At 68.2% G+C, this 55,997-nt stretch carries 53 protein-coding genes (2 of these 53 running past the window's edge); 15 read left to right on the top strand and 38 right to left on the bottom strand.

The features are described 5' to 3' along the window. Together ACYVGI_RS01065 and ACYVGI_RS01070 are read left to right on the top strand one after the other, a co-directional pair. On the top strand, positions 1–53 hold the 3' end of the coding sequence (locus ACYVGI_RS01065; protein WP_460630833.1) for a hypothetical protein. It extends 1,633 nt beyond the left edge of the window; the window shows 53 of its 1,686 coding nt (coding positions 1,634–1,686); its start codon lies beyond the left edge, outside the window; the stop codon is at positions 51–53. Between the two features lie 72 nt (positions 54–125). Then, positions 126–926 carry an oxygenase MpaB family protein gene (locus tag ACYVGI_RS01070; protein WP_460630834.1) on the top strand — a complete coding sequence of 267 codons (801 nt, stop codon included), beginning with the start codon at positions 126–128 and terminating at the stop codon, positions 924–926. A gap of 32 nt (positions 927–958) precedes the next feature. Here the strand turns inward: ACYVGI_RS01070 and ACYVGI_RS01075 are convergent, their stop codons facing one another. The 3 genes from ACYVGI_RS01075 to ACYVGI_RS01085 all read right to left on the bottom strand — a co-directional run bounded on the left by ACYVGI_RS01075 (position 959) and on the right by ACYVGI_RS01085 (position 5,619). Further along, positions 959–1,996 (bottom strand): FUSC family protein, encoded by a 1,038-nt coding sequence (locus ACYVGI_RS01075; RefSeq protein WP_460630835.1) that lies wholly within the window; start codon positions 1,994–1,996, stop codon positions 959–961. Next, positions 1,993–4,488, bottom strand: a complete 2,496-nt coding sequence (locus tag ACYVGI_RS01080; RefSeq protein WP_460630836.1) for an ATP-dependent helicase — start codon at positions 4,486–4,488, stop codon at positions 1,993–1,995. The genes ACYVGI_RS01075 and ACYVGI_RS01080 overlap by 4 nt, the downstream gene beginning before the upstream one ends. 66 nt (positions 4,489–4,554) lie before the next feature. Further along, on the bottom strand, positions 4,555–5,619 hold the full coding sequence (locus ACYVGI_RS01085) for a glycerophosphodiester phosphodiesterase family protein (RefSeq protein WP_460630837.1): 1,065 nt from the start codon (positions 5,617–5,619) through the stop codon (positions 4,555–4,557). 63 nt (positions 5,620–5,682) lie between these two features. On the opposite strand from ACYVGI_RS01085, the gene ACYVGI_RS01090 reads away from it, so the two are divergent. Then, the gene (locus tag ACYVGI_RS01090; protein ID WP_460630838.1) at positions 5,683–6,216 is read left to right on the top strand and encodes a hypothetical protein; all 534 of its coding nucleotides are present in this window, start codon (positions 5,683–5,685) and stop codon (positions 6,214–6,216) included. Between the two features lie 61 nt (positions 6,217–6,277). Further along, positions 6,278–7,072 carry a Bax inhibitor-1/YccA family protein gene (locus ACYVGI_RS01095; protein WP_460630839.1) on the top strand — a complete coding sequence of 265 codons (795 nt, stop codon included), beginning with the start codon at positions 6,278–6,280 and terminating at the stop codon, positions 7,070–7,072. Positions 7,073–7,193: 121 nt separating this feature from the next. On the opposite strand, the gene ACYVGI_RS01100 is transcribed toward ACYVGI_RS01095, so the two are convergent. After that, a complete protein-coding gene (locus ACYVGI_RS01100) occupies positions 7,194–9,020 on the bottom strand; it encodes a DUF4012 domain-containing protein (protein WP_460630840.1) in 1,827 nt (608 codons plus the stop codon). A 239-nt stretch (positions 9,021–9,259) separates the two neighbouring features. Here ACYVGI_RS01100 and ACYVGI_RS01105 point away from each other — a divergent pair, with 239 nt between their 5' ends. The 3 genes from ACYVGI_RS01105 to ACYVGI_RS01115 are packed head-to-tail and all read left to right on the top strand — an operon-like array spanning position 9,260 to position 13,057. Next, entirely contained in the window at positions 9,260–10,528 is a 1,269-nt protein-coding gene (locus ACYVGI_RS01105) for a nucleotide sugar dehydrogenase (RefSeq protein WP_460630841.1), read from the top strand. Further along, positions 10,512–11,711, top strand: a complete 1,200-nt coding sequence (locus ACYVGI_RS01110) for an MATE family efflux transporter (RefSeq protein WP_460630842.1) — start codon at positions 10,512–10,514, stop codon at positions 11,709–11,711. The genes ACYVGI_RS01105 and ACYVGI_RS01110 overlap by 17 nt, the downstream gene beginning before the upstream one ends. Continuing rightward, complete coding sequence (locus ACYVGI_RS01115) at positions 11,708–13,057, top strand: hypothetical protein (RefSeq protein WP_460630843.1); 1,350 nt, start codon at positions 11,708–11,710, stop codon at positions 13,055–13,057. The genes ACYVGI_RS01110 and ACYVGI_RS01115 overlap by 4 nt, the downstream gene beginning before the upstream one ends. 7 nt (positions 13,058–13,064) lie before the next feature. On the opposite strand, the gene ACYVGI_RS01120 is transcribed toward ACYVGI_RS01115, so the two are convergent. The 15 genes from ACYVGI_RS01120 to ACYVGI_RS01190 all read right to left on the bottom strand — a co-directional run bounded on the left by ACYVGI_RS01120 (position 13,065) and on the right by ACYVGI_RS01190 (position 29,886). Beyond that, positions 13,065–14,102, bottom strand: a complete 1,038-nt coding sequence (locus ACYVGI_RS01120; protein ID WP_460630844.1) for a glycosyltransferase family protein — start codon at positions 14,100–14,102, stop codon at positions 13,065–13,067. Continuing rightward, positions 14,095–15,504: an O-antigen polymerase gene (locus ACYVGI_RS01125; RefSeq protein WP_460630845.1), complete on the bottom strand. Its 1,410-nt coding sequence runs from the start codon at positions 15,502–15,504 to the stop codon at positions 14,095–14,097. The genes ACYVGI_RS01120 and ACYVGI_RS01125 overlap by 8 nt, the downstream gene beginning before the upstream one ends. A gap of 20 nt (positions 15,505–15,524) precedes the next feature. After that, positions 15,525–16,685: a glycosyltransferase family 4 protein gene (locus tag ACYVGI_RS01130; protein ID WP_460630846.1), complete on the bottom strand. Its 1,161-nt coding sequence runs from the start codon at positions 16,683–16,685 to the stop codon at positions 15,525–15,527. Continuing rightward, the gene (locus ACYVGI_RS01135; protein ID WP_460630847.1) at positions 16,682–17,623 is read right to left on the bottom strand and encodes an NAD-dependent epimerase/dehydratase family protein; all 942 of its coding nucleotides are present in this window, start codon (positions 17,621–17,623) and stop codon (positions 16,682–16,684) included. Before ACYVGI_RS01135 ends, ACYVGI_RS01130 begins: the two co-directional genes overlap by 4 nt. Further along, a complete protein-coding gene (locus ACYVGI_RS01140) occupies positions 17,620–18,279 on the bottom strand; it encodes a NeuD/PglB/VioB family sugar acetyltransferase (protein WP_460630848.1) in 660 nt (219 codons plus the stop codon). Before ACYVGI_RS01140 ends, ACYVGI_RS01135 begins: the two co-directional genes overlap by 4 nt. Next, on the bottom strand, positions 18,276–18,905 hold the full coding sequence (locus tag ACYVGI_RS01145; RefSeq protein ID WP_460630849.1) for a sugar transferase: 630 nt from the start codon (positions 18,903–18,905) through the stop codon (positions 18,276–18,278). Before ACYVGI_RS01145 ends, ACYVGI_RS01140 begins: the two co-directional genes overlap by 4 nt. Next, positions 18,902–20,038, bottom strand: coding sequence for an aminotransferase class I/II-fold pyridoxal phosphate-dependent enzyme (locus ACYVGI_RS01150; RefSeq protein ID WP_460630850.1), 1,137 nt, complete (start codon positions 20,036–20,038; stop codon positions 18,902–18,904). The genes ACYVGI_RS01145 and ACYVGI_RS01150 overlap by 4 nt, the downstream gene beginning before the upstream one ends. Further along, complete coding sequence (locus tag ACYVGI_RS01155; protein ID WP_460630851.1) at positions 20,035–21,897, bottom strand: SDR family NAD(P)-dependent oxidoreductase; 1,863 nt, start codon at positions 21,895–21,897, stop codon at positions 20,035–20,037. The genes ACYVGI_RS01150 and ACYVGI_RS01155 overlap by 4 nt, the downstream gene beginning before the upstream one ends. 173 nt (positions 21,898–22,070) lie before the next feature. Next, on the bottom strand, positions 22,071–23,657 hold the full coding sequence (gene guaA / locus ACYVGI_RS01160) for a glutamine-hydrolyzing GMP synthase (protein ID WP_460631468.1): 1,587 nt from the start codon (positions 23,655–23,657) through the stop codon (positions 22,071–22,073). A gap of 22 nt (positions 23,658–23,679) precedes the next feature. Continuing rightward, on the bottom strand, positions 23,680–24,129 hold the full coding sequence (locus ACYVGI_RS01165) for a DUF3817 domain-containing protein (protein WP_055894888.1): 450 nt from the start codon (positions 24,127–24,129) through the stop codon (positions 23,680–23,682). Positions 24,130–24,133: 4 nt separating this feature from the next. After that, positions 24,134–24,925: an SURF1 family protein gene (locus ACYVGI_RS01170; protein ID WP_460630852.1), complete on the bottom strand. Its 792-nt coding sequence runs from the start codon at positions 24,923–24,925 to the stop codon at positions 24,134–24,136. 45 nt (positions 24,926–24,970) lie between these two features. After that, positions 24,971–26,323, bottom strand: coding sequence for a cation:proton antiporter (locus tag ACYVGI_RS01175; RefSeq protein ID WP_460630853.1), 1,353 nt, complete (start codon positions 26,321–26,323; stop codon positions 24,971–24,973). Positions 26,324–26,325: 2 nt separating this feature from the next. Next, the gene (locus ACYVGI_RS01180) at positions 26,326–26,856 is read right to left on the bottom strand and encodes a cation:proton antiporter regulatory subunit (RefSeq protein ID WP_055894880.1); all 531 of its coding nucleotides are present in this window, start codon (positions 26,854–26,856) and stop codon (positions 26,326–26,328) included. Positions 26,857–26,943: 87 nt separating this feature from the next. Next, positions 26,944–28,731 carry a glycerol-3-phosphate dehydrogenase/oxidase gene (locus tag ACYVGI_RS01185; protein WP_460630854.1) on the bottom strand — a complete coding sequence of 596 codons (1,788 nt, stop codon included), beginning with the start codon at positions 28,729–28,731 and terminating at the stop codon, positions 26,944–26,946. Positions 28,732–28,767: 36 nt separating this feature from the next. Further along, positions 28,768–29,886 carry a GuaB3 family IMP dehydrogenase-related protein gene (locus tag ACYVGI_RS01190; RefSeq protein ID WP_460631469.1) on the bottom strand — a complete coding sequence of 373 codons (1,119 nt, stop codon included), beginning with the start codon at positions 29,884–29,886 and terminating at the stop codon, positions 28,768–28,770. A gap of 44 nt (positions 29,887–29,930) precedes the next feature. On the opposite strand from ACYVGI_RS01190, the gene ACYVGI_RS01195 reads away from it, so the two are divergent. Beyond that, a complete protein-coding gene (locus ACYVGI_RS01195; protein WP_460630855.1) occupies positions 29,931–31,076 on the top strand; it encodes a MalY/PatB family protein in 1,146 nt (381 codons plus the stop codon). A 46-nt stretch (positions 31,077–31,122) separates the two neighbouring features. Here the strand turns inward: ACYVGI_RS01195 and ACYVGI_RS01200 are convergent, their stop codons facing one another. From ACYVGI_RS01200 to groES, 4 genes are all read right to left on the bottom strand, one after another. After that, positions 31,123–32,811, bottom strand: coding sequence for an ABC-F family ATP-binding cassette domain-containing protein (locus ACYVGI_RS01200; protein WP_460630856.1), 1,689 nt, complete (start codon positions 32,809–32,811; stop codon positions 31,123–31,125). 112 nt (positions 32,812–32,923) lie between these two features. Beyond that, entirely contained in the window at positions 32,924–34,426 is a 1,503-nt protein-coding gene (gene guaB / locus ACYVGI_RS01205) for an IMP dehydrogenase (RefSeq protein WP_460630857.1), read from the bottom strand. Positions 34,427–34,514: 88 nt separating this feature from the next. Then, entirely contained in the window at positions 34,515–35,483 is a 969-nt protein-coding gene (rarD, locus tag ACYVGI_RS01210) for an EamA family transporter RarD (protein ID WP_460630858.1), read from the bottom strand. 197 nt (positions 35,484–35,680) lie between these two features. Next, positions 35,681–35,977, bottom strand: a complete 297-nt coding sequence (gene groES, locus ACYVGI_RS01215; RefSeq protein WP_055894868.1) for a co-chaperone GroES — start codon at positions 35,975–35,977, stop codon at positions 35,681–35,683. A gap of 152 nt (positions 35,978–36,129) precedes the next feature. Between groES and ACYVGI_RS01220 the strand changes: the two genes are divergently transcribed. Then, complete coding sequence (locus ACYVGI_RS01220; RefSeq protein WP_460630859.1) at positions 36,130–37,320, top strand: THUMP-like domain-containing protein; 1,191 nt, start codon at positions 36,130–36,132, stop codon at positions 37,318–37,320. 63 nt (positions 37,321–37,383) lie between these two features. Here ACYVGI_RS01220 and ACYVGI_RS01225 read toward each other — a convergent pair whose 3' ends face one another. The 8 genes from ACYVGI_RS01225 to glmS all read right to left on the bottom strand — a co-directional run bounded on the left by ACYVGI_RS01225 (position 37,384) and on the right by glmS (position 44,454). Continuing rightward, a complete protein-coding gene (locus tag ACYVGI_RS01225) occupies positions 37,384–38,070 on the bottom strand; it encodes a DUF4190 domain-containing protein (protein WP_460630860.1) in 687 nt (228 codons plus the stop codon). A gap of 216 nt (positions 38,071–38,286) precedes the next feature. Continuing rightward, on the bottom strand, positions 38,287–39,357 hold the full coding sequence (gene tsaD, locus ACYVGI_RS01230) for a tRNA (adenosine(37)-N6)-threonylcarbamoyltransferase complex transferase subunit TsaD (protein ID WP_460630861.1): 1,071 nt from the start codon (positions 39,355–39,357) through the stop codon (positions 38,287–38,289). Further along, entirely contained in the window at positions 39,354–39,902 is a 549-nt protein-coding gene (rimI, locus tag ACYVGI_RS01235; RefSeq protein ID WP_460630862.1) for a ribosomal protein S18-alanine N-acetyltransferase, read from the bottom strand. The genes tsaD and rimI overlap by 4 nt, the downstream gene beginning before the upstream one ends. Next, a complete protein-coding gene (tsaB, locus tag ACYVGI_RS01240; RefSeq protein WP_460630863.1) occupies positions 39,899–40,519 on the bottom strand; it encodes a tRNA (adenosine(37)-N6)-threonylcarbamoyltransferase complex dimerization subunit type 1 TsaB in 621 nt (206 codons plus the stop codon). The genes rimI and tsaB overlap by 4 nt, the downstream gene beginning before the upstream one ends. Before the next feature lie 9 nt (positions 40,520–40,528). Next, positions 40,529–41,080: a tRNA (adenosine(37)-N6)-threonylcarbamoyltransferase complex ATPase subunit type 1 TsaE gene (tsaE, locus tag ACYVGI_RS01245; RefSeq protein WP_460630864.1), complete on the bottom strand. Its 552-nt coding sequence runs from the start codon at positions 41,078–41,080 to the stop codon at positions 40,529–40,531. Then, the gene (gene alr, locus ACYVGI_RS01250; protein ID WP_460630865.1) at positions 41,077–42,240 is read right to left on the bottom strand and encodes an alanine racemase; all 1,164 of its coding nucleotides are present in this window, start codon (positions 42,238–42,240) and stop codon (positions 41,077–41,079) included. Before alr ends, tsaE begins: the two co-directional genes overlap by 4 nt. After that, the gene (locus ACYVGI_RS01255) at positions 42,237–42,593 is read right to left on the bottom strand and encodes a holo-ACP synthase (RefSeq protein ID WP_460630866.1); all 357 of its coding nucleotides are present in this window, start codon (positions 42,591–42,593) and stop codon (positions 42,237–42,239) included. Before ACYVGI_RS01255 ends, alr begins: the two co-directional genes overlap by 4 nt. 10 nt (positions 42,594–42,603) lie before the next feature. Then, positions 42,604–44,454, bottom strand: coding sequence for a glutamine--fructose-6-phosphate transaminase (isomerizing) (gene glmS / locus ACYVGI_RS01260; protein WP_460630867.1), 1,851 nt, complete (start codon positions 44,452–44,454; stop codon positions 42,604–42,606). A 43-nt stretch (positions 44,455–44,497) separates the two neighbouring features. Here glmS and coaA point away from each other — a divergent pair, with 43 nt between their 5' ends. From coaA to ACYVGI_RS01275, 3 genes are all read left to right on the top strand, one after another. Then, entirely contained in the window at positions 44,498–45,463 is a 966-nt protein-coding gene (gene coaA, locus ACYVGI_RS01265) for a type I pantothenate kinase (protein ID WP_055894851.1), read from the top strand. 81 nt (positions 45,464–45,544) lie between these two features. Then, on the top strand, positions 45,545–45,853 hold the full coding sequence (locus ACYVGI_RS01270; protein WP_460630868.1) for a helix-turn-helix domain-containing protein: 309 nt from the start codon (positions 45,545–45,547) through the stop codon (positions 45,851–45,853). Between the two features lie 17 nt (positions 45,854–45,870). Next, positions 45,871–46,176 carry a helix-turn-helix domain-containing protein gene (locus ACYVGI_RS01275; protein ID WP_460630869.1) on the top strand — a complete coding sequence of 102 codons (306 nt, stop codon included), beginning with the start codon at positions 45,871–45,873 and terminating at the stop codon, positions 46,174–46,176. A 17-nt stretch (positions 46,177–46,193) separates the two neighbouring features. Here the strand turns inward: ACYVGI_RS01275 and glmM are convergent, their stop codons facing one another. Genes glmM through rplM form a run of 3 tightly spaced genes read right to left on the bottom strand, consistent with a single transcriptional unit; the run spans position 46,194 to position 48,574 of the window. Next, positions 46,194–47,555 carry a phosphoglucosamine mutase gene (glmM, locus tag ACYVGI_RS01280; RefSeq protein WP_460630870.1) on the bottom strand — a complete coding sequence of 454 codons (1,362 nt, stop codon included), beginning with the start codon at positions 47,553–47,555 and terminating at the stop codon, positions 46,194–46,196. A gap of 27 nt (positions 47,556–47,582) precedes the next feature. Continuing rightward, a complete protein-coding gene (gene rpsI, locus ACYVGI_RS01285) occupies positions 47,583–48,080 on the bottom strand; it encodes a 30S ribosomal protein S9 (protein WP_055894843.1) in 498 nt (165 codons plus the stop codon). Positions 48,081–48,127: 47 nt separating this feature from the next. Further along, positions 48,128–48,574: a 50S ribosomal protein L13 gene (rplM, locus tag ACYVGI_RS01290; RefSeq protein WP_460630871.1), complete on the bottom strand. Its 447-nt coding sequence runs from the start codon at positions 48,572–48,574 to the stop codon at positions 48,128–48,130. 259 nt (positions 48,575–48,833) lie between these two features. Here rplM and ACYVGI_RS01295 point away from each other — a divergent pair, with 259 nt between their 5' ends. After that, on the top strand, positions 48,834–50,081 hold the full coding sequence (locus ACYVGI_RS01295; RefSeq protein ID WP_460630872.1) for a sensor histidine kinase: 1,248 nt from the start codon (positions 48,834–48,836) through the stop codon (positions 50,079–50,081). Further along, on the top strand, positions 50,078–50,740 hold the full coding sequence (locus ACYVGI_RS01300; protein WP_460630873.1) for a response regulator: 663 nt from the start codon (positions 50,078–50,080) through the stop codon (positions 50,738–50,740). The genes ACYVGI_RS01295 and ACYVGI_RS01300 overlap by 4 nt, the downstream gene beginning before the upstream one ends. A gap of 22 nt (positions 50,741–50,762) precedes the next feature. On the opposite strand, the gene truA is transcribed toward ACYVGI_RS01300, so the two are convergent. Beyond that, the gene (truA, locus tag ACYVGI_RS01305; RefSeq protein WP_460630874.1) at positions 50,763–51,632 is read right to left on the bottom strand and encodes a tRNA pseudouridine(38-40) synthase TruA; all 870 of its coding nucleotides are present in this window, start codon (positions 51,630–51,632) and stop codon (positions 50,763–50,765) included. 77 nt (positions 51,633–51,709) lie between these two features. Here truA and ACYVGI_RS01310 point away from each other — a divergent pair, with 77 nt between their 5' ends. Further along, the gene (locus ACYVGI_RS01310; protein ID WP_460630875.1) at positions 51,710–53,752 is read left to right on the top strand and encodes an acyltransferase family protein; all 2,043 of its coding nucleotides are present in this window, start codon (positions 51,710–51,712) and stop codon (positions 53,750–53,752) included. Between the two features lie 19 nt (positions 53,753–53,771). On the opposite strand, the gene ACYVGI_RS01315 is transcribed toward ACYVGI_RS01310, so the two are convergent. From ACYVGI_RS01315 to ACYVGI_RS01325, 3 genes are all read right to left on the bottom strand, one after another. Then, positions 53,772–54,803 (bottom strand): GNAT family N-acetyltransferase, encoded by a 1,032-nt coding sequence (locus ACYVGI_RS01315; protein ID WP_460630876.1) that lies wholly within the window; start codon positions 54,801–54,803, stop codon positions 53,772–53,774. 80 nt (positions 54,804–54,883) lie between these two features. Next, positions 54,884–55,438 (bottom strand): 50S ribosomal protein L17, encoded by a 555-nt coding sequence (gene rplQ / locus ACYVGI_RS01320; protein WP_460630877.1) that lies wholly within the window; start codon positions 55,436–55,438, stop codon positions 54,884–54,886. Positions 55,439–55,491: 53 nt separating this feature from the next. Continuing rightward, positions 55,492–55,997, bottom strand: the 3' portion of a protein-coding gene (locus ACYVGI_RS01325) for a DNA-directed RNA polymerase subunit alpha (protein WP_055894825.1). 490 nt of this gene lie beyond the right edge of the window; 506 of the gene's 996 nt are visible here — the last part of the coding sequence; its start codon lies off the right edge, out of view — the gene reads right to left on this strand; the stop codon is at positions 55,492–55,494.

A 55,997-nucleotide genomic window follows, 5' to 3' on the forward strand; every position in this document is an offset into this window, starting at 1 on the left:
GCGGACTCGCGATGCGCGGTCGTGAACGCCGTGCGGCTCTGGTGGCGCGATGAGAGGCGGACCGCTCCTGCTCGACGGGGCAGCGCATCCCGGACCTTCGCAGACTGTCGCGGCAGGATGGTGGGATGCGACCCCGTCAGGCTCCCAGCGGCCTCACCGCGAAAGACATCGCGGCCGAGGCGATCTACCTGGCCGGGGGCGGCAGGGCGCTGCTGCTCCAGATCGCCCATCCAGCGGTGGGGCGCGGTGTCGTGGAGCACAGCGACTTCGCCAACCGGATGATGGACAGGCTGCACGCAACCATGACCTTCGTCTACGCGTCCGTCTATGCGACGCCGGAGGAGTTCGCCGTCGTGCGCAGGTCCGTGAACCGCGCGCACTCCCCCGTCCGAGCTCAGGCGGTCGGCGACGCCCCCGCGTACAACGCGTTCGACCCGCAGCTCCAGCTCTGGGTGGCAGCGACGCTCTACGCGACCATGATCGACCTCTACGAACGCTTCTTCGGCAGCCTTGCAGCCACGGACGCCGAGCGGATCTACCGCGAGTTCACGGTGCTCGGTTCCGCCCTTCAGGTGCCGCCGGAGGCGTGGCCGCAGAGCCGGGCAGCATTCCAGGTGTACTGGCGAGACATGATCGCCACGCTGCGTCCGACCACGGACACGAAGCGGGTGGCGCGGCAGATCCTCTATCCGTCCGCCATCCCGAGGTGGATGCGCGTGCTGTTCCCGCAGGCGCGACTCGTCACCGTCGGGCTGCTCCCTCCCGAGGTGCGCAGAAGCTTCGGCCTCGCCTGGAACGACCGCCTGCAGCGACGATTCGACCGGTGGATGCGCTGGGCCACGCTCATCTACCCTCGGCTTCCCGGCCGGCTGCGGCACAGCCCGCGCGATGCGTACCTGAAGCGGCTGCGCGCGTCCATCGGCTGACCGTCCGAGCCGGACGGTCCGGTTCCGGCCGGTCAGGTGGCGGCCAGGCCGCGCGACCTCTCGATCCAGCGAGCGGCGAGAACCAGCAGGACACCGACTGCGGCGCCCAGCACCGTCTCCAGCACCCGGTCGACCGCCAGCGTCGAGAGCACGACGGGAGCGGCCAGGTACGAGACAGAGAGCGCCATCGGGGTGATGAACACCAGGGCCGTGCCGTAGTGGGCGCCGACGAGCACCTCCGCGAAGACCTGGCACACCACGATTACGCCGATGACGAAGAGCGGTGGAGGCGACCAAAACAGGAGCAGCACCGTCACGCCCACACCGACGACCGTACCCACGACGCGATGCACGGAACGGGAGAGCGAGTGGGCGGCGCGGGCAGGCGGGATGACGGCCACCAGGCTCACCACCGCCCAGTACGCGTGGCCGAACCCGAATGCCAGCGCGATCCCGCCTGCCACGATCACTCCGGTGACGTTCTGGGCGACGGACAACCAGACCCGCGCATCCCGGATGGCCGTTCGATCGACGGCCGGGGTGCGCCGCAGGTCCTTGAGGAAGACCGGGTTGGAGGCTGTCCCTGCGAGTCGTCTGATCGCCCAGCCCGACATGGTCAGCAACCAGGAGAACGCTGCGGAGACCGCGGCGATGCCGACCCGGAGCCAGAATTCGTCGGCCGGGGTCGGCACGGCGGCGCAGACCAGGAGGGCGAACACGAAGAAGAGGGGCTGAGCCGGCAGCAACTGGAACGTCGTCGCCAGCAGGGTGCCGCCCGCGACCACCACGACGAGCAGCGGTACGAGGAGCGCGAGCGGCTCGCCCAGCACGGCGACCGTCGTGCCCAGAGCGATCGCGAACACGAGTGCCACCGCCGCCACCGTGATGCTTCGGATGCGCAGTCGGTACGGCTCGTTCCTGCCGTACAGCGCGGTGAACGCTCCGAAGGTCGCATACGCGGCGAGGTCGAGTCGCCCCACCGCCCACAGGATCAGCAGTGGAACGGCCACCGCGGTCGCCGCCCGCACACCCACCTCGACGCTCAGCGAGGTGAGCTTCGGAGGCCTCACAGCTTTTCGATGGGGGCGATCTTGATGAGCAGCTTCTTCGCCCCCACCTTCTCGAACTGCACGTGCGCCACACGCTTGGCGCCTTCGCCGGTCACCTGCGTCACCCGGCCGTCGCCGAAGTCGGTGTGCCGGATGCGGTCACCGGATGCGAGCTCCAGGTCTCCGTTGTCGCGAACCTGCCCCGTGACGCGGTTCGGCCACTCCGTCTTCGGTCGGTCGGAGGGTCGACCGCCAGCGGAGAATCCGCCCGAGGTGAGGCTCTCGTTCCAGCGCGAACCGCTGCCGGAACTAGACCCGGAACCCAGCCCTGGACGTCTGGCGTTGAGGGCGCGCGACTGGCTGCCGCCTCGGCCGTTCGCCGTTCCTGGCGACTGCTTCCAGTCGATGAGGTCTGCGGGGATCTCTTGCAGATAGCGGCTCGGCATCGCCACGGCGGTCTCGCCGAACTGCGCCCTGGTCATCGCCAGAGACAGGAACAGCCGCTTCTTCGCGCGCGTGATGCCCACGTAGAAGAGACGGCGCTCCTCAGCGGGTCCTCCCGGTTCGTTCGCCGACATGCGGTGAGGAAGCAGGTCCTCCTCGATGCCGGTCAGGAACACGGCGTCGTACTCGAGGCCCTTGGCGGTGTGAAGCGTCATCAGCGAGACGGTTCCGCTCGAATCGTCGATCTCGTCCGCTGCCGCCACCAGGGAGACCTCCGTGAGGAAGTCGATCAGACCGCCGTCCGGATTGTTGCGCGCGAACTCCCTGGTGACCGCGACGAGCTCGTCGACGTTCTCCGCTCGCGCCTCGTCCTGCGGGTCCCTGCTGTTGCGGAGCACGTCCAGGTAGCCGCTGCCGTCGAGCAGGAAGGTCAGCACATCGGAGACCGAGGAGACCCCTGCAGGGTTCGCCGGGTCGATCTTCGCCGCCGCCTCGTCGAGCAGCGTGGCGAGCTGAAGGATGGCCGCGGTGACCTTCGGCCCGAGTCCGAGGGACCCGGCGTCGCGCATCGCCTGGCGGAAATTGATCCCGTTATCGTCGGCGTAGCTCGCGAGCTGCGTCTCTGTCGCCGGGCCGATCCCGCGCTTCGGGGTGTTGAGGATACGGCGAAGCGCCAGGGTGTCGTCCGGGTTCGCGACGGCGATCAGGTAGGCCATCGAGTCCTTGATCTCGGCCCGCTCGTAGAACTTGGTGCCGCCCATGATGCGGTACGGCAGAGCGGACCGGATGAAGATCTCCTCCAGCGCACGCGTCTGAGCGTTCGTGCGGTAGAACACGGCGATGTCTTTGTAGTCCATGCCGGCGCTGTGCAGCTTCTCGATCTCGTCCGCCACGAACTGCGCCTCGTCGTGTCCGGAGTACCCGGTGAAGCCGATGATCTTGTCGCCGTCGCCGACCGCCGTCCACAGCTTCTTGTCCTTGCGGTCGAAGTTGTTCGCGATCACCGAGTTCGCAGCGCTCAGGATGTTCTGCGTCGACCGGTAGTTCTGTTCGAGCAACACGACCTTCGCGCCGGGGAAGTCCCGCTCGAACTCGACGATGTTCCGGATGTCCGCGCCGCGGAACGCGTAGATCGACTGGTCGGAGTCACCGACGACGGTCAGCGACGCTCCGGGAATCACGCCCACCGCATCCCGCATCGACTCGACGTGGTGGCCCTGGGCCTCCAGTTCGTCGGCGATGGCGGGGGCGATCGGCCTGGTCAGCTCTCGGATGAGCGAGTATTGCGCGTGGTTCGTGTCCTGGTATTCATCCACCAGGATGTGGCGGAAACGCCGCTGGTACAGCGCCGCGACCTTCGGGAACGCGCGGAACAGGAAGACCGTCTCCGCGATGAGGTCGTCGAAGTCGAACGCGTTGGCCGTGCGGAGTGCCCGGGTGTACTGCCGGAAGATCTCGAGGAACATCACCTCCTGCGGGTCGCTCAGGTTCGCGGAGCGCGCGAAGGTCTCGATGTCGGTGAGCTCGTTCTTGAGCTTGGAGATGCGCCCGGAGGCGCCGGCGACCGTAAACCCGAGAGTGTCCGCGTCGAGACCCTTGATGATGCGCTTCAAGAGCGCGCGGGTGTCTCCCGAGTCGTAGATCGTGAAACTCTGCGTCTTGCCGATCGTCTCGGCCTCGCGACGCAGGATGCGGACGCACGCGGAGTGGAACGTGGAGATCCACATGCCCTGGGCCTTGCCGCCGAGCAGCGCTTCGACGCGCTCCCGCATCTCGGCGGCCGCCTTGTTGGTGAACGTGATCGCGAGGATCTGACTCGGCCAGGCCTCGCGCGTCTCGATCAGCCCGGCAATGCGGCGGGTGAGCACGCTCGTCTTGCCGGAACCAGCACCGGCGACGATGAGCAGAGCGGCGCCGCGGTACTCCGCCGCCTCGCGCTGCTGGGGGTTCAACCCCGCGAACAGGCGGTCGTTCAGGGCGTCCCCACCGTCGCCAGGGCGCCCGGAACCGGATCGGCCGTCGAGGATGATCGGGGTGGCGGAGGGAGAGGCGTCGGGGAGGCTCGTCATGTCTCCAACGATTTTAGCCTTCACCACTGTCATCCCGTCCGAGAGACGTCAGTGGCCAGCGAACGATCAGTGTTCGTCGCGGACGGCGACCGCCAGATCGGGGTGGTCGGCGAACACCCCGTCCACGCCGGAGTGCAGCAGGATCGAATAGAGCCGCCGCCAGTCACCCCACTCGTCGTCGCGACCGGGGCCGCGGAAATCCGCCGGCATCAGCGCGTTCTCCGGCCGAAGTGTCCAGCAGAACACGCCGAGCCCCGCCGAGTGCGCCGTGTCCACCAGATCCGAGGTCACCGCGCCGATGTCGATGCCGGACGGGTCATCCTCGAACAGGGATACGGCAACCGATCCCGACGCGAGCACCTGCGACACCTCGACGCTGATCCCATCGACGCGATCGAGGTTGCCTGCGGCACCGAGCGCGTACAGGCCGCGGGCGGTCAGGTCGTCCGCATACCCTGGCGCGGAGGAACCGAGCGCTGCCACTCGGTCGGCCGGCGCGCCCGTGTCCTCCAGCAGATACACGCAGCGCCCACGGAAACCGTGCCTGCGCACCTGCCCGAGCGCGTTCTTCTCGAAGCTCTCCACGATCAGCTCCGGGTTGTCGCCCCATCCGGTCTCGGCCAGCTCCGCGGTGAACAGCTCGGCCAGCGGGAGGCCGATGGAGTCGAAGTACGTCGCGTGCTTGAGCTCCGCGACGACGCCGAGCAGCCGGGCCGCGTCCTCCGACGCCCTGTCGACCAGCTCCAGCAGATCGCGCAGACGCAGCACCGGATAGCGGCCGTCGAAAGTGGAGCTCGCCTGCCTGATCTCCGGCAGCCGCTCTGTGGCTCTCAGCGTCGAGAGCTCCGCCCAGGTGAAGTCTTCCGTGAACCACCCGGTCAGCGTCGCGCCGTCGATCTGCTTGGTCGTCCGCCGCCCGGCGAACTCGGCCCGGGACGCGACGTCGGTCGTCCCCGAGATCTCGTTCTCGTGGCGCAACACCAGCACGCCGTCCTTCGTGGCGACGATGTCGGGCTCGACCGCGTCCGCTCCCAGCGTGAACGCGAGTTCGTATGCGGCCGTCGTGTGCTCCGGGCGGTATCCCGAGGCTCCCCGATGACCGATCACCAGGGGGGCCGTCCGCGCTCGCATGTTGAGATACTAGCCCGCGCCTTGGGGGTTCTCAGGCGCGCATCCGGGTGACAGAATCAAGCGGTGTCCGCAGCGGAATCGCCCTCTCCGAGCCACTGGTGCGAGCCTGCGAGCCGACTCGACCTGCACTGGGGCGCCTACCGCCAACGACTCATCATCGGGCTCGGGATGCTCGTGGTGGGCACCGCTTTCATCCTCATGACCAGCGCGTACAGCCTCCCCTTCCTGCTCGTCGGCTCCCTACTGCAGCCGGCAGGGTGGGCGATCCTCCCGTCGACGATCGGGCGGAGAGTCGCGGTGGCCGTCCCCGTGCTCGGATTCACCTGGCTCATGCTCGGCGGCGCGGGCTTCGCCTGGTGCTTCGCAGTCCCGCTCGCAGCGTGGCTCCTCATCCGGCTGCGCCCCCTGCTCAGCTACATCGTGCTGCTGCTGCCCATCGCATCCAGCATCGTGCTCGCCAGCTCGATCCACGATTACTCTCAGGGCTGGGTGTCGATCGCAGTGAGCACGGTGACGATCGTCGGGGCCGCCTGGCTGGCACGCTGGGTCGCGGAAGCAGTTGATTCAAGGCAATCTGTCAGAACTCTCAGACGATAAATCGGTAGGTTTGAGTGCACCGATCCGGCTCGTCCGGACCCCACATGCGATCAGAGGAATCATGGCTACCTCCAACCCGGCATTCTCACAGAGCCCGGCCTTCCAGAACGGGTCGACGGCGGCTGCGACGCTCAGCGCCGAGAACCTCCAGGAGATGTACAACTCACCGTCCGCCGGCGCGGTCGAGACCGACCGCATGACGGTCGAGGACACGATCGTCAAGACCGCGGTCAGCTTCGGCGTCCTGCTCGTCGGAGCGGTCATCGGCTGGATCGTCCCCGTCCTCTGGATTCCGGCGATGATCGTCGGCCTCGTCCTGGCCTTCGTCAACATCTTCAAGAACCGCAAGAAGCCGTCCCCGGCGCTCACCCTGGCGTACGCCGGCGCGCAGGGCATCTTCATCGGCGGCATCTCGCTCTTCTACGAGACCGCGTGGAGCGGCGTCGTCCTCCAGGCCGTCATCGGCACCATCGTCGTCGTCGGCGTCACCCTCGCCCTCTTCGCGAGCGGCAAGATCCGCGCATCCGCGAAGGCCACCAAGGTCTTCCTCATCGCGATGGTCGGCTACGTGGTGTTCTCGTTCATCAACATCATCCTGATGCTGACCGGCGTCAACAAGGACCCCTGGGGCGTCCTCGGCACCCAGGTGTTCGGCATCCCGCTCGGTATCATCATCGGCGTCCTCGTCGTCATCATGTGCGCGTACTCGCTCGTGCTCGACTTCGACGCCATCCAGCAGGGCGTGAAGAACCGAGCACCGCGCGTCTTCGGCTGGGCCGGCGCCTTCGGCATCATGGTCACCGTCATCTGGCTCTACCTCGAGCTGCTCCGCATCTTCGCGCTCTCGCGCAACTAGCGGACCACGCACGCCGAAAGGGCGGGCAGGGAGCCTACGCTCCCTGCCCGCCCTTTTCGTTGCCGCGACTGCGCCGGCAGCCCCTGTTACTTCCGATCCCCTGCTACGTGCCGATCTCCGGCTACTTGCCGATCGCCGCGCAGTCGAGGGTGCTGTACGTCGTGACGATCGGGTTCACCATCGGAGTCACCGTCGCATTCAGCTTCTTGGTCTTGGTCTCGCCGGCGTCGAACAGCACGTCGAGCGTCATCGTCTGTCCCGGTCCCATCTGCTGCACACCCTGAGCGACCGCGTAGTCACCGTCCGACCCGATCATCGGGGCGGCGGACGGCTTGGCGTCGATCGCGGTGCCCAGCACCTTGTAGCCCTTGGGCGCGTACACGCTGGTGCCGATCTGCACGTAGCCCTGTGCGACCAGCACGCCGTTGCCCATGACGTACGGCGGGAGGATGTCTGCAGCGTTCGCGGGCGCCGTGCTGTTCAATGCGACGCGCGTGAACACGTAACGGTGCTTGTCGGAGCACACAGCCTGCGACACCTCCACCTTCGCCTTAAGGAAGTAGTCCATCTTCGATGGCGTCTGATCCATGAAGTACACGCCGAGCTTGTCGGTGTCGGCGGTGCTCACGGGCGGTTCCGAGTAGAACGGGGTCAGCTTGATCAGATCCTGCTCCGCCTTGTCGCCGGTCCACATCTTGACGCGACCTTGCTCTCCCGACTGAAGAAGCGTGGTGAGCAGCGTCTTCGGGTTGGCGCCGCCACCGAGGATCTTGGAGAACGCGCCGACGGAGATCGTCTGGTTGATCCTGTCGACCGTCGCCGGGTCCGGGTACATCGTGTAAATGTCGATGAGCAGAATGCGGACGGCGTTCTCGGAGTTGATCTGAAGTCCGGGAAGGACGTTGATCGGTCCGGTCGCCTTCAGGAGGTTCGCGAGCGTTACGGTGTCCATCGCGATGACGCCGTCGATGTCGTCGCCCTTGGCCGACTTCCACATCGTCTTCGCCACTTCGTACGTGAGCGAGAACCGCGGAGTGATCGTGAGATCCTGGACCTGTCGTCCGAGCCCGTACGGGTACAGCTTCTTCACGTCCTCGGGGATGGGGACGACGTAGTCGCTGAAGGCGGGGAAATCACGCCCGGAAGCCGACGACTGCTTGACGAGGCTGATCTTCCCCTTGTCGAGTTGGAGCAGCGCCATCGAGCCGGTCGTTCCTCCGTTCGGAAGCAGCTCTCCGCTGTTCTCGAACACGACGAGGTAGTTGCGCGGCTTGTCCGCACCCATCGCACCGGGAAGCACGTGCAGAGCGTCTTTGAGCTGGCCGACCTGCGAGTTGACCTTCGTCAGCATGTCAGCCATCTGCTTCGTGGCCTTGCTGACCGGTCCGATCGTGCTCGACGTGTCGATGCCCTTGACCTCGTCCGTCGCCTTCGAGAAGGCTGCGGCGGCCGCATCGACCTTCGGGGTCGCCGCGACGATGGGCTTCAGGTTGATCGCTCCATCCACCGGCTTGATGCTCTCCGGGCTCACCGTGTCGAGCAGTCCGACCATCGGGTCGATCGCATCCACCACGACGCTGTCGGTCGCGCCGGCGAGTGTGCGCACAGCACTGAGGTTTGGGCCGACGAAGGGGACGATTTCGCCCGCTCGCCAGATCGGATCGCTCGTCAGATCGCGGGCAGAGTTGACCTTCGGCCGCAGCTTCGCGAGTGTTGCCTTCGCGCCCTTCACATCCTGCGCGACGATCTGCGTCTTGAGGGTCGTCACCATTGGAAGCGCCGACTCGAGTTCTGACTTCGCCGTGAGGGCTCGCAGACCCACCCAGGCCACGCACCCGATGAGCACGATCACGAAGGCGCCTGCTCCGATCAACCAGTAGCGACGGCGACGACTGGGCTTCCGCGCGTGGGCAACGGCGGCGCGTCGTTGAGGGAGCGGTTCGGGCATTCGACCATTGAAGCAGACCAGACCTGGATATTCGGCTGAGAACCTGCTGCGGGATACCAGTATGTCACCCGTACAGGTGTCATCTGTCGGCACTTTCAGGCACAGACGGCGGTAGGCACCGTCCGCCAGGGAATCGTCTGATAATTTAGAGTTTCGGAACGGGCGGTCGGTCCCGTATCTGATGAGCAGGTCGTGCGCGGGACACGCGTGAAGCGTCCGCGAACGGAACCGGGGAACCCATGAGCCTCCAGAATGAACTCGTCGTCGTCATCGGCCAGGGCTATGTCGGCCTGCCTGTCGCCATGCGTGCCGTCGAGGTCGGATACTCGGTGGTCGGGCTGGATGTCGACGAACGCCGCACGAACAGCCTGCAAGCCGGCATCTCCTACGTCGACGACATCTCGTCGGACGAGCTCGTCTCGGCCACCGCATCCGGTCGATACACGGCGACGACGGACTACGCAGCGGCGGAGGGTTTCGACATCGCCGTCATCACCGTCCCGACACCGCTGCGCGAGGGCCTCCCCGACCTCAGCTTCATCGAGGACTCAGCCGCGTCCCTCGCAGCGCGACTGACGCCTGGCGCGACCGTCATCCTCGAATCGACGACGTACCCCGGCACGACGGAAGAGCTGCTCGTCCCGATCCTGGAACGCGGCTCCGGCCTGACGGCCGGCAAGGACTTCTCTGTCGGCTACAGCCCGGAGCGCATCGACCCCGGCAACGCGACCTGGGGCTTCCGCGAAACGCCGAAGGTCGTCTCTGGCATCGACGAGGTCTCCCTCTCCCGAGTCCAGGCCTTCTACGACCGCCTCGTCGCAACAACGGTCCCGGTGTCCGGCACCAAGGAAGCGGAGCTGACGAAACTCCTCGAGAACACCTTCCGTCACGTCAACATCGCCCTGGTGAACGAACTCGCGATCTTCGGCCACCAGCTCGGTGTCAACGTCTGGGAGTCGATCGACGCCGCATCGACCAAGCCGTTCGGATTCATGAAGTTCACTCCCGGCCCCGGCGTCGGCGGGCACTGCCTTCCCGTCGACCCGAGCTACCTGTCCTGGCAGGTGCGACGCAAGCTCGGTCAGAGCTTCCGGTTCGTGGAGCTCGCCAACGACATCAACGATCACATGCCCGACTATGTCGCGCAGCGACTCATGGTCCTCCTCAATAAGAAGGGTAAGGCCATCAACGGCGCGCGCATCGTGCTCGTCGGCCTGTCGTACAAGCGCAACACCGGCGACATCCGCGAATCCCCTTCGCTGCGCCTCATCGACGTGCTCTCCGACCTCGGCGCGGAGATCGTGGGAGTGGACGGTCGCGTCGAGGACTACCGCTGGCCCGCCGGCATCGAGCGTGCCGACTACACCGAGTCGACGATCGGCGGTGCGGACGCGGTCGTCCTGATCACCGACCACGACGACTTCGACCTCGCGCTGCTCAACAACGCGACAGTGCCGGTGCTCGACACGAAGAACCGCCTCAGCGGCGCCAATGTCGAGCGACTCTAGCGACGAGTCGCGGCGCCCGCTTCCCCGCACTCTCATCGCCGTCGCGACAGCGACGAACGCAGCTTCGGTCCTGTCGACGCAGCTCCTCGGACTGATCAGCCTCGCACCGGCGGATTTCGGGCTCTTCTCTCTGCAATACCTGCTGTTCGCCCTGGCCTCCTCTGTCACCCTCTCTGTGGTGAGTGAACCGTGGATGCGCACAGACCTCCGTCAGAATCACCGCTCGACGTGGGCCGACTACTCGAGCATCCAGCTCTACGTGAGCGCGGCTGCGGCCGTCGTGACGCTTGTCTTCTCCCTCCTCGTCCCTGGCCTCGCCGTCATCGCCGTCACGGGAGCCCTCGCCGTCGGCGTCAACGTGTATCGGGCGGGCGTGCGCTATCACCAGGTGCGCACGAACCAGTGGAACCGTGTGCTGGCCGGAGACGTTGTCGCGTTCGCTCTGACGGTTGTCACCTGGGTGGCGCTTCTCCTGCTCGGGATGCACGGCCTGATGGCCCTCTCGATCGCGTGGCTCGCCGGAGGGATCCTGTCCGCTCTGGTGGCGCAACGCCCGCACCTTCGCGGGCCGCGGTCGATCGGCGCATGGTTCGGAACACACCGCGATCACATCGTCCCGCTGCTGAAGGACTCAACCCTGATGGACCTCGGCTCCATCGGAACCCCGTTCGTCGTCGCTCCGCTGCTCGGGATCGCCGACTTCGGTGTCTACCGGGCCGTATCGAACGTCGCAGCGCCGGTCCGCCTCATCCTCAACCCATTGCGCCCGGTGCTCGCTGGCCTTCCCGCGCACTCGCACCGCGTGCCGCGCCGGATCATCATCAGCATCGCTGCCGCCTTCTTCTTCGGCGTCGCCGCCTATCTCGCCCTGCTCGGCATCGGCCTGCTGCACATCCAGCTCGGTTCGCTGAGCGCCGTCGTCACCTATGCGATCCCAACTGCCTTGTTCGTCTCTGCGAACTTCTTCGGCCACTACTACTACATCATCGCCAGGTCGCACGCAGCGCAACGGGGACTCCTGATCGGCCGGATCGTGCAGACGTCGCTCGCAATCGTCCTGCCGATCATCGGCGCTCTGACCTTCGGCCTCGCGGGCGCGATCTGGTGCTATGCGGGCGCGACGGTCGTGTCCAGCACCGTCTGGGTGCTCGTGGTCACGGGAAGCAGGGAGGCGAAGCAGTGAGCAGTTCGACGGCAAGCGACGCGCAGAAGCGCACCTTCTCCTCACTGATGTCCGGCCAGACGGCGAGGGATGCGTTCCGCTGGGTCATCGTGATCTCACTCGCGTACGTCATGTTCCGGCCCGTCAGCCACAACGCGTTGCTCCTTCCTGCATTGGGCCTCGTCGCCGCAGGATCACTCGGTCTCGTCCTCACAGCGCGCCCCTTCCGTGTGCCCGCGCGGCCGATCGTCGTCGTGTTCGCGCTCGTCTTCGCGACCGGGATCTACGGATCGCTCCTCGGAATCGGGAATCCGGGGCTCACGAACGGCGTGCTGGTCTGGATCGTCGCGCCGGTCCTGTTCGCCCTGCTCGTATGGGCAGCAGACGAGACGCTGATCCGCATGGTGTTGTTCGCGGCGGCGATCGTGACGATCGTGATCTCAGCGATCGCTTTGAGCTATGTCGCGCTGTCCGTCGCCGGTTTCCGCGCATTCCCCGGCTGGCTGGTCAGTCAACTCGGCCTGAGTTTCGACGGGCATTCCTTCGGCATCACCACCATCACGCTCTATGGACTGTCCACTCTCGTGGCGACGTGCCCGCTCTGGCTGACCGCGCTCATCCTTCCTCGCCATCGGCTCCTGCCTGGAAAGTGGATGTCGGGGCTCGCGGGCGTCGCGGCGTTTCTGACCTCTCTCGTTGCGGGCAGGGCTGCCATCACCATCGTGGCCCTCATCGTGCCGATCGCAGTGTGGATCGTCTGGCGCGTCTACTCCTGGCAACGCCCACGCACGCGCTTCGTCGCCTTCGCGCCCCTCGTGGTCGCCGCTGTCGCCGCACTCGCAATCCTCGCCCTTTCCGCCCTGGGCAACAGCTCCGTCGCCCGCGCTTGGGACAGGGTCGCTTCCATCATCACAGGCTCCGGTCAGACGATCGAGGACCAGATCCGGGCAGAGGAAAGCCATGAGTTGATCGCGGGATGGCTGTCGTCTCCCGTCTTCGGACATGGATTCGGGGCGGTCATCCCCGGCTATTCCCGCAACGAGTCGCGACCATGGAACTTCGAACTTCAGTACCACCTCATCCTGTTCCAGGTCGGTATCGTCGGCGCTCTCGTCATGCTCGCCGCTGCCGTCGTGGGTATTCTCGCCCTCATCCGGTCGTTCCGCGTCGCGCCCGAGCTGGCGCCCGTCCTCTTCGTCGTCACGGCGGGCGCGTCCGCGCTGCTCATCGCCAACGCGTCGAACCCCTACCTCCAGGCTCCGGGGAACATGTGGGCGCTGTTCCTGCTCCTGGCGTTGATCAACGTGGCCCTTTCGGGCGATCGATGGCGCAGGCCGGCCGCGAAGATCGCAAACGAAACGGCCTGAGCTGCGATCACGCCAGCCCCAGCGCGCCCTTCCACGCTGGCGTCCAGGCGTCGAAACTGTAGTGCTCATCCACCGCCGCCCGTGCGCTGGCACCGCGCACAGCGCGTCCTGCTGCGCCTTCGGTCACCAGGGACTCGATCGCCGCGTACCAGTCGTCATCCGAGCGGGTCGCCAGGCCCGCCCCCAGCGACAGCACGCGCGTGTTCGCCCCGACGTCGTCACCGATTGACGGCAGCGCTGCCGCCCCGTATTGAAGCAGCTTGTACGCGCACTTGCCCCTGGTCCACGCATTGTCCGGCATGGGCATGATCCCGAAGTCGCCCAGAAGGAGGTCCGTGGCGAATGTCTCGCTGCGCCACTGGACACGCTCGACCATCGCATCCAATGCTCCGAGAGAACGGTCTCCAGCGCTGATGACGACGAGGCGAAGCCCGAGGTTTCGATGTGCTGCGAGCAGTGGCGCGGCGATGCGCAGGAGATAGTCCTCCGTGCTGGGAGAGCCGAGCCAGACAGCGGTCGGAGCGTCGGTGTCCCGATGTTGCTTCTGCCGATACTCGTCCGGCTCGACGCAGCTCGGGATGACCGTGACGCTGGGACTGTGCACCGACGCGGCGTCCGCGAGATAGTCGTTTCCCGCGATCACGACGTCTGCCGCTCGGACCGCTCGGAGCCAGATCCTCGCCTTCGGCCAAAGTCGTTCCGAGAGTCCATCGTGAGCGTGCATGAGTGCGTCGTCGAAGTCGTAGACGCCGCGCCCTGCACGCTCCAGGATCCGCGCCTCCAGCCGCCCTGTGCTGAATGGGCTGGCCTGCCGGGACACGATGGATGCGCCTGACGCGTCGCGCGCTGCACGCTGCCGCAGGCGCAGCTCTGCCCCGGGAATCCGGTACGCCTGACGCGCAAGCGTGCCCAGCCCATTGGACGAGCCACCAAGGTAGTCAGACCCCTCGGAGGGAAGGCCCAGGTGGTCGAGCCAATCGAACACGCGGACTCGCGCACTCCCAGCGCCTCGTCCGTAGCTGGTGTACGCCGTGACGCTAGCCATCGGCTCCCCCAGCGACGGTCGCGGTCGCGAGCCGACCCTCGCGGCGACGCCTGGCCCGCACGCGTGAATAAAGCAGCGAAAGCAGCACCACGTAGACAAGTTCGGATAGGAAGAGCGTGTTGTTGATCTTGGTGATGAACGGTGCGAGAAAGACCGTCGAGAGGAATGCGCTCTGCAACCAGAACATCACGGCCGATGCGCGGCGTCTCAGGTACAGCAGTGCGATCACGCCGCCGAGCAGCAGCGACCCGACGACGACCCCGTAGATGCGGAAGTCGCGATAGAAGGGTTCGAGCCAGGTGTAGACGTTGGTCAGCACGCCCGTGTTGATGAACGGGCTGATCGGATCGACCGACGGAGCGCCGGGGATCGCCTTCAGCACGGCCCCGAAGGTGCTTGCACCCCAGGTCTGCGGGTTGTAGTCGCCGACCAGGATGGAACCCTGCACGCGCTCCGGTGGCCACGCGTGGTTGTTGGAGTCGACCAACTGGAGGAAGCCCATCGTTCCGGAGGTGTAGTACTGGAACGGCGAGACGAGGCCCGATCTGGCCAGCGGCTCGGAGACCGCGCCGCTGCTGAGAGCTTGCTGCCCGGTTTTGTCGAGCGCGCCGCCGACGATCTGGAACGCCAGCAGGCCGACGATGCCGAACGCGACCAGTGCTGCGCCGATGCGCCACGGCCGCCCCAGCGCCATCCAACGCCCGCGTAGACCACGCGCAGGGGTCGGGTCCGAGACCCGCCCGTCAGCGGGAGCGGCGAGCGGTTGCGTGATCAGCACTGCGCACAGCCACAGCACTGCCATGAACAGGTTCGTCCGTTGAAGCAGGGCGAGCATCGAAAGCGCGAGCGCCACCATGCCGACGACCCTGAGCCAGAGGGCGAGTGGTTTGTCCACTGCCGCCTTGTAGCCCAGAACCACGAACAGAAGGGGTCCGAGATAGAGAAGGATGCGCGCCGCGAGCGGAACGGATTCGAGGTACGACTCTCCGTGTGCTCCGCGGACCATCTTGGGGTCGGTGATCAGCGTCAGGATGCCGAAGCGGAGCTGGATCGTCAGGAGGTACGATCCGAATGCTCCCGCGTAGACGATGGCAACGCCCAGGAGGGTCCATCTGTTCATCAGGTGCGTGTGCGCCGGAACTGCCTCCTCCGACGAGGTGGATGCGCCCCGCCGCTCCCTCAGCCATGTGACCACCATGGCGCCCACATTGAACCCAGCCAGCCCGGCCGCCAGTGTCAGCCACGCCCAGACAGAGGCCTCCTTGTATGCGATCAGGTTGGTCCCGATCAGCAGCAGCGCCCCCGCCCAGACGATGTTGTGGCACAGGACGATCAGGAAAACGCTCCGGAATCGATACCGCACGGCGACCGTCAGACCCGCGAGGAGGACGAGGAGGATCAAACACCACACCGGATTCGGCATCATGCGCTCTCACCCGCGAGGTCTCGATAGAACCGCTCCTGCGCCGCCCACACCACCGCGCGGTCGAACCGCTCGCGAGCGCGCTGCTTCGCCGCGGTGCCGTAGCGCTGCCGCAGTGCGGGGTCGGCGATCGCGCGCCGCAGGCCGTCGGCCAGCGCGTCCGCGTCGCCCACGGGCACGATGATGCCCGTCTCGCCGTCGACGACGGAGTCGACGGCGCCGGTCGCGGTCGTCGTCACGGTCGGCACGCCCGCCGCCGCGGCTTCGAGGACCACGTTGGGGAAGCCCTCGCGCAGGGTGGGCAGGCAGAGCACATCCATGAGCGGATAGTACTTCTCCGGGTCGTTCACGAACCCGGTGGTGACCGTCGTGATGCCCGGCGATGGCGGGATGAGGTCGCCGACGGACGCGTCGCCCTCGACGCCGCCGACGATGAGGAGCTGGAAGGCCGTCCCCTGGCCCGCGAGACGCTGTACGGCAGCGCTGAGGATCAGCAGGCCCTTGTCCTCCGTGAGGCGGCCGACGAACCCGACCACAGGCGCCGCCGCGGAAAGGGCGAGATCGGTGCGCAAGCGGTCGAGCGTGTCCGGCGCGGGCAAGGAGCGCTCGAACGCGTCGACGTCGATGCCGTTCGAGCTTCCGTCTCCGAGGACCGTGAACGCTTCCGGCGACGCCAGGTTCAGTTCCGCGGCTCGGGCTGCGAGGCTCGAGCTCACAACGAGGGTCTTCGTGGCCGAGCGGATCGACAGCCGCTCGAGCAAGGTGAAGATCCGCCTGCTCACGCCGGTCGACGTCTCCAGGCGCAACCCGCGGAGCATGTAGACGCGCCCTGGCACCCGCGTCAGTCGACCCGCGATTCCGCCGAGCAGGCCGGCCTTCGGCGTGCCGACCGAGATCACGTCCGGGCGCAGGCGGCGCAGCAGGCGCACCCAGGCGACGAGGGAGCGCAGGTCGGAGAGCGGGGAAGGCTCACGGGCCATGGTGAGCGCGTGGACGGTCACGCCGTCGACGCCGTTCAGCGCATCCAGCCGCGCACCGGGCGAGCACACCACATGGACGTCCCAGCCGCGCTGGGCGAGGAACTGCGGGAAGCCCGCCATCAGGCGCAACGACAGATCGACCGTCACTCCGAGGACGATGCGCGGCTTGCGCGCGGTCATCGGCTCTCGTGCCGCTCGCGGTACCAGTCGATCGTCCGGCCGAGAGCCGTTTCGAAGTCGGTCGGCGTGACCTCGGGGAACAGCTCCCGGATGCGGATGCCGTCGGCCTGGGATGCGCGCACGTCGCCGACACGCGGCTCCACGTGCTCGACGGCGATCTCGATGCCCAGGTGGTCCTTCATCAGGTCGATGACGCGCAGCAGGGGCGTGCTGGTGCCGAAGGCGAGGTTCACCGGGTCGGTGGAGCTGACCTTGCGCTGCACGGCGTCGAGCAGAGCGGCACAGACCGTCTCGACGTAGGTGAAGTCGCGGGACTGCAGGCCGTCGCCGTGGACGGCGAGCGGCTGGCCGTTCAGGGCGGCGTCGAGGAACTTGGGGATCACGGCCGCGTAGACGTGGTCGGCCGCCTGGTATGGGCCGAAGACGTTGAAGAAGCGGAAGGCGAGGGTGCGCATCCCGTACGAGTAGCCGTACGCGATCGTGTACCCCTCTGTTGCGTGCTTGGTGACCGCGTACGGGCTCATCGGGCGGGTCCAGTCGAACTCCGACTTCGGCAGCTTGGTGTTGCTCCCGTAGACCGAGCTCGAGGATGCGACGACCACGTGCTCCACCCCGGCGAGCCTGGCGGCTTCGAGCACGTGCAGGGTTCCCGTCGCGTTCGCGTGGTGCGAGGGAAGCGGAGCGGCGACCGAGCGCGGCACGCTGCCGAGGGCGGCCAGGTGCACGACGGAGTCGACGCCTGCCACGGCCTCGTTCATCGCGTCCTCGTCGAGGATCGACGCCTCGATGAAGCGCACGTCGACGCCGTCCAGGTTCTCCAGTCGACCGGTGCTGAGGTCGTCGATGACGCGGACCTCCGCGTCGGGGACCTGCGAGATGACGTAGCGTGCGAGGTTGGAGCCGATGAAGCCGGCGCCTCCGGTGATGAGTAGTTTCATTGGTCTTTCGAGTATTGACGTGCAGGAACACCGACCACGGTGCTGCCTTCGGGGACATCTCTGGTGACGCAGGCCGCAGCGCCGACGACGCTGCCTCCTCCGACGCGGAGACCTTGCAGGACCACGCTACCGGCTCCGATGAGGGTGGATGCGCCGACACGGACCTCGCCGGAGACGATCGCGCCCGGGTTGACGGAGACGAAATCCTCGAGCACCGCATCGTGACCGACGATGGCGCCGGGATTCAGGTGCACAGCGCGCCCGAGCCGGACGTTCGTGGACACCTGGACGCCGGAGCAGATCACCGAGCCAGGTCCGATCTGCGGAACAGAGCCGACGACGGCGAGGGGGTGGATGAGCGTGGCCGGCTCGAGCCCAGCGTGGCGCAGCTTCGCGTCGACGCGCTCTCTGACGGCCGGGCTGCCGATGGCGACCACATAGCTGGCGGATCCGCCTCCGGCCAGCCACGCGTCGATCGGACCGAGGAAGGTGACGTCGCGCGCGGCAAGACGACCCCCGACGACCTCGTCGGCCCCGTCGTCGAGGACGCCGAGGATGTCGTAACGTCCGGGGTCGGCCGCGTTGACGGCTTCGGCGACGTCCAGCGTCTCGCGGCCGAACCCCCCACCACCGACGACGACGAGAGGAACCGTCACGCGCCGCCTCCCGACGGCTCAGCCGTTCCGAACTCCGGCATGGTGGCGTGACCGTCGTGGGAGATGCCCTCACGAACGAAGACGGAACGCACCGTGCGCACCAGGATCAGCGCATCCAGCCGGAAGCTGCGGGTGTCGACGTACTCGACGTCGAGCTCCAGCCTGCGCTCCCACGGCACATCGTTGCGGCCGCTCGACTGGGCGAGGCCCGTGATCCCTGGCCGCACCTCGTGGCGTCTGGCCTGCCGCGGGGTGTACCGCTCGAGGTACGAGACGAGCAGCGGACGGGGACCGACGAAGCTCATGTCGCCGCGCAGCACGTTCACGAGGCTCGGCAGCTCGTCCAGGCTGGATGCGCGCAGCGTCTTCCCGAACGTCGTGAGCCGGTCTTCGTCGGTCACCAGTCCCGCTTCGACGTCGACGGACTTCATGCTACGGAACTTGCGGAGCGTGAAGACCGTGCCATCGCGACCGGGCCGCGGCTGCGTGAAGATGACGGGACGGCCGAGCTTCACGGCGATGAGCACCGCCACGACGCCGATCACGGGCGAGAGTACGACGAGCAGAATGCCGGACGCCACCGCGTCCAGCACCCGTTTGCCGCTGTCATACCCTCGCGTGCTCACGAATGCGCTCCGAGGAATGTGTGGATGCGATCCTGCACCCTGGCGAGCTGCTCTCCATCGAGCACAGATCCGCTGGGGAGGGTGATGCCCACCTCGAACAGGTGCTCTGCGCTCCCGTCGACGACGGCGCCAGCGTCGGCGAACGCCGGCTGCAGGTGCATCGGCTTCCACAGCGGACGGCTCTCGATCTGGTCGGCGTTCAGCCACTCGCGCAGCTCCTCGGCCGTCCAGCCGGACTCGGAGGGCTCGACCAGGATGGACGTCAGCCACTTGTTGTCGGCCTCGTCGCCCTCCCCTTGGAAGATCGTCACGCCGGGGACCGGCGCGAACAGGTCGCGGTACAGCTCGCGAACGGCGGCGCGGCGGGCGATCATGCCGTCGAGGCGGGAGAGCTGTGCGCGGCCCAGCGCCGCGAGCAGGTTGCTCATCCGGTAGTTGTAACCGATGTCAACGTGCTCGTAGTGCACGACCGGCTGACGCGCCTGCGTCGCCAGGTAGCGCGCGCGGGAGGCGAGAGGTCCGTCGTCGGTCAGCAGCATCCCGCCGCCGGAGGTGGTGAGGATTTTGTTGCCGTTGAAGGAGAGCGCGGCGGCGGCGCCGAACGATCCTGCCGGCTTGCCGCGGTAGCTCGCGCCGAGCGACTCTGCGGCGTCCGCCAGCACGGGGATTCCGTAGCGCTCGGCCAACGGAAGGATCGCGTCGTAGTCGGCCGAGCGTCCGAGAAGGTCGACGGGGACGATCGCGGCGACCTTCCGCCCCTCGGCGGCGAGCTGCGCGAGAGCCTGCTCGAGGAGCACCGGAGAGATGTTGCCGGTGACCGGGTCCGCGTCGACGAAGAACGGTGCCGCGCCCGTGTATGCGATGGCATTGGCCGTCGCGGCGAAGGTCATCGTCGCCGTGACCACCGTGTCGCCCTGGCCGACGCCCAGCCCGAGGAGTGCGAGGTGCAGCGCCGCCGTGCCGGACGACAGGGCGACAGCGTGCTCCACGCCGACGCGCTCGGCGATCTCCCGCTCGAAGCCGTCGACGTCGGGACCGAGCGGCGCGATCCAGCCGGATCGCATCGCATTGAGGACATACTCCTGCTCGAGGTCTCCGACATCCGGCGAAGACATGTAGATCTTGGAACTCACCGCGTCACTCCCCCGAGGCTTCCGCGCTCGATTCCGACGATCGCTGTCTCAGCCTGGTCGTCCTCCCAGCGGCGCTGCCACTCCGAGCGGTCGAGCCTGCTCGGGTCGATGGGCAGCACGCGAGCGTGGGAGATCAGTGAGTGGGTGCGGTGCGCGCCCTGCTCGCCGACACCGGTCAGCTCCTCGTGCAGCTTCTCGCCGTCGCGGAGGCCGGTGTAGACGATCTCGAGGCTCTTGCCGGACTGCGCGATCATGCGCCTGGCGATGTCCAGGATGCGCACCGGCTTGCCCATGTCCAGGATGAGCACCTCGCCGGGCGAGCCGATCGCACCCGCCTGCATCACCAGTTGGCAGGCCTCGGGGATGGTCATGAAGTAGCGGGTCGCATCCGGGTGCGTCACCGTCAGCGGCTTGTTCGCCGCGATCAGCGCCTGGAACGTCGGCAGGAGCGAACCCCTGCTGCCGAGCACGTTGCCGAACCGCACCGACAGGTACGAGTTGCCCGTCTCCTTGCCTGCCCAGGCCGTGAGCCGCTCTGCCGCGCGCTTGGAGTGGCCGAGGATGCTCGTGGGGTTGGCCGCCTTGTCGGTGGAGATGTTCACGAACGTCTCCACATCGATGCCCATCGCGGCGCGAAGCACGTTGAGGGTTCCGAGGACGTTGGTCTTCCATGCCTCGTCCGGGTACTGCTCAAGCATCGGCAGATGCTTGAGCGCCGCCGCGTGGAAGACGACCTCCGGGCGGCGCGCGATGAAGATGCGCTTGAGCGCGTCGGCGTCGCGGATATCCGCGAGGATGACGTCCGTGGAGTCGAGCAGGCCGTGGCCGGAGATCTGAAGCTGCGTCTGCTGGAGTCCGGTCTCGTCCCGGTCGAGCATCATCAGCTCTGCCGGGCCGAACTTCGCGATCTGCCGGCAGAGCTCCGAGCCGATCGAGCCACCAGCGCCCGTGACGAGGATGCGCTTGTTCGAGAGGTAGTCGGCGATGGATGCGACGTCGGTGTCGACCGGGTGCCGCCCGATGAGGTCTTCGATGGACAGGTCGCGCACGTCCTTGAGGGTGGTGCGGCCGTCGTTCACGTCGTCGAGCTCCGGCAGCACCTTGACCTTGAGGCCGACCGAGTCCGCCATGTTCGTGACGCGCTGGAGCAGATTGGAGTCCGCCCTGGCGACGCACACGATGAGCGCAGTCGCACGCGTGGCGTTCGCGACCTTGACGATGTCTTTGAACCGGCCGAGCACCGGCACACCCATGAGGTGCAGGTTGCGCTTGCTCCTGTCGTCGTCGAGGAACCCGACGGGGATGTACTCGGACTCGCGGTCGGTGAGCATCCGGCGCACCATCAGGCTGCCCATGAACCCCGCGCCGAGCAGCAGCACCGGCTGCGCGTTGTCCGGCCGCATCCGCTGGGCCACATACATGCGCTTGAGATAGCGCACAGCGCCCATCAGCCCGTATGCGATGAAGCCGGAGATCAGCATGAGGCTGCGCGGGACGCCGATCTGGCTGGAGAAGATCACGACGGGAACGGACGAGAAGAGCGCGATCGTCACCACCGTGTATGCGACAGCGCGGGCCTCCTCGAAGCTGCCGTATGTGAAGCGGCCGCGATAGACGCCGAATGTCCAGCCGAGGAGGAGCTGCAGGATGATGACGACCAGGCAGAGGAAGAGCACAGGAACCCAGTGGACCCTGGAGACCACGAAGTCGTACCGGAACACGACGGCGGCGACGATGGCGAGCACCCAGGCGACCGCGTCCGTCAGATACTGGACGCCGAAGCGGATGAAGATCGACTCGCCGCGCGCTCGCGTCTCATCTTGGACGTGAGTGCTCCAAAGCCAGTTCTTCACGGACATCGGTGGTGCGGACTCGCTTTCATATCACGGCTGCAGCGGGAATGGCAGAACTGCAGTCGCCATTTTCCCACACATCTTCGGCGTTTTCGTACCCTACGGTATTTAGCACGCGTTAAGGGCCGGGACGCGCGAGCATCCCGGCCCTTGTCAGGCGGCGGCCGGAGCCGGTCAACCTACTCCCATTCGATCGTTCCCGGCGGCTTCGACGTGACGTCGAGCACGACGCGGTTGACGCCGTCGACCTCGTTGGTAATGCGGTTGGAGATTTTGGCGAGCAGGTCGTACGGCAGGCGGGTCCAGTCGGCCGTCATGGCGTCCTCGCTCGAGACGGGGCGCAGCACGATCGGGTGACCGTATGTGCGGCCGTCGCCCTGGACGCCGACGGAGCGCACGTCGGCGAGGAGCACGACGGGGCACTGCCAGATCTCGGTGTCGAGGCCGGCGGCGGTGAGCTCGGCGCGCACGATCGCGTCGGCGTCGCGGAGGAGGTCGAGGCGCTCGCGCGTGACCTCGCCGACGATCCGGATGCCGAGGCCCGGGCCGGGGAACGGCTGGCGGCCCACGATGACCTCCGGCAGGCCGAGCTCGCGGCCGATGGCGCGCACCTCGTCCTTGAACAGAGTGCGCAGCGGCTCGACGAGCTCGAACTGCAGGTCTTCCGGAAGGCCGCCCACGTTGTGGTGGCTCTTGATGTTCGCCGTTCCGGAGCCGCCGCCGGACTCGACCACGTCCGGGTACAGGGTGCCCTGCACGAGGAAGCGGATCGGGTCGCCCTCGCTGGCCGCCTCCGCGATCAGATCGGCCTGCGCCTGCTCGAACGTGCGGATGAACTCGCGGCCGATGATCTTGCGCTTGGTCTCCGGGTCGCTGACGCCGGCCAGAGCCGAGAGGAACTGCTCCTCCGCGTCGATGGTGACGAGGCGGACGCCGGTGGCCTTGACGTAGTCCTCCTCGACCTGACGGGCCTCGTCCTTGCGGAGCAGGCCGTGGTCGACGAAGACGCAGACGAGCTGGTCGCCGACGGCCTTGTGCACGATGGCGGCTGCGACAGCGGAGTCGACGCCGCCGGACAGACCGCAGATGACGCGGCCGGAACCCACCTGGGCCCGGATCGCAGCGACCTGGTCGGCGATCACGTTGCCGCTGTTCCAGTCGGCCGGGATGCCCGCGGCACGGTGCAGGAAGTTCTCGAGCACGGCCTGGCCGTACGCGGAGTGCTTGACCTCGGGGTGCCACTGCACGCCGTAGAGCTTGCGCTCGTCGTTGGCGAAAGCCGCGACGGGGGTGGAGTCGGTGGATGCGAGGACCTCGAAGCCATCCGGCGCCTTGGAGACCGAGTCGCCGTGGCTCATCCACGCGGTCTGCTCTTCCGGCTGGCCGTCGAGCAGGACACCCGAATCCGAGATGCGCACGGCGGTCGAGCCGTACTCGCGCGCTCCGGTGTGGGCGACCTCTCCGCCGAGGGCGGTGGCCATCACCTGGAAGCCGTAGCAGATGCCGAGCACGGGCACGCCGAGCTCGAAGATCGCCTCGTCGAGCTGCGGTGCGCCCTCTTCGTAGACGCTGGACGGGCCGCCGGAGAGGACGATGCCGGACGGCTTCTTGGCCGCGACCTCCGCTGCCGTCACCGTGTGCGGAACGATCTCGGAGTACACGTTGGCCTCGCGGACCCTGCGCGCGATCAACTGCGCGTACTGCGCCCCGAAGTCGACGACGAGGACCGGGCCGGACGGGTTGGCCGAATCGGCCCCTCCGAGCAGGTCGGCGAATGCTGGATCGGTGCTAATTTGATGCCTCCACGAGGGTCGCTTCCTCGGCCTCTCGGCCGGCCAGATAGGACTTCACCTGCTTGGTGATGCGCGTCTCCACGAAGAACGAGAGGAACGGGACGACGCCACCGAGGGCGATCGCCACGAACTTCGTGAAGTTCCACCGCATCAGGCTCCAGAGCCGGAAGTCGGAGAAGAGGTACACGACGTACAGCCAGCCGTGTGCGATCAGGATGCCCGTGCTCAGGTCCACGCCGGTCGGCGTCACCGGGTCGTTCACCGGCACGAAGGCGAAGACGCCGTGGTTGCCGAACGCGAACATCTGGTAGCCCATGCCGTACTTGATGATCATCTCGACGCAGAGCAGCAGCAGCATGATGCCGGTGATGTACGCGAACACCTGGTAGAACCGGAGCGCCCCGCGGATCTTCGGGAAATCGGCGAGCTTGGGTGCGAGGGGCATAGGTCTATTCTACTTTCCCGAGCTGCGTCGCCGTTCCGGCCGCGAGCTCGCGCAGTTCGTCTTCCTTCTCCTTCGCGTCCTTCACCAGTCGATACCAGAGGAAGACCGCGAATCCGGCGAAGATGATCCACTCCGCCGCGTAGAAGATGTTGAGCCAGTTGAGCGTGCGCTCCTGGATGGGCGGGGGCGACTCGATCTTGGTGAGCCCCGCTGGAGGCGTCTTCTCGACGACGTACGCCGAGTACACGTCCATGCCGTCGACGCCGGTCCAGAGGTTGTAGAGCGCGGCGACCGACATCATCGTCATCACCGTCGGATGCTTCTTGTCGGCCGGCGCCTCCGGGCCTTCCGTCGGCAGCAAGCGTCCGACGATCTCCTGGTCGGCGGCCGGCTCGGCGGCGAGACGCTTCAGCGCCGACTGGGCTGTGGCCTCATCGGCCGCCCAGCCGCGCGCGACGGCGAGCGCGACCGGCCTCGCGCCGTCCGCGCCGGTCACGGTCACGTGCGCGACGACCCACCAGCCGGACGTTCCGTGGTTGAGGCGGCCCTTCAGCAACTGGTAGTCCTGCGGCACGAACGAGCCGGTCACCGAGACGTACTGCCCGGTCGCCGTGTCGGCGATCGGTCCTCCCGGCTTCGCCACCTGCGCGAGGGGCAGGACCGTCTCGCTCGGGACGTCGACGACCGTGCCTGCGGCCACGGCGCGCTCGAGCTGCCACTGGCCGAGCCACGCGAATCCACCGGCCAGCAGGAGAGCGAAGACGAGCGCGCCGATCCAGCGAGGGCGCAGCATCATCTGGAACAGTGTGGTCTCTCCACTGCCGGTGGTCGTGCTAATGGCTCAGTCCCGCTTTCGGTCGCTGCTGTCTTGCTGCATGGCCTGGTCGACGACGCGGTCGATGGCCTGCCGGGTGTCGTCCGAGCGCGCCTCGGGGTCGAGGTCGGCCGTGGCAGCCTCCACCAGCGCGATCTCCTCGTCGAGCATCGGATCGCGTTCGGGTTTCGTGGCGCGCTTCTTCTTCTGGCGTTTGCCGGTCCGAAGAATCATCGCACCGATCTTCTCGGAGTTTGCTGCGAGGATCGGCCCGAGGACGGCCATGATCAGCACGTACAGACCGGCGAACGGCTGGATGCGTTCATCCAGTCCAGCGCTCAGCGACAGTGTCGCGAGGATCAGCGCGAACTCGCCGCGGTTCTGCAGGATGACCGTGGTGTTGATGCCGGCCTGCACGCCCATCCCGTTGATCCACGCCACGAACTGTCCTGCGAGGATGTTCAGCACGATCGTCAGCAGCACGGCCAGCAGCACAGGGACGACCACCGACGGGAACTGCGCGGCGTTCAGCGCGAGGCCGAAGTTGAGGAAGAAGAACGCGGCGAAGACGTCGCGCAGCGGGATCGCGATGTGCTCGATCTTGTTGCGGTACTTCGTGGCTCCGAGCACGAGGCCGATCAGGAACGCGCCGATCGCGTCCGTGACGCCCAGCACCTCGCCGATGCCGGCGAACAGCACCGCGAAGCCGAAGAACAGGATGGTGAAGAGCTCGTCGTCCTTGGTGTGGAACAGCTTCGACACGTAGCGGCCGCCCCAGCGCGCGATCGTGAACATCACGACGAGGAACGTGAACGCGATGGCCAGTTTGGTCACGATCGGCCAGAAGTCCGTCTCGCCGCTCAGCACGACGGAGACGATCGCGAGGTAGATCGCGATGAAGATGTCCTCGACAACGGTGACGCCGAGGATCATCGGCGTCTCGGTGTTCGCGAGGCGTTTCAGCTCGATGAGGAGCTTGGTGACGATCGCGCTGGACGAGGTGGCCGTCATCCCGGCGATGATCAGCGCCTCGCGGGTGCCCCAGCCGACCATGAAGCCGAAGATGAGGCCGACTCCCATGTTGACGACGATGTACGAGCCGCCGGAGATGATGAGCTTGCCGAAGTTGCCGAAGAACTCGTCCTGATCGAATTCCAGGCCCAGATTGAACAGCAGGAGGATCAGGCCGAAGATCGCGATCAGCTCGATGTAGTTCGACTCGAGGTTGAGCGGGAACCACCCGGTGTGCGGGCTGGCGAGCAGCCCGACGATCATATAGATGGGGATCGCGGGGAGACCCACCAGCTTGCCGAGGCGCCCGAGCACGTATGCCACGAGCAGGAGGACGCCGAGAATGATGAGGTCTTCGCCGAGATGCATGGCTACCCCCCTGGCGGTGCGTCGACGGTGGCGCGCACGGGCAGCTCACCTGAACGGAAGAAGGCGAACGCCTTGGCGACCTTCTCCGGCGACCCTGCGACGACGAGCGTGTCGCCGGGGAACACCTTGAAGTCGGGCGCGGGCGCCGGATTGGCGGAGTCGCCGCGCACGACGGCGACGACGGTCAGGCCCGCGATGCCGCGGTCTGCGGGGCTGCCGAGCTGCTGCCCGGCGATGTGGTCTTCGTAGTCGACGCTGAACCAGTCGATGCTGAGGCCGGGGATCTGGTCGAGCGCGGTCAGCGACTCGGTGATCTGCGTGCCGCCGAGCAGTTCGGCGAGTGTGTGGGCCTCGTCGTCGTTGAGGCGCAGCGACACCTTCGTCACGTCCGCGCCGTCTTCGTGGTCTGAGAAGGTGATGAGGTCGCTGTGCCCGGACCGGTGGGCGATCACGCCGACCTTTCCGCCATCGTCCGTGACGAATGTGTGCAGCACCCCGACCCCGGGCAACTTGACCCGTCGAACGTCAACCATGTTCCGTCTCCAATTGTGTTGGGGGCAGGTGCACCAAGAATACCGGAGCCACCTGAAGGTGGCTCCGGGCTTGATGGTGTACGGGCCCTACTTCGCCGTCTTTGGCGCCTTCTCGGCTTTCAGTGCTGCTGCGTCGACATCCACGATGTCCGGCGCCTCCAACCGGATGCGGTCGGCCGACTCGTCATCCGGCTGCAACTGGCTCGCACGCTCGGCGGCGACGCGCTCGAGGTACGTGCGCACCTCGCGCTCCTCCCGCGCCTTGTCCCAGCCGAGCACACCGGCCAGAAGGCGCGCGGCGACCGGAGCGGCGGAGACGCCGCGGTCCCACGCCTCGATCGAGATGCGGGTGCGTCGGGCGAGCACGTCCTCCAGGTGCAGGGCGCCCTCGTGCGACGCCGCGTAGACGACCTCGGCGCCGATGTAGTCGTCGGCACCCGGCAGCGGGTTGCCGAGCTCGGCGTCGTCGCGCACGAGGTCGAGGATGTCCTCCGCCATCGTGCCGTACCTGTTGAGCAGGTGCTCGATCCTGGCGACGTGCAGGCCGCTGTCCGCTGCGATGCGCTTGCGCCTGTTCCACGCCGCCTGGTAGCCCTCCGCGCCGACCAGCGCGATGTCCATCGTGGCGCTGCTCGGGATCTTGCCGTCGAGTGCATCCACTGCCGCGTCGATCGCGTCTTTCGCCATGATGCGGTACGTGGTCCACTTGCCGCCGGCGATCACGACCAGGCCGGGCACGGAGTGCGCGACCAGGTGCTCGCGGGACAGCTTGGAGGTCTCCTCCGACTCCCCGGCGAGCAGCGGGCGGAGCCCCGCGTATACGCCCTCGACGTCTTCTCGGGTCAGCGGAATGCCGAGCACCGCGTTCACGTGCGCAAGAAGGTAGTCGATGTCGGCCGCGGTCGCGGCCGGGTGCGCCTTGTCGAGGTGCCAGTCGGTGTCCGTCGTGCCGATCAGCCAGTGCCTGCCCCACGGGATCACGAAGAGCACGCTCTTCTCCGTGCGCAGCAACAGCCCCATCTTCGACTGGAACCTGTCGCGCGGCACGACCAGGTGGATGCCCTTGGATGCGCGCACCTTGAACTGGCCGCGCTCCCCCACCATCGCCTGGGTGTCGTCCGTCCACACGCCGGTGGCGTTGACGACCTGCTTGGCACGGATCTCGAAGCGCTCGCCGGTCTCCAGATCGTGCGCCTGCACGCCGACCACCCGCTCGCCCACCTTGACGAAGCCCTCGACGCGAACGCGCGTGGCCACGTGGGCGCCGTAGTGCGCGGCCGTGCGGGCCAGGTTCGCGACGTAGCGGGCGTCGTCCACCTGCGCGTCGTAGTACGTGATTCCGCCGACGAGCGCGTCGTTCGCCAGGCTCGGGATGGCGCGCTGCACCTGCCGCTTGGACAGGTGGCGGTGGTGCGGGACTCCCGGCGGGCGCAGACCCGTGTAGGAGAAGATGTCGTAGAGCATCATGCCGGCGCCGACGTACGCGCGCTCCACCACCCGCTTCTTCAGCGGGTAGAGGAAACGCACCGGCTTCACGAGGTGCGGCGCGATCCGCTGCAGGAGCAGACCGCGCTCGATCAGCGCTTCGCGCACCAGCCGGAAGTCGAGCTGCTCCAGATACCGGATACCGCCGTGCACCAGCTTCGACGACCTGCTCGACGTGCCGGACGCGAAGTCGCGCGCCTCGACCAGACCGACACTGAGGCCGCGGGTGACCGCATCCACTGCGCTGCCGGTGCCGACGATGCCGCCGCCGACCACGAGGATGTCGAGCTCGGTGTCTTTCAGCGCCGCGATCGCATCAGCTCGCTCTGCCGGGCCGAGCCGTGACGGATATGTCACGGCGGGGTTGGACGTCGATCCTTGTGTGACCATCGTTCTCTCCCTCACTCGGCCGCCATCGGCCGACTCTTACTGCGCTTGGTACGGTGCGACGACGACCTCGACGCGCTGGAACTCCTTCAAGTCCGAGTATCCCGTGGTTGCCATCGAGCGTCGCAGGGCTCCCACCAGATTCGCAGAGCCCTCTGCCACCGGAGCTGGGCCGTACAGGATCTCCTCGAGCGGGGCCACCTGGCCGACAGCTACCCGGTTGCCGCGCGGAAGCTGCGAGTGGTGCGCCTCTGCGCCCCAGTGGTAGCCGCCGCCCGGCGCGTCGGTGGCCCTGGCGAGCGTCGTGCCGAGCATGACCGCGTCCGCTCCGCAGGCGATGGCCTTGACGATGTCGCCGGAGCTGCCGAGCCCGCCGTCTGCGATGACGTGCACGTAGCGTCCGCCCGACTCGTCCATGTAGTCGCGGCGAGCGCCTGCGACATCGGCGACGGCGGTCGCCATCGGCGCGTGGATGCCCAGGGTGGACCGGGTGGTGGATGCTGCGCCGCCGCCGAAGCCGACGAGCACACCGGCAGCGCCCGTGCGCATCAGGTGCAGGGCGGCGGTGTACGTGGCCGCTCCGCCGACGATGACGGGCACATCCAGTTCGTAGATGAACTTCTTGAGGTTGAGAGGCTCGACGCTCTTGGAGACGTGCTCTGCAGACACGGTGGTGCCGCGGATCACGAACAGGTCGACGCCGGCCGCGACGACGGTCTCGTAGAGCTCCTGGGTGCGCTGCGGAGAGAGGGCGCCTGCGACCGTGACGCCGCCCTCGCGGATCTCGGCCAGGCGCGCGGTGACGAGCTCGGGCTTGATGGGCTCTGCGTAGATCTCCTGCATCCTGGCCGTGGCGTTCTCCGCGGAGAGGGAACGGATCTCGGCGAGCAGGGGCTCCGGGTCTTCGTAGCGCGTCCAGAGGCCTTCGAGGTCGAGGACGCCGAGGCCGCCGAGCTGGCCCATCATGATCGCGGTGGTCGGAGAGACGACCGAGTCCATGGGGGCTGCGAGGAACGGGATGGAGAACTGGTACGCGTCGATGGACCACGACACCGACACATCCTCGGGGTCGCGGGTGCGCCGGCTCGGAACCACGGCGATGTCATCGAAGGCGTAAACGCGGCGAGCGCGCTTGGCGCGCCCGATCTCAATCTCCATACTCACCCGTTCAGTCTATGGCGGAGGGCTGGCAGAGTGGTCTCATGACCGTCGAAGCCTCTCCGCTCTCCCAGCTCAGGATGCGCACAAGCGAGAAATGGCGCGCGTATCCCGACGATGTCCTCCCGCTCTTCGTCGCCGAGATGGACTATCCGCTCGCCGGTCCGATCGCGGCTGCGCTGCACGCCGCCGTCGAACGCTCGGACACCGGGTACATCGGGCCGGACGACCGGGCGAAGCGAGCGTTCGCCGACTTCGCCTCCTCCTCCTGGGGCTGGGAGGTGGAACCGGAGCGCACACTCACCACGGCGGATGTGAGCGTGGTGATCGTGGAGTCGCTGCGGCTGGCGATCGAGCCCGGGGATCGCGTCATCGTCACTCCCCCGGTGTATCCGCCGTTCTACGAGTTCATCCCTGAGGCGGGCGGGGTGGTCGAGGAGGTGCCGCTGCTGGCGTCGGAGGCCGACGGCTGGTCGCTCGATCTGGACGGGATCGAGCGCGCCTTCGCCGGTGGCGCGCGGGCGTTCCTGCTCTGCAACCCGCACAATCCGCTGGGGCTCGTCCACTCGGCGGAGCAGCTCGCAGCGGTGGCCGCGCTCGCGGCGCGCTACGACGCGGTGGTGGTGAGCGACGAGGTGCACGCGCCGCTGACCCACACCGACGCGACCTTCACGCCGTTCCTGTCCGTGTCCGCCGAGGCGCGGGCGCACGGCATCGCCGCCCACGCGGCGAGCAAGGCATGGAACCTCGCCGGACTCAAGTGCGCGCTCTTCGTGACGGCGGACGACCGGATGACCGACCGCATCCGATCGCTGCCGGTGGAGGTGGAGGTGCGCACCAGCCACTTCGGCCGCATCGCGACCGAGGCGGCATACCGCGACGGACGCGACTGGCTGGTGGATGCGCTGGCCGCGATCCAGGCCAACCGCGCCCTCCTCGGCGCGCTGCTGGCCGACCAGCTCCCGGATGCGCGCTACCGCGAGCCGCACGCCAGCTACCTCGCCTGGCTGGACCTGCGCGCGCTCGGCTGGGGCGACGACCCCAGCGCGCGCATCCTGTCGGAGGCGAAGGTCGCGCTGAACCCCGGCACCGACTTCGGAGCGCAGGGCGCCGGGTTCGTGCGACTCAACTTCGCGTGCGCGCCCGAGGTGCTGACGGAGGCGATCACGCGCATCCACGGGATGCGCTGAAACCGGATGCGCTGAACCCCGCCTGCCCTGACCGGTCCCCGACCGCTCAGCGCGCCCGCGCCACCCGCCCCTCGTCCCACACCGGCTCGTCCGCCTCGTAGACCTCACCATCCTCGCCGAACACCAGGAAGCGGTCGAAACCGCGGGCGAACCAGCGGTCGTGCGTCACGGCGACCACCGTGCCCTCGAAGCCCGCCAGACCCTCCTCCAGAGCCTCGGCCGACACGAGGTCGAGGTTGTCCGTCGGCTCGTCCAGGAGCAGGAGGGTGGCCCCGGACAGCTCGAGCAGGAGGATCTGCAGGCGCGCCTGCTGACCGCCGGACAGCGACTCGAAGGTCTGCTCGGCGGCGACCGCGAGGCCGTAGCGGTCGAGCACGCGGCTGGCCGCCTCTCTCGGCATCCCGTCCCTGCGCTCATCCCCGCGGTGCAGGATGTCCAGCAGGGTTCTGCCCACCAGCTCCGGATGCTCGTGGGCCTGTGCGAAGAGCCCTGGCGCCACCCGCGCGCCGAGCTTCGCGACCCCGGTGTGCGGAACGGGCGCACCGGCGACCTCCGCGGACGCGAGATGTCCGGCAGCGGGGTCGGGGTCCGTCCCTCCGGCGGCGAGCAGCCGCAGGAAGTGCGACTTGCCCGAGCCGTTGGAGCCGAGCACCGCGACACGCTCACCGAACCAGATCTCGGCGTCGAACGGGCGCATCAGTCCGGTCAGTTCCAGGGCGTGGCACTCGACGACGCGACGTCCCGTGCGCGCACCCGTGAGGCGCATCCGCACGTTCTGCTCGCGCGGGCGCGCCTCGGGCGGACCAGCCTCCAGGAACTTCGCGAGGCGGGTCTGCGCCGCCTGGTACGCCGAGGCGAGGTCGCTGTTGTATTTCGCCTTCTCCTTGAACCGCAGCACCAGGGCTTTCAGTTTGGCGTGCTCCTCGTCCCAGCGCCTGCGCAGCTCCTCCAGCCTGGCCATGCGCTCCTCGCGCGCCGCGTGGTACCCGCCGAAGCCGCCTCCGTGCGTCCAGGTGGTGTTGCCGGCCGCGCCGAGTTCGAGCGTGACGATGCGGTCGGCGGCGCTGGCCAGCAGCTCGCGGTCGTGCGAGACGAGCAGGACTGTCTTCGGGGTCGAGCGCAACTGCTCCTCCAGCCAGCGCTTGCCGGGAACATCCAGGTAGTTGTCCGGCTCGTCGAGCAGCAATACCTGGTCGGGGCCGCGCAGCAGCGCCTCCAGCACCACGCGCTTCTGCTCGCCACCGGACAGGGTCCGCACCTCGCGCAGCCTGGCCCGCTCGAACGGGATGCCGAGGGCCGCCACGGTGCAGTGGTCCCACAGCACCTCGTGGTCGTAGCCGCCCGCATCCGCGTACTCGGCGAGCGCTGTCGCGTAGCGGAGCTGGGTGTCCGTCTCGTCGCGCTCGATGATCGCGTCCTCGGCAGCGACCAGCCGCTCGGCCGCCAGGCGCACCGCAGGGGGCGCAACCTGGACGAGAAGGTCGTGCACGGTCCGGTCGTCGCGGACGTGCCCGACGAACTGGTCCATCACCCCCAGACCTCCGTCGATGGCCACGGCGCCGGAATCCGGTCGCAGCTCACCGCGGATGATGCGCAACAGCGTCGACTTGCCTGCGCCGTTCGCGCCGATCAGCGCGGAGACGCGGCCGTCGCCGACCCGGAAGCTGACATCGTCGAGCAGAGGCCGTCCGTCGGCGAGGGTGTACGAGACACCGGCGACGTCGATGTGACCCATGAGGGGAACTCCTGATCTGGATGCGGACAAAGCCTTCCAGAATAGACGAAACCGCCGCCCACGGGGAGTGGACGGCGGTTTCGGACAGCGGAGTGACTCAGCGGAGCCGAGTTCAGCGCGTGTAGTTCGGCGACTCCACGACCATCTGGATGTCGTGCGGGTGCGACTCCTTGAGCCCGGCCGGGGTGATGCGCACGAACTTGCCGCGCTCCTTGAGCTCGGGGATGGTGCGGGCGCCGACGTAGAACATCGACTGACGCAGGCCGCCGAGCAACTGGTAGGCGACGGCCGACAGCGGGCCGCGATACGGCACCTGGCCCTCGATGCCCTCGGCGATGAGCTGCTCGTCGCTCGGAACGTCCGCCTGGAAGTAGCGGTCGCGGGAGTACGAGGTCTTCTTGCCGCGGGTCTGCATCGCACCGAGCGAGCCCATCCCGCGGTAGTTCTTGAACTGCTTGCCGTTCACGAACACCAGGTCGCCGGGCGACTCCGACGTTCCAGCGAGCAGCGAGCCGAGCATCACGGTGTCCGCACCCGCGACGAGTGCCTTCGCGATGTCGCCCGAGTACTGCAGACCGCCGTCGGCGATCAGCGGGACCCCTGCCGGGCGCGCGGCGAGCGAGGATTCGTAGACCGCGGTCACCTGCGGCACACCGACACCGGCGACGACGCGGGTGGTGCAGATCGAGCCCGGCCCGACGCCGACCTTGATCGCGTCGGCGCCGGCGTCGATCAGGGCCTGAGCACCCGAGCGGGTGGCTGCCTGGCCGCCGATCACGTCCACGTGCTTGGCGCGCGGCTCGTGCTTGAGCCTGCTGATGATGTCGAGCACGCCGCGGCTCTCGCCGTTGGCCGTGTCGACCACGATGACGTCGACGCCCGCGTCGATCAGGGTCATCGCTCGCTCCCAGCCGTCGCCGAAGAAGCCGATGGCGGCGCCGACGCGCAGACGGCCCTCGTCGTCTTTGGTGGCGTTCGGGTACTTCTCGCTCTTGTCGAAGTCCTTGACCGTGATGAGCCCGCGCAGGCGACCGTCGGCGTCGACCAGGGGGAGCTTCTCGATCTTGTGCTCGGCGAAGATGGCGACCGCGGAGTCAGGGTCGATCCCGACCGGAGCGGTGATCAGGGGCATCCTGGTCATCACGTCGCGCACGTAGGTGGTGGTGCGCTCGAACGGCGACACGAAACGCATGTCGCGGTTGGTGATGATGCCGACGAGGGTGCCGTCCCCCTCGACCACGGGGAGGCCGCTGACGCGGAACTGGCCGCACAGTGCATCCACTTCCTCGACGGTGGCGTCGGGGGTGGTGGTGACGGGATTGGTGATCATGCCCGACTCCGACCGCTTGACCTTGTCGACGTGCGCCGCCTGGTCTTCGATCGAGAGGTTGCGGTGCAGGATGCCGATGCCGCCCTGCCGCGCCATGGCGACAGCCATGCGGGACTCGGTGACGGTGTCCATGGCGCTCGAGAGGAGCGGAGCGGAGACCGAGATGCGCTTGGTGAGACGCGAGGAGGTGTCGACCTCACTCGGGATGACGTCTGTGTACCCGGGAAGGAGCATCACGTCGTCGTAGGTCAAACCGATGAAACCGAACGGATCCGACTGATCCATTTCACCCCTTAGTCGTTGCGGAGTTGGAAGAAGTCCGCCGCCACCAGCGCCTGCGGATAATCAATCGTAACGGCAGAACCCTGGTGGTTTATTCCACGGTCGCAACGTCGAGTTCCGCGGCTTTCCGGCCGGAGCGGTTGGCGACGATCATGTCGACGCACAGGATCAGCAGCGCCAGCCAGACGATGGCGAAACCGAACCACCGCTCAGGCGGCATGGCCTCGTGCAGCACCACCACGCCGACCAGGAACTGGATGAACGGGGCGAAGTACTGGATGAACCCCATGTAGACCAGCGGCAGCCTCCGCGAGGCGGCAGCGAAGAACAGCAGGGGCACGGCGGTGATGACGCCGGTGCCGACCAGGGCGACCGTGTGCCAGACGCTGACCGTGCCGAGGGTGACGCCCACTGTCGCGCCGACGACGACGAGCTGCACGATGGCGACCGGGGTCAGCCACATGGTCTCCAGGGTGAGGCCGGAGACCGCATCCACTGCCCCTCCGACACGCTTCTTGATGAGGCCGTACAGTCCGAACGAGAACGCCAGGATGAGCGCGATCCACGGCATCGCGCCGTAGCCGATCGCCAGCACGACCACCGCGACCACGCTCACGCCGACCGCCACCCACTGAGCGACCCGCAGCCTCTCGCGCTGCACGAGCACCCCGAGGAACACCGTCACGATCGGGTTGATGAAGTATCCGAGCGCCGCCTCGACGACATGGCCGCTGACCGTCGCGAGCACATAGGTCTGCCAGTTGACGTAGATGAGCGCCCCGGCGACGCCCATGGTGAAGACGACCCGTTTGTTGAGCAGCAGGGAGCCGAAGGCGCGCCACTTCCGCGTGACCGTCAGCAGGATGGCGCAGAAGACCAGCGAGAACAGCACCCGCCAGGCGACGATCTCCCACGCGCTCGCCGGCACGAGCGACAGGAAGTAGATGGGCAGGATGCCCCAGAGGACGTACGCGGAGATGGCGTAGACGAGACCGGAGCGGCGGTGTTCCGACAGGGGCTTGGTGACGGGATCGCTCTGGGATGTTTCGCTCTGGGACACGGAGCGATCCTACGCGCGACGACGCGCCGGATGCGGAGCTCCGTTCAGAAGGAGACGGCGCGCGCCACGCCGACGGCTTCTCCGTTCAGAAGGAGAAACTGCCCGGAATCGCGGCGGATCTCCGTTCGGACGGAGATCCGGCAGAACGACGATGGCCCGGATGCGCGTGCGCACCCGGGCCATCGAACGGCCTGTCGTCAGCGGACGACGACCGCCAGAACGTCGCGAGCGGAGAGAACGAGGTAGTCCTCGCCACCGAACTTGACCTCGGTTCCGCCGTACTTGGAGTAGATCACCTTGTCGCCGACGGCGACGTCGAGCGGAACGCGGTTGCCGTTGTCGTCGATGCGGCCGGGGCCGACGGCGACGACTTCGCCCTCCTGCGGCTTCTCCTTGGCAGTGTCGGGAATGACCAGACCAGATGCAGTGGTCTGCTCAGCCTCGACCTGCTTGATGACGATGCGATCCTCGAGCGGCTTGATGGAGACCGACACGGTTGACCCTCTTTCCTACAAACACAGGCGTGAACAAAAGACGTGAGTTAGCAGCCTCATAGTGAGAGTGCTAACACGAGTTTAGAGGGTGCGTTAGCAGTCACGCAACGTGAGTGCCAGGAGGATGACACAGACGAGGTAGCGTGAGTCGCATGGACCGGTCGGAACTCGTCGAGCTGCTCTCCACCGAGGGGCTGCGGCTGCTCGATTCGCTGCCGCCGTACCACTCGGAGCGCGACGTGCTCCGGCTGGTCAGCGACCTGCGCAAGGCCGGCCACTCTCCTGGACTGGTGGCTGCCGTGCTCACCCAGGCCAAGCTGCGCTCGAAGGCGACGGCCAAGTTCGGCGCCTTCGCCGACCGGATGCTGTTCACCGAATCCGGCCTGGAGCAGGCGACCAGACTGCCCGTCGCCGCACGGCACGCGGGACGCTTCCACGCGGCCGGGCTGGAGCGCGTCGCCGACCTCGGCTGCGGCATCGGTGGCGACGCGCTCGCGATCTCGGCACTCGACATCGAGGTGCTGGCCGTGGACGCCGACGAGGTCACCGCCGCGATCGCCAGCTACAACCTCGCGCCGTTCCCCCGCACGACGGTGGAGCACAGGAGGGCGGAGGACGTCGACCTGCGCTCGTTCGACGGCGTCTTCCTCGATCCGGCCAGACGCACGGCCGGGCACGGCCAGACGTCCAGGCTCACCGACCCGGACGAGTACTCCCCCTCCCTCGGCTTCGCCTTCGAGCTGGCGACGGGACGGTCGGTCGGCGTCAAGCTGGGCCCGGGACTCGACCGCGACCTCATCCCCTCGTCCGCCGAAGCCCAGTGGATCTCCGTGGACGGCCAGGTGGTCGAGATGGGCCTCTGGTTCGGCGTGCTCGCGCGCCCAGGCATCGGCCGCGCCGCGCTGGTGATCAAAGGCGACGAGGCCACCGAGCTCACCGCGCGCGCCGACAGTGGCGACGAGGAGACCGGCCCGCTCGGCGAATACGTCTACGAACCGGACGGGGCGGTCATCCGCGCCAGGCTCATCGGCGACCTCGCGCGCAGCATCGACGGCAGGATGCTCGCGGACGGCATCGCGTACATCACCTCCGACAGTCTCGCCACGACGCCGTTCGCCAGCGGCTTCCGCGTGATCGAGACACTGCCGTTCAACGAACGCGACCTGAAGCGCGCCCTGCGCGACCGCGGCATCGGGACCCTCGAGATCAAGAAGCGGGGCGTGGATGTGGACCCCGCCGCCCTCCGCAAGCGCCTCTCCCTCAGCGGCTCGGCGTCGGCGACGCTGCTGCTCACGCGCGTGGCAGGTAAGCACACGGCGATGCTGGTGGAACGCATCCACTGACCGGAGACGACGATGGGCCGGGACGCGCTCACGCGCATCCCGGCCCATCGGACAGTCGGCGGATCAGTATCCGCTGTAGTAGTTGCTGCTCGCGCTCACGGCGATGACGAAGATGATGATGACCACCCAGATGATCACCGAGAACAGCACGCTGACGAAACCGGTGATGATACCGGTGAGCCAGAAGCCCTTCGCGGCCGGTTCCTTCTTCTTGCCGATGAAGCCGAGAATGATCGCGGCGACGCCGAACGGGAAGCCGATGCCGTAGACCCAGCCGAGCACGACACCGATGATGCCGCCGACCATCGACAGGATGCTCAGCGTCGGCGACTTGGCGGGAGCCGCGTACGGCTGCGCGTATCCGGGGGCCGGCTGTCCGTACGCGGGCTGACCGTATGCCTGCTGCTGGCCATAGGCCTGCTGCTGGCCATACGGCTGCTGACCGTACGGCTGCTGCTGACCGTAGGGCTGCTGCTGACCATAGGGCTGCTGCTGACCATACGGCTGCTGCTGGCCGTACGGCTGGCCCGGGGCCTGCGGCTGCTGGCCGTATCCGGCCGGCGGGACGGGCGCTGCCGGGGGCACGGGCGCTGCCGGGGCAGCCTCGGGCGCAGCGGGTGCAGCGGGCGCAGCGGGCGCTGCCGCGGGCTCGACGGGGGGAACAGCGCCGGTCTGCGCCTCTCCGGTCGGCACGTCGCCGCTCTGTGCGTTGGGGTCCACCGGCTCCGCCGGCACGTTCGGATCGGTCATGAGACCCATCTCCTTCAATCCTGAGAAATTCCTGTATCGCAGCCAATGCTGGCAGCGGGTGCACACGGGTGTCAACGACAGTCCCCCATCGGCGCCCCCTCGACCAGCCTACCGATCGGGATGCGCGACCGTGAGCGTCCGCACAGGAATGGGGACCGCGGTACCACGTGGCCTGGCGGTGACGCGATACCTCGGTCGTATCCGGGCCCCTGCAGGTCAGCGCATGACCTGGATCTCCGTGACAGGGAGGGTCGAGTCCGCCGAGAAGCCGAGGGTGCTCGGCTCGTGGCCCGCCATGATCAGTTGCGCGCCGAGAGCGGCGATCATCGCCCCGTTGTCCGTGCACAGCGACAGGGCGGGGATGCGCAACTCGACGCCCGCGGCCGTCGCCCGTTCCTGTGCCACCTGCCGCACCCGAGCGTTCGCGACCACCCCTCCCCCGAGCAGCAGGCGAGGGACGCCGAAGTCGGCGCAGGCGGCGAGCGCCTTCGTGATCAGCACATCCACGACGGCCTCGCGGAACGAGGCGGCGACGTCGGCGACGGGCACGGGCTCTCCCGCATCCTGTCGCTGTTCGACCCAGCGCGCGACCGCGGTCTTGAGACCGGAGAACGAGAAGTCGTACCGGTGGTGTTCGAGGTCTTTCGGCTTGGTGAGGCCGCGCGGGAACCGGATCGCCTTCGGGTCTCCGTCGACGGCGACCCTGTCGATCTGGGGGCCTCCCGGATACGGCAGCCCGAGGACGCGCGCGACCTTGTCGAACGCCTCCCCTGCCGCGTCGTCGATGGTCTCGCCGAGCAGCTCGACGTCGGTCACCAGGTCGCGGACCAGCAGCAGCGAGGTGTGGCCGCCGGAGACGAGGAGAGCGATCGTCGGCAGTTCGACGGGGTGTCCGTGCCCGCCGTGCGCGTCGAGCAGGTCCGCGCCGACATGGCCGACCAGGTGGTTCACCGCGTACAGCGGTTTGCCGAGCGAGAGGGCGAGCGCCTTCGCCGCCCCGACGCCGACCATCAGCGCACCGGACAGCCCAGGACCGCTCGTGACGGAGACCGCGTCGATGTCGGCCAGGTCGATGCCCGCGTCGGCGACGGCCGTGCGGAGCGTCGGCGTCAGCGCCTCCAGGTGGGCGCGCGCGGCGACCTCGGGAACGACGCCGCCGTAGCGGGCGTGCTCGTCCATCGATGAGGCGATCGTGTTGGCGAGCAGGGTCGTCCCCCGGACGATGCCGATGCCGGTCTCATCGCAGGAGGTCTCGATGCCGAGGACGAGGGGGTTCGCTCTGTTCATGCCGTCGTCTCTGCCGTCGTCTCTGTCGTGGTCTCGGTCGTCGTCGTTGCTGTCGTCGCCGTCGCTGTCGTGGTCTGCGGGGTCGGCACGGCGAGGCGCATCACGATCGCGTCGACGCCGTCCGGCTGGTAGTAGCGCGGCCGGACGCCGATCTCCTCGAAGCCGAGCTCGCGGTACAGGGTCTGGGCGCCTGGGTTGTCAGCGCGCACTTCGAGGAACACCTCGCGTGCCCCGCGCTTGCGAGCCTCGACGATGAGGGAAAGCATCAGCACGCGGCCGAGCCCCCTGCGGCGGGCGTGCGGGGCGACGGCGATGGTCTGGATGTCGCCCTCACCGGCGCCCTGCGGCGCAAGCAGTCCGGCATAGCCGTCGATCTGCTCTGGGTGCTCCGGCTCGAACGCGACCAGGTAGTACCCGTTGGCGCTCGCCACCTCGGAGCGCATCGAGTGCTCCGACCAGGCGTCGGAGACGAAGGTGGCGCGTTCGAGCCGCATTATCGCATCCACGTCGTCGTCCGTGGCGCGCCTGAGCTGCCAGGCGGTCACGCGCTCACCCTCTTGGGGCCGGAGGAGAGTGTGACGTCCGGCGACCGCAGGTAGAGCGGCTCGTCGGAGTCGAACGGCAGCCGGTTCGAGTAGCGCAGCTCGGCGATCATCCCGAGGGCGCCTGCGGAGACAGTGGATGCGTCGAACCGCGTCATCCCGCCGTGCGGCAGGTCGTCCGGTTTCGTCAGCCCTGGACCGTCCAGGCGCACGGGGATGCCGTGCTCGTCCAGTCCGGAGTATGCGGACCAGTAGAGCTCCTTGCGGCGGGCATCCGTCACGACGAGCAGGTCGCCCGCCGCGCCGGCGCCGTACCGCTCGAACGCGACGGCGTCGTGGCTGACCACGGGCACCAGCGGCTTCCCTGCGCCGAACGCGAACGCCTTGGCTGCGGCGATACCCACCCGCAGGCCGGTGAACGGCCCGGGACCCATACCGGCGACGACGCCGGACAGCGCGCTCACGGCGACGCCGGACTCGGCCAGCACCGCCTCGATCAGCTCGCCGATGACCTCGGCGTGCCGCATGGTGTCCGCCTCGGTGCGTTCGGCGATGATCCCGCGGTCGCGATCGACCACGGCCACACTCGTTCCGGCGGAGGTGTCGATGGCGAGAAGCATGGATCCAGCCTAAACGGGATCGGGCGACGTGCCGGAGGCCCAGCGCGGTCCGTACCCGGTCACCGTGACCGTGCGCGGCTCGTCGGCGTCCAGCTCCACATCGTCCACATCGTCCGCGGCGTCCGCGGCGTCCGCGGCGTCCCCGGCGTCCGCCGCACCCGTCGGTCGCGCGATCTCCACCTCGAGCCAGGACTCCGTCACGCCGTCGAGCATCCCGGCGCCCCACTCCACCACCACGACGGAGCGGGCGAAGTCGATGTCGAGGTCGTCCAGCTCCAGCGCGCTGCCGAGGCGGTACGCATCCACGTGTACCAGCGGCGGCCCGCCGACGACGCTCGGATGCGTTCTGGCGAGCACGAAGGTCGGGCTCGTCACCGAGCCGCGCACCTGCAGGCCATCGCCGATGCCGCGGGTCATCGTGGTCTTGCCTGCGCCGAGCGGGCCGCTCAGCACCACCAGGTCGCCCGCGCGCAGGATCGCCGCCAGCTCGACGCCGAACGTGTGCATGTCCGCCGCAGTCGGCACGACTCTCGTCACGGGCGGCCAGACGTAGCCGGTCACGGCATCCCCACGTAGCGGCGGCGCACCCTGGCGCCGATGCGCGTCACGATCTCGTAGTTGATGGTTCCAGCGGCCGCGGCCCAGTCGTCTGCCGACGGGACACCGGCCGCCGGGTCTCCGAAGAGGACGACCTCGTCGCCGACCTGCACGGGATGGTCGTCGACGTCTACCACGAACTGGTCCATGGCGATGCGGCCGCAGACGCGGAACCGTGCGCCGGCGATCGAGACAGGGGCAGTGTTGGAGGCGTGCCGCGGGATGCCTTCCGCGTAGCCGAGCGGCACGAGCGCCAGGGTCGTGTCACCGGACGTGCGATAGGTGTAGTCGTAGGAGACGCCGGTGCCTGCCGGCACGCGGCGCACAGCGGCGACGCTGCCGCGCAGGGTCATCACGGGGCGCAGTCCCAGGTCGGCGCTCGACCGGCCGGCGAGCGGCGACAGACCGTAGATGGTGAGGCCGAGGCGCACCAGGTTGAACCGCGCATCCGGGATGGTCAGCGCGGCGGCGGATGCGGCCAGGTGACGCAGCTCGGGTCGCAGTCCGGCCGCCGCAGCGCGGTCGAGCCCGCGGGTGTAGACGGCGACGGCGGCGCGGTCGTCTTCCGGGGAGGCGTTCGACACGTGGCTGAACACTCCGCGCACGACGATGTCACCCGCGTGCTCCAGCTCGCGGGCGCGGGCGAACGCCGCATCCCACTGCGGTTCGGAGATGCCGTTGCGGCTGAGCCCCGTCTCGAGCTTGAGCTGCACGAACGCCTGCCCGTGCAGCTCGCCGCGCTGTACCAGAGCGCGCCGCGCGGCCGCCACGGCGTCGAGCTGCGCGATCGAGGACACCCCGATGTCGACGCCGGCGGCGATGGCGGGAGCGAAGTCCGCATCCGGGTCGTGGAGCCAGGCCAGCAGCGGGGCGTCGATCCCAGCGTCCCTGAGCTGCATCGCCTCGGTGAGGTCGGCGACGCCGAGCCAGTCCGCTCCCCCGGCGAGCGCCGCCCGCGCACACTCGACGGCGCCGTGCCCGTAGGCGTTCGCCTTGACGACCGCCATCACGTGTTCGGTGCCGACCACCTCGCGGAGGTGCGCGACGTTCGCCGCGAGCGCCCGCAGGTCGATCACGGCCTCGCGGAAGTCCGCGCGCTCCTCGGTCTCGTGAGCGATGGTCAACTGTCCCTCTCCGTCACCACGAACGCCGTCGCGACCCCCGCGTCGTGCGTCATGGTCACATGGATGTGCGCGATCCCCCGCTCGCGCACGTCCCGTTCGATCAGGTTGTGCAGCACGAAGCCCGGGTTGCGCTCGTCGTCCGCGACGATCTCCATGTCGTGCCAGCGCACGCCCTCCGAGCCGCCGAGCGCCTTGATCAGCGCCTCCTTGGCCGCGAAGCGCGCCGCCAGCGAGTGCACGGGCAGGCCGCGCTCCGCGTCGGTGAAGAGCCGTTCCCGCAGGCGCGGCGTCCGCTCGAGGGAGCGGGCGAAGCGTTCCAGGTCGACGACGTCGACCCCGATCCCGGCGATCACGGCCGCTCCGTCACTCGACGGTGACGGACTTGGCCAGGTTGCGCGGCTGGTCCACGTCGAGGCCCTTGGCCGCGGAGAGCTCCATGGCGAAGATCTGCAGCGGCACCACGGCGAGCAGCGGCTCGAACAGCGGAGCGGCAAGCGGGATGCGGATGACCTCGTCGGCGAACGGGAGCACGGCGGCGTCGCCCTCCTCCGCGATCGCGATGACGCGCGCGCCTCTGGCGCGGATCTCCTGGATGTTCGAGACGACCTTCTTGTGCATCTCGTCCGACCAGCGCGGGCTGGGAACGACGACGAAGACCGGCTGGCCAGGCTCGATCAGCGCGATCGGACCGTGCTTGAGCTCGCCTGCCGCGAAGCCCTCCGCGTGGATGTACGCCAGCTCCTTGAGCTTCAGCGCACCCTCCAGGGCGATCGGGTATCCGACGTGGCGACCGAGGAAGAGCACGGAGCGGGTATCGGACATCCACCTGGCGAGCTGGGCGATGGTCTCGTGCGATTCCAGCACGGACGCGATCTTCTCCGGAACGGCCTGCAGCTCGTCGATGGCGTCGTGCTGCTGCACCTCGGAGAGGGTTCCGCGCACGCGCGCCAGGTGCAGGCCGAACAGGTAGAGCGCGGTGATCTGCGCGACGAACGCCTTGGTCGACGCGACGGCGACCTCCGGGCCCGCGTGCGTGTACAGCGCGGCGTCCGACTCGCGCGGGATGGTCGCGCCCTGCGTGTTGCAGACGGAGATCGCCGTGGCTCCGGCCTCGCGGGCGTACTTGACGGCCATGAGGGTGTCCATCGTCTCGCCGGACTGGCTGATCGAGATGACGAGGGTGTTGTCGGTGATGACAGGCTCGCGGTAGCGGAACTCGTGGCTCAGCTCGACGGTGACGGGCACGCGCGCCCACTTCTCGATGGCGTAGCTGCCCACCATGCCGGCGTACGCGGCGGTGCCGCAGGCGATGATCGCGATGCGGTCGATGGTCGAGAGCTTGTCGTCGCCGAGCACGTCCAGCTCCGGGATGTGCACGGTGCCGTCGACGATGCGGCCGCGCAGCGTGTTCGCGACGGCGTCCGGCTCCTCCGCGATCTCCTTGGCCATGAACGACGACCAGCCGCCCTTCTCGGCGGCGGAGGCGTCCCAGGCGATCTCGAACGGCTCCACCTCGACGGGCGAGCCGGAGAAGTCGGTGACGGTGACCGCATCCGGAGTGATGGTCACGATCTGGTCCTGGCCGATGGCCAGTGCGTTGCGGGTGTGCTCGACGAACGCTGCGACATCGGAGCCGAGGAAGTTCTCACCCTCGCCGAGGCCGATCACCAGCGGCGAGTTGCGGCGCGCGCCGACGACCACGTGCGGCTGGTCCTTGTGCAGCGCGAGCAGCGTGAATGCTCCCTCGAGGCGCGAGACGACGCGCTGGAACGCCTCGTTCAGGTCGCCCGTCGTGCGGTACTCGCGGCCGAGGAGCACGGCGGCGACCTCGGTGTCGGTCTCCGACTCGAAGGTGAAGCCGTCGGCGAGCAGTTCGTCGCGCAGCGTGGCGAAGTTCTCGATGATGCCGTTGTGGATGACGGCGAGCTTGCCGTCGTCTCCGAGGTGCGGGTGGGCGTTGCGGTCGGTCGGTCCGCCGTGGGTCGCCCAGCGGGTGTGGCCGATGCCCGTGCCGCCGTTCGGGATCGGGTGCGCATCCAGCTCACCGGCGAGCGCGGACAGCTTGCCCGCCTTCTTCGCCGTGCCGAGCTGGCCGTCCGGGCCGATCACGGCGATACCGGCCGAGTCGTACCCGCGGTACTCCAGCCGCTTCAGGCCGCCGAGCAGGACCTCAACACTCTTGTCGGTACCGACGTACCCCACGATTCCACACATGCTGCCGATTTTAGCCTGGCGCGACACCCTAGACTTGTCGCCTATGGCGGTGAACGGCGCAGCACAGGGCGTATCCACAGGCAACGGCGACTCGTCCCCGTTCGTCGAGCTGAGCAGAGCCGACTGGGCCGATCTCGCGCAGAGCACACGACTTCCGCTCAAGGAGACCGAGATCGTGCAGCTCCGCGGCCTCGGCGACCCGCTCGACATGCGCGAAGTCGAAGAGGTCTATCTGCCGCTCAGCCGCCTGCTGAACCTCTACGTCGGCGGCGCGAAGCAGTTGCACAGGGTGACCAGCCAGTTCCTCGGCGAGCGCGCGGCGAGCACCCCGTTCGTGATCGGCGTCGCGGGCTCCGTCGCCGTCGGCAAGTCGACGATCGCGCGGCTGATGCGCGAGCTGCTGTCCCGCTGGGACGACACGCCCCGTGTCGAGCTCGTCACCACCGACGGGTTTCTGCTGCCCAATGCGGAGCTGGAGCGCCGCGGCCTGATGGACAGGAAGGGCTTCCCCGAGTCGTACGACCGGAAGGCTCTCCTACGCTTCGTCACCGCCGTCAAGAGCGGCGCAGCCGAGGTGCGTGCGCCGTTCTACTCGCACCTCAGCTACGACATCGTGCCGGACGCCGAGATCGTGGTCCGCCGTCCGGACGTGCTCATCGTCGAGGGGCTCAATGTGCTGCAGCCGGCCGGAGGAGGCAACCGGCTCGCGGTCAGCGACCTGTTCGACTTCTCCGTCTACGTGGATGCGCGCACTCGCGACATCGCGCACTGGTACCAGGAGCGCTTCCTCAAGCTGCAGCGCGGGGCGTTCACCAACCCCAAGTCGTACTTCCATCGCTTCGCCGAGCTGACCGAGGAGCAGGCGCGCGCACGCGCATCCAGCATCTGGGAGTCGATCAACGAACCGAACCTCACCCAGAACATCCGGCCCACGCGCTCCCGGGCCAAGCTGGTGCTGCGAAAGGGCGCCGATCACACGGTGAGCTCCGTACTGCTGCGGAAGCTCTGATCGGGGCATAAATCCCCCAGGTCTGGATAACAGGGTCTTCACGCTCTGGTATTCAAAGCGCGTGTTATTCCATCATGAGGTATGGCCGCTCCACACTCCCGCGCCGCCGAGCTGTTCGGCGAGCGCGTGCGCGCGGCCAGGCTCGCCCTCGGCCTCTCCCAGGAGGACGCGGCGCACCTCGCCGACATGCACTCCACCAACTACGGACGGATCGAGCGAGGAGAAGCCAACGCCGAGCTCCACACGATCGTGCGGCTGGCGACAGCACTGAACGTCGACCCTGGCGACCTGCTCAAGGGGTTGTACGGGGACGAACTGCTGCCGAAGCGCACGCGCACGTACACGGTGGCCGATTTCATCGCATCCAGGAAGGGCGAGGGCGGCCGCTGAGCCGACCGGGAGACATCGTGCCAGTACAGCGTTCGAACGCCGCAGCGATCCTCGGGGACCGCATCCGGGATGCCAGGATCGCCCTCGGGCTCCCGCAGTCCGACATCGCACATCTCGCGGGAATGGACGTCGCGAACTACGGCAAGCTCGAGCGCGGCCAGAGCAATCCGACCCTCGAGACGCTGGTGCAGGTGTCCACCGTGCTCGGCATCGACCTCGGCGCGCTCACCGCCGGGCTGACCGGCATGGACATGCTTCCGCCGGAGGAGCGCGTGTTCACGGCCGCAGACTTCATCGAAGCCCGCGGCCGCAGAACCCGCTGAAAGCCGGTCAGAGACCGCTAGAGCGACAACCGCTCGCGCACGACGGTGGCGAGCTCCTCGGCGAGGCGCTCGGCCGTGTGGATGTCCGCCGCCTCGACCATCACGCGCACCAGCGGCTCCGTGCCGGACGGGCGCAGGAGCACGCGTCCGGTGTCGCCGAGCGTCGCCTCCGCCGTCTGCACGGCCGCCTTGAGGCCGTCGTCGGTGTGCACGGCGTGGTGGTCGACGTTCTTGACGTTCACCATCACCTGCGGGTAGACGGTCATCACCTGGGCGAGCTCCGCGAGGGTCTTGCCCTGGCGTGCCATCTCGCTGAGCAGGTGCAGGCCGGTCAGGATGCCGTCGCCCGTCGTGGCGAACTCGCGCATGATGACGTGACCGGACTGCTCCCCGCCGAGGGAGTAGTCGTTCTGGTTCATCTCCTCGAGCACGTACCGGTCGCCGACGGCTGTCTCGACGACCCTGATGCCGTGATCGCGCATCGCGAGCTTCAGCCCGAGGTTGCTCATCACGGTGGCGACGAGCGTGTCGTCGCGGAGCTTGCCGCGCTGTTTCATGCCGACCGCGAGGATCGCCATGATCTGGTCGCCGTCGACCACGTTGCCGTTCGCGTCGATCGCGAGGCAGCGGTCGGCGTCGCCGTCGTGCGCGATGCCGACATCCGCACCGGCGGCCAGAACGGCAGCGGCGAGATTGTCGAGGTGGGTCGAGCCGACCCCGTCGTTGATGTTCATCCCGTCCGGCGAGTCGCCGATGACGGTGACGCGGGCGCCCGCATCCGTGAACACCTCGGGCGAGACGCCGGCCGCTGCACCGTGGGCGCAGTCGAGGACGACGTGGATGCCGTCGAGGCGGTGCGGCAGGCTCGCGAGCAGGTGCAGGACGTAGCGGTCCTCAGCATCGGCGAAGCGGCGGATGCGGCCGACGGCCGCGCCGGTCGGAGCCAGCTTCTCGAGGGAGAGGTGCTCCTCGATCCTGTTCTCGACGATGTCGGGCAGTTTGGTGCCGCCCCTGGCGAAGATCTTGATTCCGTTGTCCGGTGCCGGATTGTGGGATGCGGAGACCATGACGCCGAAGTCGGCATCGAAGTCCGCGATCAGGAAAGCGGCAGCGGGCGTCGGGATGACCCCGGCGTCGTACACGTCGATGCCGGAGCTCGCGAGCCCGGCGGACACGGCCGCAGAAATGAACTCGCCCGAGACACGAGGGTCACGGGCGACGATCGCCGATGGGCGCTTGCCCGCGGCACGCCGCGCCTCCGCGCTGCGGCCTTGCGTCAGGACAGCAGCGGCTGCCTGAGCAAGGCCGAGCGCGAGGTCGGCGGTGAGACTACCGTTCGCGAGTCCGCGGACTCCGTCGGTTCCGAAAAGGCGTGGCATGAACCGAAGCCTAAGCGCTGTCGACGCTTAGCGCTTGGAGAACTGCGACGCCTTGCGGGCCTTCTTGAGACCGGCCTTCTTGCGCTCGATGACGCGAGCGTCACGAGTCAGGAAGCCCGCCTTCTTGAGGGTGGCACGGTTGTTCTCGCGGTCGATCTCGTTGAGGGCACGAGCGATCGCCAGGCGCAGCGCGCCGGCCTGGCCGGAAGGGCCACCACCGGTGATGCGTGCGATGACGTCGTAGCCGCCGATGAGGTCGAGGACCTTGAACGGGTCGGTGATGAGCTGCTGGTGCAGCTTGTTCGGGAAGTAGTCGGCGAACTCACGGCCGTTGACCGTGATGCTGCCGGAGCCGGGAACGAGGCGCGCGCGGGCGATGGCCTGCTTGCGACGGCCGACGGCCGCACCGGGAACGGTGAGGACGGGGCGCTGCGCCTGGGGGGCCTCGGAGGCCGGGGTCTCGGTCGAGTAGGACTCGACGTTGTCGGCCTGAGCCGACTCGATGCTGTCTGCGATCTTCGCCACGATGGTGATAATCCTTTATCTCTGAGTCTGAAAGGTCTGTCGGTCGCTTACTGAGCGACCTGGCCGAGGGTGTACGGCTTCGGCTGCTGGGCGGCGTGCGGGTGCTCGCTTCCCGTGTAGACCTTCAGCTTGCGGAGCTGAGCGCGGCCGATCGAGTTCTTGGGGAGCATTCCACGGACGGCCTTCTCCACAGCGCGGATCGGGTTCTTCTCGAGGAGCTCGGCGTAGGTGACAGCCGAGAGGCCGCCCGGGTAACCGGAGTGGCGGTACGCCTTCTTCTGCGCAGCCTTGGCGCCGGTGAGGGCGACCTTGTCCGCGTTGACGATGATGACGAAGTCGCCGGAGTCCATGTGGGGGGCGAACGTCGCCTTGTGCTTTCCACGGAGGAGAGCGGCGGTGTGGCTGGCGAGACGGCCGAGCACGACGTCAGTCGCGTCGATGATGAGCCAGTCGCGCTGGATCTCGTCTGCCTTCGGGGTGTAAGTGCGCGTCACAGTAGTGGCTGCTTTCTGTATCGAACGGAGGTGTTCGTGAATCCCACTCCCTGGCTGTTCCGCTCCTGGATGAGGAGGGAACCTGCCCTTCGGAGGGCTCACGTTCGTGTGTCGCACCGCAGAGGCGCGGACACCAAAGATCAATAGTACGCGACAGGCGGGATGCCGGTCAAACCGCGGGCGGGAAGCACTCAGCCTTGGGGCTGAAAAGCGGGGGAATGCGATGCGCCGGCCCCCGGAGCACCATAGCGTGAGGCGCATGGTCAAGCTATTCCCCGTCGCTCAGCGCTACATCGAGCCCCTGATCGCGATCGCGTTCTTCCTGTTCTGGGCGTTCGCGGAGGTCGGACGGCACCAGATCCATTCCGGCTTCCTGCAGAGTGTGCTGCCGTGGTGGGCGGCACTCATGGGGGTCTCCATCGCCATCGCGATCTGCCGGATCTGGCCGATGATCGCAATGGGCCTCTGCACGCTGATCGTCATCGGGCAGCTGATCTTCCCCGCAGGGGCGTTCGGCTCGACGGACTGGCCGATCGCGTTCGGGTTCCTCGTTGTGATCGTCGGCGTGAGCGTGAGCATCCGGGATCGCTGGAGGCCGCTCTCATTCGTGTTCGCCGTCGGGCTGGCTGTCTCTGTCGCAGGTCTGCTCATCGCATGGCCGAGGCTCGATTGGTACGGCCCGTTCCCCAGCACGACCACCAGCGTCGGTGCGATCGTCGTGAACAGGGTCATCATCTTCTCCGTCGCGATCGCGTTCGCGGTGTGCGCCTGGCTCCTCGGCTTCTTCGGCCGCGCCTGGCAGCAGAAGCTGCGCAGCGACGTGCTCCTCGCCCAGACCACCGACGAGTTGCGCAGCGCCGAGGTCGACCTGCTCGTCTCCCAGGAGCGCGACAGGATCGCCCAGGACGTGCACGACATCATGGCGCACTCGCTCTCCGTGATCATCGCTCAGGCAGACGGCGCCCGGTTCGTCGCTCCCGCCCGTCCAGAGGCGGTCTCCGAGTCGCTTGAGAACATCGCCGCCTCCGCTCGCACCTCGCTCACCGAGGTGCGGATGCTCATCCAGACGCTCGTCGCCGACCCGATCGGGCACTCCACCCCGACCGTCGACGACGTCGGCGAGCTGGTCGAACGGATGCGGACAGCAGGGCTCGCCGTGGAGCTGGAGCAGTTCGGAGACGCCGAGCCGCTGACCGGAGCGCAAGAACTCGCCGTCTACCGCATCGTGCAGGAGAGCCTGACGAATGCGCTCAAGCACGCGGGAGCAGAGCCGGCGGCGCGCGTCTCGCTCGACTGGCGCGGCCAGGGTCTCGCCATCGCGGTGACCTCCACCGGCACGCCGGGAGAGCGTGCACAGCAGACCACAAAATCGCGCGGCCTGTACGGGATGCACGAACGGGCACGCCTCGCCGGCGGCTGGCTCACCGCCGGGGACGACGACGACGTGCCAGGCGGATACGTCGTCACCGCGTTCATCCCCACCGCTGCCGTCGAGCAGGCGTCGTGAGCGCGATCCGGGTGGCGGTCGTCGACGACCAGGTGCTGTTCTGCTCTGGCCTCGCCATGCTGATCGAGTCGCAGCCCGACCTCGCGTTCGCCGGGTCGGCGCACGACGGCGAGGCGGCGGTCGCCCTGGTCGAGCGCGAACGGCCTGATGTGGTGCTGATGGATGTGCGGATGCCCGTGCTCGACGGCATCGCGGCGACCGAGCGCATCCTGTCCGGAACCGACCGGGGTGGCGCCGACCAGGACGGCGTTCCGAAGATCATCGTGCTCACCACGTTCCAGCGGGACGAGGCGGTGGCGCGCGCGGTACGGGCAGGCGCATCCGGATTCATCATGAAGGACACGACGCCCGAGTTCGTCCTCGCCGCGATCCGCACCGTCGACGCCGGTCACGCAGTGATCGCGCCGAAAGACACCGCCGAACTGTTCGGCGGTCAGCGGCGTGCCCCTGCGCCCGCCGCGATCGCCGGCCTCTCCGCCAGAGAGAAGGAGGTCTTCCTGCTCGCCGCTCGCGGACTCAGCAACGCCGAGGTCGGCCAGACCGCGTACATCAGCGAGGCGACGGTGAAGAGTCACATGCGCAGCATCCTGGCGAAGCTCGCGCTCACATCGCGCGTGCAGCTCGTCGCGTTCGCCTATGAGAACGGGCTGGTGCGCTGAGCAAGGCCTCCAGCGTCCCGGTCTACAGTGTCCGCCGTGCCCTGGTCTGCTCTGCGCGGATCGCGAGCCCGACGTCGTCGGGATAGCCGACCTGCGTGAGCGTCAGGCCGCGGGCCGGCATGACCTTGAACGCGTTCGTGCGCTGCTGGCCGTCGCGCAGCGCCACCAGCTCCTCCGGCGTGAGCTTGCCCTCCCCGACCCCGGCGCACGCTCCGACGAGGGAGCGCACCATGCTGTGGCAGAACGCATCGGCCCTCACCTCGGCCACGAGCACCCCGTCGTCGTCGCGCGACCAGCCGAAGTCCTGCAGTGTCCGGATGGTCGTCGCGCCCTCACGGGGCTTGCAGTAGCTGGCGAAGTCGTGGAGTCCGAGCAGGCCGAGCGCTGCCGCATCCATCGCCTCGACGTCGAGCGGGGCCGAGACCCAGGCGGTGCGGTGCCGCTGCAGGGGATCGCGCAGGGAGGCAGGGTCGGCGATGCGGTACACGTAGCGACGCCAGATCGCGGAGAACCGGGCGTCGAAGCCCTCCGGCGCAATGCTCGCCGCCGTGACGATCACGTCGGGCACAGGTCCGAGCACGCCGTTGACCCTGCGCGCCAGCACCTCGGCGGCGGGGAGGACGGGCAGTTTGCCCCTGCGGCGGCGCAGGACGGCCACCTGCGGCTCCGTCAGGTCCACGTGGGCGACCTGCCCGGTCGCGTGCACGCCCGCATCCGTTCGTCCGGCGACCGTCAAGGTGGGCGCGTCGCCGTACCGCCGGAAGATCGTCGCGAGGGCCGACTCGAGCTCGCCCTGCACGGTTCGCTGCCCCGGCTGGCGGGCCCAGCCGTTGAACCCGGTGCCCTGGTACGCGATGTCGAGGCGGAAGCGGGTGGTCACCAGGTCGTTCACATCACGATTCTACGGAAGCGCCGAGGACTGTCAGGAGCCGTTGCTATCGTGGTCCCTTCGCGATCACCCGACCCGCTATGACTCCACAGACTTCTCCCTCCCCCAGCACCTCGCCCACCAGAATCCACCCACCGCATCCGGTTCGACCGCATCCGGCGTCCGCCCAGCGGCTCACCGTCCGCCCTGCCGTCGCCGTCCGGCCCGCCGGACACCCGCCGTTCGCGGGCAGGGCCACCCGCCGCTACGCCGGCCTCGACGGACTGCGCGCCATCGCCGTCGCCGCGGTGCTCGTCTATCACCTGTTCCCCGGCGCCCTGCCGGGCGGGTTCATCGGCGTGGACATCTTCTTCGTGGTGAGCGGCTTCCTCATCACCAGTCTGCTGATGCGCGAGCGAGGCAAGACAGGGCGGATCGACCTGCGCAGCTTCTGGGTGCGAAGGGCGCGACGTCTCGTGCCCGCGATCGTGGCACTCGTCGTCGTGTGCTCCGCCGCAGCCCTGGCCGTGGGAGGCGACGTGCTCGTGGGGCTGCCGAGGCAGGTCCTCGGCGCTGCGACGTTCAGCGCCAACTGGCTGTCGATCGCGGCGGACAGCAGCTACTTCGCTCAGGATGCGCCGGAGCTGTACCGCAATCTGTGGTCGCTTGCGGTCGAGGAGCAGTTCTACCTCGTCTGGCCGCTTGTCATCCTCGCCCTCGCGCTGCTGCGGCAGTGGTGGGCGAGGCTCGCGGTGGTCTCGCTGGTCGCCATCGCATCCGCGGTCGCGATGTTCGCGCTGTACCCGGCAGGCGGCGACCCCACCCGCGTGTACTTCGGTTCGGACACCCACAGCTTCGGGCTGGCGATCGGCGCTGCGCTCGCCATCCTGATCGCCCGCGCCCGACCACTCGACCTCGACGCTGGCGAGACGGCGATGCAGGTCTTCGTCCGGCGCTGGCTGCCGCCGCTCGGCGTGCTCTCCCTGGCCGGGCTCGTCGTGTCGTGCGTTCTGCTGCGCGACGACGCCGCCTTCACCTACCGCGGCGGCCTGGTGCTGGTGAGCGTCCTGAGCGCGCTCGCGATCTGGGCGGCCGTCGTTCCAGGCGCTCGGCTCGGCCGCGTCCTCGACACCCGGCCGTTGCAGGCCGTCGGCGCACGTTCCTACGGGCTGTACCTCTGGCACTGGCCGGTCTTCGTGCTCGTCTGCGCTGTCGTGCCTGATGAGCACGACCCGGTGATGGCGCCCATCGTGGGCTTCGGCGCACTGGCCATTGCGTCCGCCGCCGCGTTCCTGTCCCACCGCTGGCTGGAGCAGCCCATCCGCAGGCACGGGATGCGCGGCGTCCTCCGCGCGGCCCGCCACCGGATGCGCGCATCCCGAACAGCACGCGCCGGAGGAATCGCGGTCGCGAGCGTCGCAGCGCTGCTCTCCGTCGCGACCGTCGCCGCGATGATCGTGGCACCGACCGCCACGGGCGCGCAGCACTTCATCGAGAGAGGGAAGGCGGCGCTCGGCGGCCCCGCGACGGGTGCGCAGCCGAACGCGGGCGGAGCCGTGCCCCACGACCGGCCGCACCTGCGCATCCCGCCCGACCCGCAGCCGGTCGCGACCGGCGCCGACATTTCGGCGTTCGGCGACTCGGTGATGCTCGCATCGGCGCCTGCACTGCAGGAGCGCTACCCCGGCATCCGGATCGACGCGGTCGTGTCCCGCCAGATGAGTGCCGCACCCGCTCTCGTCCGCGCGGCAGCGGCGGCGGGAGAGCTGCGCTCTGTGGTGCTGGTGGGCCTCGGCACCAACGGTTCGATCGGCGAGGACACGCTCGGCGCGCTCACCGATGCGATCGGCCCCCGCAGGAAGCTCGTCCTCGTCACCGTGCAGGCGCCGCGATCCTGGACGGACGGGGTCAACACCACCATCGCCGGTTTCGCCGCCGCCCACCCGAAACAGGTCGCCGTCGCGCCCTGGCGCGAAGACATCGGCGGCCACCTCGACCTGCTCGCCGACGACCAGATCCACCCCGGCCACCGCGGCGGCCTCGTCTACGCGGACGCCCTCCGGGATGCGCTGCTGACGCTGGCGGCCAACTCTCCCGTCCGCGTCGCCAACCCGTGGGACACGGCAGGACCGCGCCCCCAGTGAGCCGCGATGCCCGGGAGGCTCAGTACACCCGCACCAGGCTGAGCTCGGCGTTCGTTCGGACGAAGCCCATCCCGGTGTAGAGGCCGAGCGCGCCGGACGGGTTCTCCGCATCCACCGACAGCGTCACCTTCTCCCAGCCGAGCGCCTTGCACGCCTCCATCGCCCGGCCGAGCAATGCCGGCGCGATCCGCTTGCCGCGCGCGCTGCGGATGGTGCCGACCATTCCGATGTACGCCCCGGTGAAACCCTGCGTCTCCCAATCGCCCTCGTTCACCTGATTGAGCACGAACCCGACGACCTCGTCGCCGTCCAGCGCCAGGAACGAGATGTCCGGCCGGAAGGTTCCGCCGATCCAGGCCGTCCACTGCTCCTCGCTCATCGGCTGGCTCGACCAGTGATCGCGGAACGAGTCGTTGTGCGCCACCAGGGCCGCGGCAGTGAGATCCTCCCGGAACGGGACGATCCGGATGCCGCCTGCCGGCTCGACCTCCGGGATCGGGTCGGCGAGATCGCGCTCGAGCTCGAAGAAATAGCGGGCGGTCTCGAACCCGTCGCGGTGGAACAGCCGGGCCGCATCCTCGGCGCGCTCATCGGCGTACGCCATGATCCACGCGGGCAGCGTCTTCTCCGATGCGGCGAGCTTCTGCTCCGCCCGCGTCCTCGACCAGGACAGCAGTTCCCGCCCGATGCCGCGGCCACGCAGCTTGGGATGCACGCCGCCCTCCAGGAACACGCGCACCAATGACTCCTGCAGCGGAGGCATCGTCGTGACCCCGACGGCGACGAGCGCGCCGTCCCGCCCGAAGCCGAGCAGCGTGTCCTCCGCGAGGTCGACGAACGAATAGTCGAACAGCTCCTGCACCTCGTCGCGGGTGTGCAGCCACTCGGGGTGGTCCACCGCATCCATCGCGCGCTGCGCCTCTGTCACGGCGTCGACGTCCGCCTGCGTGGCCGGGCGCCACTCGGCGATCAGTGGATGCGCTGGGGTGTGCGTCTGGGGCGCGGTCACGCGCTCGTTCACGGGCAGGAGGTCGTCGTCGTGGTCGGCCATGCCCCCAGCCTAACGACAGCCCGGTGCACGACGAAGGCCCCGCATCCACTGGATGCGGGGCCTTCGGGAACCGTGAGAGGTTACGCCTTCTCGGCCTCAGCCTCGGCGGTGGTCTCCTCCGGGGTGACCTCAGCGTCGGCGGTGGTCTCCTCGACGACCTCTGCCTCAGCGGCCTCGGTCTCGGTGGAGGCGGCCTCGGCCGGAGCCTCATCGGCGGCCGGAGCAGCCTTCGGAGCAGCAGCCTTCGCCGACTTCGTCGACTTCACCTTCGGGGTGACAGGCTCGAGCACGAGCTCGATCTGCACCATCGAAGCGTTGTCGCCCTTGCGGAAGCCCAGCTTGGTGATGCGGGTGTATCCGCCGTCACGCTCGGCGACGAGCGGAGCGATCTCGGTGAACAGCTCGTGCACCACGCCCTTGTCGTGGATGGTGGCGAGCACGCGACGGCGCGCGTGCAGGTCGCCGCGCTTCGCGAACGTGATGAGACGCTCGGCGATCGGACGCAGGCGCTTGGCCTTGGTCTCGGTCGTCTTGATGCTCTTGTGGGTGAACAGCGCAGCGGCCAGGTTGGCGAGCATCAGGCGCTCGTGCGCGGGGCCGCCTCCGAGGCGGGGGCCCTTGGTGGGCTTAGGCATGATCGGTTATCTCCAGGTGTGAAAAGTCAAAAGGCGTCGTCGGAAGACAAGCCTCAGATGGTGGTCTCGTCTTCTTCGTAGCCGCTGTAGAAGTGGGCGCCGTCGAAGCCGGGGACCGAGTCCTTGAGCGAAAGGCCCATCTCGGTCAGCTTGTCCTTGACCTCATCCACCGACTTCTGACCGAAGTTGCGGATGTTCATGAGCTGCGTCTCCGAGAGCGAGACGAGCTCGCTCACGGTGTTGATGCCTTCGCGCTTGAGGCAGTTGTACGAGCGAACCGACAGGTCGAGGTCCTCGATCGGCATCGACAGCTCGGAGCTGAGGACGGCGTCGACCGGCGCGGGGCCGATCTCGATGCCCTCTGCGGCCGTGTTGAGCTCGCGCGCCAGACCGAACAGCTCGGTCAGCGTGCGACCGGCCGAGGCGATGGCGTCGCGCGGGCTGATCGCCGGCTTGGTCTCGACGTCGACCACGAGGCGGTCGAAGTCGGTGCGCTCACCGGCACGAGTCGCCTCGACACGGTAGGTGACTTTCAGGACCGGGGAGTAGATCGAGTCGA

It is taken from the genome of Leifsonia lichenia (genome assembly GCF_054780215.1).

What these genes read in the sequence shown, in the direction of transcription:
- ACYVGI_RS01095 (WP_460630839.1), top strand. Translation starts at nt 6,278, where the DNA reads ATGGCTACCTCCAACCCGGCATTCTCACAGAGCCCGGCCTTCCAGAAC.
- ACYVGI_RS01220 (WP_460630859.1), top strand. Translation starts at nt 36,130, where the DNA reads ATGGACCGGTCGGAACTCGTCGAGCTGCTCTCCACCGAGGGGCTGCGG.
- ACYVGI_RS01085 (WP_460630837.1), bottom strand. Translation starts at nt 5,619, where the DNA reads ATGCGAGCGCGGACGGCCCCCCTGGTGATCGGTCATCGGGGAGCCTCG.
- ACYVGI_RS01110 (WP_460630842.1), top strand. Translation starts at nt 10,512, where the DNA reads ATGTCGAGCGACTCTAGCGACGAGTCGCGGCGCCCGCTTCCCCGCACT.
- ACYVGI_RS01070 (WP_460630834.1), top strand. Translation starts at nt 126, where the DNA reads ATGCGACCCCGTCAGGCTCCCAGCGGCCTCACCGCGAAAGACATCGCG.
- ACYVGI_RS01200 (WP_460630856.1), bottom strand. Translation starts at nt 32,811, where the DNA reads ATGGGTCACATCGACGTCGCCGGTGTCTCGTACACCCTCGCCGACGGA.
- coaA (WP_055894851.1), top strand. Translation starts at nt 44,498, where the DNA reads ATGGCGGTGAACGGCGCAGCACAGGGCGTATCCACAGGCAACGGCGAC.
- ACYVGI_RS01120 (WP_460630844.1), bottom strand. Translation starts at nt 14,102, where the DNA reads ATGGCTAGCGTCACGGCGTACACCAGCTACGGACGAGGCGCTGGGAGT.
- ACYVGI_RS01080 (WP_460630836.1), bottom strand. Translation starts at nt 4,488, where the DNA reads ATGACGAGCCTCCCCGACGCCTCTCCCTCCGCCACCCCGATCATCCTC.
- ACYVGI_RS01165 (WP_055894888.1), bottom strand. Translation starts at nt 24,129, where the DNA reads ATGCCCCTCGCACCCAAGCTCGCCGATTTCCCGAAGATCCGCGGGGCG.
- ACYVGI_RS01190 (WP_460631469.1), bottom strand. Translation starts at nt 29,886, where the DNA reads ATGGAGATTGAGATCGGGCGCGCCAAGCGCGCTCGCCGCGTTTACGCC.
- ACYVGI_RS01170 (WP_460630852.1), bottom strand. Translation starts at nt 24,925, where the DNA reads ATGATGCTGCGCCCTCGCTGGATCGGCGCGCTCGTCTTCGCTCTCCTG.
- ACYVGI_RS01195 (WP_460630855.1), top strand. Translation starts at nt 29,931, where the DNA reads ATGACCGTCGAAGCCTCTCCGCTCTCCCAGCTCAGGATGCGCACAAGC.
- ACYVGI_RS01130 (WP_460630846.1), bottom strand. Translation starts at nt 16,685, where the DNA reads ATGACCGCGCGCAAGCCGCGCATCGTCCTCGGAGTGACGGTCGATCTG.
- glmM (WP_460630870.1), bottom strand. Translation starts at nt 47,555, where the DNA reads ATGCCACGCCTTTTCGGAACCGACGGAGTCCGCGGACTCGCGAACGGT.
- ACYVGI_RS01315 (WP_460630876.1), bottom strand. Translation starts at nt 54,803, where the DNA reads ATGGCCGACCACGACGACGACCTCCTGCCCGTGAACGAGCGCGTGACC.
- ACYVGI_RS01180 (WP_055894880.1), bottom strand. Translation starts at nt 26,856, where the DNA reads ATGGTTGACGTTCGACGGGTCAAGTTGCCCGGGGTCGGGGTGCTGCAC.
- ACYVGI_RS01155 (WP_460630851.1), bottom strand. Translation starts at nt 21,897, where the DNA reads ATGTCCGTGAAGAACTGGCTTTGGAGCACTCACGTCCAAGATGAGACG.
- ACYVGI_RS01175 (WP_460630853.1), bottom strand. Translation starts at nt 26,323, where the DNA reads ATGCATCTCGGCGAAGACCTCATCATTCTCGGCGTCCTCCTGCTCGTG.
- ACYVGI_RS01295 (WP_460630872.1), top strand. Translation starts at nt 48,834, where the DNA reads ATGGTCAAGCTATTCCCCGTCGCTCAGCGCTACATCGAGCCCCTGATC.
- ACYVGI_RS01105 (WP_460630841.1), top strand. Translation starts at nt 9,260, where the DNA reads ATGAGCCTCCAGAATGAACTCGTCGTCGTCATCGGCCAGGGCTATGTC.
- glmS (WP_460630867.1), bottom strand. Translation starts at nt 44,454, where the DNA reads ATGTGTGGAATCGTGGGGTACGTCGGTACCGACAAGAGTGTTGAGGTC.
- ACYVGI_RS01135 (WP_460630847.1), bottom strand. Translation starts at nt 17,623, where the DNA reads ATGAAACTACTCATCACCGGAGGCGCCGGCTTCATCGGCTCCAACCTC.
- tsaD (WP_460630861.1), bottom strand. Translation starts at nt 39,357, where the DNA reads ATGAACAGAGCGAACCCCCTCGTCCTCGGCATCGAGACCTCCTGCGAT.
- ACYVGI_RS01100 (WP_460630840.1), bottom strand. Translation starts at nt 9,020, where the DNA reads ATGCCCGAACCGCTCCCTCAACGACGCGCCGCCGTTGCCCACGCGCGG.
- ACYVGI_RS01310 (WP_460630875.1), top strand. Translation starts at nt 51,710, where the DNA reads ATGACTCCACAGACTTCTCCCTCCCCCAGCACCTCGCCCACCAGAATC.
- tsaB (WP_460630863.1), bottom strand. Translation starts at nt 40,519, where the DNA reads ATGCTTCTCGCCATCGACACCTCCGCCGGAACGAGTGTGGCCGTGGTC.
- ACYVGI_RS01270 (WP_460630868.1), top strand. Translation starts at nt 45,545, where the DNA reads ATGGCCGCTCCACACTCCCGCGCCGCCGAGCTGTTCGGCGAGCGCGTG.
- ACYVGI_RS01225 (WP_460630860.1), bottom strand. Translation starts at nt 38,070, where the DNA reads ATGACCGATCCGAACGTGCCGGCGGAGCCGGTGGACCCCAACGCACAG.
- guaB (WP_460630857.1), bottom strand. Translation starts at nt 34,426, where the DNA reads ATGGATCAGTCGGATCCGTTCGGTTTCATCGGTTTGACCTACGACGAC.
- rplQ (WP_460630877.1), bottom strand. Translation starts at nt 55,438, where the DNA reads ATGCCTAAGCCCACCAAGGGCCCCCGCCTCGGAGGCGGCCCCGCGCAC.
- ACYVGI_RS01185 (WP_460630854.1), bottom strand. Translation starts at nt 28,731, where the DNA reads ATGGTCACACAAGGATCGACGTCCAACCCCGCCGTGACATATCCGTCA.